59 protein-coding genes (2 of these 59 only partly in view) are annotated in these 54,418 nt (G+C 72.5%); 28 read left to right on the forward strand and 31 right to left on the reverse strand.

What is annotated here, in order from left to right:
* Both ACWGUG_RS09955 and ACWGUG_RS09960 read left to right on the forward strand, forming a co-directional pair.
* Nucleotides 1-428, forward strand: the 3' portion of a protein-coding gene (locus ACWGUG_RS09955; protein WP_452324571.1) for an FMN-binding protein. Its footprint begins 157 nt before the window's first position; only the last 428 of its 585 coding nucleotides appear in the window; its start codon lies beyond the left edge, outside the window; its stop codon occupies nt 426-428.
* A complete protein-coding gene (locus tag ACWGUG_RS09960) occupies nt 425-1,288 on the forward strand; it encodes an FAD:protein FMN transferase (protein ID WP_378884487.1) in 864 nt (287 codons plus the stop codon). The genes ACWGUG_RS09955 and ACWGUG_RS09960 overlap by 4 nt, the downstream gene beginning before the upstream one ends.
* On the opposite strand, the gene ACWGUG_RS09965 is transcribed toward ACWGUG_RS09960, so the two are convergent.
* A complete protein-coding gene (locus tag ACWGUG_RS09965; protein ID WP_378884490.1) occupies nt 1,219-1,563 on the reverse strand; it encodes a DUF2200 domain-containing protein in 345 nt (114 codons plus the stop codon). The genes ACWGUG_RS09960 and ACWGUG_RS09965 overlap by 70 nt on opposite strands.
* 350 nt (nt 1,564-1,913) lie before the next feature.
* On the opposite strand from ACWGUG_RS09965, the gene ACWGUG_RS09970 reads away from it, so the two are divergent.
* Nucleotides 1,914-2,714, forward strand: coding sequence for a glycosyltransferase (locus ACWGUG_RS09970; protein WP_336394940.1), 801 nt, complete (start codon nt 1,914-1,916; stop codon nt 2,712-2,714).
* Nucleotides 2,715-2,777: 63 nt separating this feature from the next.
* Nucleotides 2,778-3,734, forward strand: a complete 957-nt coding sequence (locus ACWGUG_RS09975; RefSeq protein WP_452324572.1) for a hypothetical protein — start codon at nt 2,778-2,780, stop codon at nt 3,732-3,734.
* 13 nt (nt 3,735-3,747) lie between these two features.
* On the opposite strand, the gene ACWGUG_RS09980 is transcribed toward ACWGUG_RS09975, so the two are convergent.
* Nucleotides 3,748-5,409: an alpha-amylase family protein gene (locus tag ACWGUG_RS09980; RefSeq protein ID WP_452324573.1), complete on the reverse strand. Its 1,662-nt coding sequence runs from the start codon at nt 5,407-5,409 to the stop codon at nt 3,748-3,750.
* Complete coding sequence (locus ACWGUG_RS09985; protein WP_336394937.1) at nt 5,406-6,371, reverse strand: TIGR03885 family FMN-dependent LLM class oxidoreductase; 966 nt, start codon at nt 6,369-6,371, stop codon at nt 5,406-5,408. The genes ACWGUG_RS09980 and ACWGUG_RS09985 overlap by 4 nt, the downstream gene beginning before the upstream one ends.
* A 153-nt stretch (nt 6,372-6,524) precedes the next feature.
* On the opposite strand from ACWGUG_RS09985, the gene ACWGUG_RS09990 reads away from it, so the two are divergent.
* The 4 genes from ACWGUG_RS09990 to msrA all read left to right on the forward strand — a co-directional run bounded on the left by ACWGUG_RS09990 (nt 6,525) and on the right by msrA (nt 9,095).
* Nucleotides 6,525-7,391, forward strand: coding sequence for an endonuclease/exonuclease/phosphatase family protein (locus tag ACWGUG_RS09990; RefSeq protein ID WP_452324574.1), 867 nt, complete (start codon nt 6,525-6,527; stop codon nt 7,389-7,391).
* The gene (locus tag ACWGUG_RS09995) at nt 7,388-7,966 is read left to right on the forward strand and encodes a hypothetical protein (protein WP_336394935.1); all 579 of its coding nucleotides are present in this window, start codon (nt 7,388-7,390) and stop codon (nt 7,964-7,966) included. The genes ACWGUG_RS09990 and ACWGUG_RS09995 overlap by 4 nt, the downstream gene beginning before the upstream one ends.
* Nucleotides 7,967-8,076: 110 nt before the next feature.
* On the forward strand, nt 8,077-8,544 hold the full coding sequence (gene msrB, locus ACWGUG_RS10000) for a peptide-methionine (R)-S-oxide reductase MsrB (RefSeq protein WP_452324575.1): 468 nt from the start codon (nt 8,077-8,079) through the stop codon (nt 8,542-8,544).
* Nucleotides 8,541-9,095 carry a peptide-methionine (S)-S-oxide reductase MsrA gene (msrA, locus tag ACWGUG_RS10005; RefSeq protein WP_452324576.1) on the forward strand — a complete coding sequence of 185 codons (555 nt, stop codon included), beginning with the start codon at nt 8,541-8,543 and terminating at the stop codon, nt 9,093-9,095. The genes msrB and msrA overlap by 4 nt, the downstream gene beginning before the upstream one ends.
* Before the next feature lie 57 nt (nt 9,096-9,152).
* Here the strand turns inward: msrA and ACWGUG_RS10010 are convergent, their stop codons facing one another.
* Nucleotides 9,153-9,815: a hypothetical protein gene (locus ACWGUG_RS10010; protein ID WP_452324577.1), complete on the reverse strand. Its 663-nt coding sequence runs from the start codon at nt 9,813-9,815 to the stop codon at nt 9,153-9,155.
* Nucleotides 9,816-10,037: 222 nt separating this feature from the next.
* On the opposite strand from ACWGUG_RS10010, the gene ACWGUG_RS10015 reads away from it, so the two are divergent.
* On the forward strand, nt 10,038-10,493 hold the full coding sequence (locus ACWGUG_RS10015) for an SRPBCC family protein (RefSeq protein WP_336394931.1): 456 nt from the start codon (nt 10,038-10,040) through the stop codon (nt 10,491-10,493).
* Nucleotides 10,494-10,554: 61 nt separating this feature from the next.
* Here ACWGUG_RS10015 and ACWGUG_RS10020 read toward each other — a convergent pair whose 3' ends face one another.
* The 3 genes from ACWGUG_RS10020 to ACWGUG_RS10030 all read right to left on the reverse strand — a co-directional run bounded on the left by ACWGUG_RS10020 (nt 10,555) and on the right by ACWGUG_RS10030 (nt 13,242).
* A complete protein-coding gene (locus ACWGUG_RS10020) occupies nt 10,555-11,181 on the reverse strand; it encodes a GyrI-like domain-containing protein (RefSeq protein WP_452324578.1) in 627 nt (208 codons plus the stop codon).
* The gene (gene gnd / locus ACWGUG_RS10025) at nt 11,178-12,269 is read right to left on the reverse strand and encodes a phosphogluconate dehydrogenase (NAD(+)-dependent, decarboxylating) (protein WP_452324579.1); all 1,092 of its coding nucleotides are present in this window, start codon (nt 12,267-12,269) and stop codon (nt 11,178-11,180) included. The genes ACWGUG_RS10020 and gnd overlap by 4 nt, the downstream gene beginning before the upstream one ends.
* 67 nt (nt 12,270-12,336) lie before the next feature.
* Nucleotides 12,337-13,242 (reverse strand): SDR family oxidoreductase, encoded by a 906-nt coding sequence (locus ACWGUG_RS10030; RefSeq protein ID WP_452324580.1) that lies wholly within the window; start codon nt 13,240-13,242, stop codon nt 12,337-12,339.
* A gap of 93 nt (nt 13,243-13,335) precedes the next feature.
* Here ACWGUG_RS10030 and ACWGUG_RS10035 point away from each other — a divergent pair, with 93 nt between their 5' ends.
* Nucleotides 13,336-13,989 (forward strand): LON peptidase substrate-binding domain-containing protein, encoded by a 654-nt coding sequence (locus tag ACWGUG_RS10035; protein ID WP_452324581.1) that lies wholly within the window; start codon nt 13,336-13,338, stop codon nt 13,987-13,989.
* On the opposite strand, the gene ACWGUG_RS10040 is transcribed toward ACWGUG_RS10035, so the two are convergent.
* The 5 genes from ACWGUG_RS10040 to ACWGUG_RS10060 all read right to left on the reverse strand — a co-directional run bounded on the left by ACWGUG_RS10040 (nt 13,990) and on the right by ACWGUG_RS10060 (nt 19,065).
* Complete coding sequence (locus ACWGUG_RS10040) at nt 13,990-14,625, reverse strand: DUF1345 domain-containing protein (RefSeq protein WP_378884651.1); 636 nt, start codon at nt 14,623-14,625, stop codon at nt 13,990-13,992. It lies immediately after the preceding gene.
* A 59-nt stretch (nt 14,626-14,684) separates the two neighbouring features.
* Complete coding sequence (locus ACWGUG_RS10045) at nt 14,685-16,385, reverse strand: ABC1 kinase family protein (RefSeq protein ID WP_452324582.1); 1,701 nt, start codon at nt 16,383-16,385, stop codon at nt 14,685-14,687.
* A 103-nt stretch (nt 16,386-16,488) separates the two neighbouring features.
* Entirely contained in the window at nt 16,489-17,052 is a 564-nt protein-coding gene (locus ACWGUG_RS10050; protein WP_336394925.1) for a PadR family transcriptional regulator, read from the reverse strand.
* 103 nt (nt 17,053-17,155) lie between these two features.
* Complete coding sequence (locus ACWGUG_RS10055; protein WP_452324583.1) at nt 17,156-17,650, reverse strand: DUF427 domain-containing protein; 495 nt, start codon at nt 17,648-17,650, stop codon at nt 17,156-17,158.
* A complete protein-coding gene (locus tag ACWGUG_RS10060; protein ID WP_452324584.1) occupies nt 17,647-19,065 on the reverse strand; it encodes a dihydrolipoyl dehydrogenase family protein in 1,419 nt (472 codons plus the stop codon). The genes ACWGUG_RS10055 and ACWGUG_RS10060 overlap by 4 nt, the downstream gene beginning before the upstream one ends.
* A gap of 161 nt (nt 19,066-19,226) precedes the next feature.
* On the opposite strand from ACWGUG_RS10060, the gene ACWGUG_RS10065 reads away from it, so the two are divergent.
* The 4 genes from ACWGUG_RS10065 to ACWGUG_RS10080 are packed head-to-tail and all read left to right on the forward strand — an operon-like array spanning nt 19,227 to nt 22,394.
* Nucleotides 19,227-20,051: an ABC transporter ATP-binding protein gene (locus ACWGUG_RS10065; protein ID WP_452324585.1), complete on the forward strand. Its 825-nt coding sequence runs from the start codon at nt 19,227-19,229 to the stop codon at nt 20,049-20,051.
* A complete protein-coding gene (locus ACWGUG_RS10070) occupies nt 20,048-20,731 on the forward strand; it encodes an ABC transporter permease (RefSeq protein WP_452324586.1) in 684 nt (227 codons plus the stop codon). Before ACWGUG_RS10065 ends, ACWGUG_RS10070 begins: the two co-directional genes overlap by 4 nt.
* Nucleotides 20,728-21,453, forward strand: a complete 726-nt coding sequence (locus ACWGUG_RS10075) for an ABC transporter permease (protein WP_336394920.1) — start codon at nt 20,728-20,730, stop codon at nt 21,451-21,453. The genes ACWGUG_RS10070 and ACWGUG_RS10075 overlap by 4 nt, the downstream gene beginning before the upstream one ends.
* 26 nt (nt 21,454-21,479) lie before the next feature.
* Entirely contained in the window at nt 21,480-22,394 is a 915-nt protein-coding gene (locus tag ACWGUG_RS10080; RefSeq protein ID WP_378884530.1) for an ABC transporter substrate-binding protein, read from the forward strand.
* A gap of 145 nt (nt 22,395-22,539) precedes the next feature.
* Here the strand turns inward: ACWGUG_RS10080 and ACWGUG_RS10085 are convergent, their stop codons facing one another.
* Complete coding sequence (locus tag ACWGUG_RS10085) at nt 22,540-23,295, reverse strand: sulfurtransferase (protein WP_452324587.1); 756 nt, start codon at nt 23,293-23,295, stop codon at nt 22,540-22,542.
* A 169-nt stretch (nt 23,296-23,464) separates the two neighbouring features.
* Here ACWGUG_RS10085 and ACWGUG_RS10090 point away from each other — a divergent pair, with 169 nt between their 5' ends.
* A complete protein-coding gene (locus ACWGUG_RS10090; RefSeq protein ID WP_336394917.1) occupies nt 23,465-23,665 on the forward strand; it encodes a hypothetical protein in 201 nt (66 codons plus the stop codon).
* Between the two features lie 45 nt (nt 23,666-23,710).
* Here ACWGUG_RS10090 and ACWGUG_RS10095 read toward each other — a convergent pair whose 3' ends face one another.
* The gene (locus tag ACWGUG_RS10095) at nt 23,711-24,640 is read right to left on the reverse strand and encodes an SDR family oxidoreductase (protein WP_452324588.1); all 930 of its coding nucleotides are present in this window, start codon (nt 24,638-24,640) and stop codon (nt 23,711-23,713) included.
* Nucleotides 24,641-24,661: 21 nt separating this feature from the next.
* The gene (locus ACWGUG_RS10100; RefSeq protein WP_452324589.1) at nt 24,662-26,086 is read right to left on the reverse strand and encodes an amidase; all 1,425 of its coding nucleotides are present in this window, start codon (nt 26,084-26,086) and stop codon (nt 24,662-24,664) included.
* Nucleotides 26,087-26,263: 177 nt separating this feature from the next.
* On the opposite strand from ACWGUG_RS10100, the gene ACWGUG_RS10105 reads away from it, so the two are divergent.
* Both ACWGUG_RS10105 and ACWGUG_RS10110 read left to right on the forward strand, forming a co-directional pair.
* Complete coding sequence (locus ACWGUG_RS10105) at nt 26,264-26,854, forward strand: Dps family protein (RefSeq protein ID WP_452324590.1); 591 nt, start codon at nt 26,264-26,266, stop codon at nt 26,852-26,854.
* A gap of 103 nt (nt 26,855-26,957) precedes the next feature.
* Nucleotides 26,958-27,566, forward strand: coding sequence for a helix-turn-helix transcriptional regulator (locus ACWGUG_RS10110; protein ID WP_378884544.1), 609 nt, complete (start codon nt 26,958-26,960; stop codon nt 27,564-27,566).
* Nucleotides 27,567-27,569: 3 nt separating this feature from the next.
* Here the strand turns inward: ACWGUG_RS10110 and fdhD are convergent, their stop codons facing one another.
* Nucleotides 27,570-28,493 (reverse strand): formate dehydrogenase accessory sulfurtransferase FdhD, encoded by a 924-nt coding sequence (gene fdhD, locus ACWGUG_RS10115; protein WP_452324591.1) that lies wholly within the window; start codon nt 28,491-28,493, stop codon nt 27,570-27,572.
* Between the two features lies 1 nt (nt 28,494).
* Nucleotides 28,495-29,541, reverse strand: a complete 1,047-nt coding sequence (gene moaA / locus ACWGUG_RS10120) for a GTP 3',8-cyclase MoaA (protein ID WP_452324776.1) — start codon at nt 29,539-29,541, stop codon at nt 28,495-28,497.
* Between the two features lie 261 nt (nt 29,542-29,802).
* Between moaA and ACWGUG_RS10125 the strand changes: the two genes are divergently transcribed.
* Genes ACWGUG_RS10125 through cydC form a run of 4 tightly spaced genes read left to right on the forward strand, consistent with a single transcriptional unit; the run spans nt 29,803 to nt 35,750 of the window.
* Nucleotides 29,803-31,248, forward strand: a complete 1,446-nt coding sequence (locus tag ACWGUG_RS10125) for a cytochrome ubiquinol oxidase subunit I (protein ID WP_336394911.1) — start codon at nt 29,803-29,805, stop codon at nt 31,246-31,248.
* An 18-nt stretch (nt 31,249-31,266) separates the two neighbouring features.
* The gene (gene cydB / locus ACWGUG_RS10130) at nt 31,267-32,301 is read left to right on the forward strand and encodes a cytochrome d ubiquinol oxidase subunit II (RefSeq protein WP_336394910.1); all 1,035 of its coding nucleotides are present in this window, start codon (nt 31,267-31,269) and stop codon (nt 32,299-32,301) included.
* A gap of 36 nt (nt 32,302-32,337) precedes the next feature.
* Entirely contained in the window at nt 32,338-34,032 is a 1,695-nt protein-coding gene (gene cydD / locus ACWGUG_RS10135) for a thiol reductant ABC exporter subunit CydD (protein ID WP_452324592.1), read from the forward strand.
* Nucleotides 34,029-35,750 (forward strand): thiol reductant ABC exporter subunit CydC, encoded by a 1,722-nt coding sequence (gene cydC, locus ACWGUG_RS10140; RefSeq protein WP_452324593.1) that lies wholly within the window; start codon nt 34,029-34,031, stop codon nt 35,748-35,750. The genes cydD and cydC overlap by 4 nt, the downstream gene beginning before the upstream one ends.
* Here the strand turns inward: cydC and ACWGUG_RS10145 are convergent.
* The 8 genes from ACWGUG_RS10145 to ACWGUG_RS10180 all read right to left on the reverse strand — a co-directional run bounded on the left by ACWGUG_RS10145 (nt 35,731) and on the right by ACWGUG_RS10180 (nt 42,487).
* The gene (locus tag ACWGUG_RS10145) at nt 35,731-37,305 is read right to left on the reverse strand and encodes an SDR family oxidoreductase (protein ID WP_452324594.1); all 1,575 of its coding nucleotides are present in this window, start codon (nt 37,303-37,305) and stop codon (nt 35,731-35,733) included. The genes cydC and ACWGUG_RS10145 overlap by 20 nt on opposite strands.
* Before the next feature lie 65 nt (nt 37,306-37,370).
* The gene (locus tag ACWGUG_RS10150) at nt 37,371-37,982 is read right to left on the reverse strand and encodes an N-acetyltransferase family protein (RefSeq protein ID WP_452324595.1); all 612 of its coding nucleotides are present in this window, start codon (nt 37,980-37,982) and stop codon (nt 37,371-37,373) included.
* Between the two features lie 9 nt (nt 37,983-37,991).
* Entirely contained in the window at nt 37,992-39,068 is a 1,077-nt protein-coding gene (locus tag ACWGUG_RS10155; protein WP_336394905.1) for an ABC transporter ATP-binding protein, read from the reverse strand.
* Entirely contained in the window at nt 39,065-39,835 is a 771-nt protein-coding gene (locus ACWGUG_RS10160) for an ABC transporter permease (RefSeq protein WP_452324596.1), read from the reverse strand. The genes ACWGUG_RS10155 and ACWGUG_RS10160 overlap by 4 nt, the downstream gene beginning before the upstream one ends.
* A 59-nt stretch (nt 39,836-39,894) precedes the next feature.
* Nucleotides 39,895-40,695 (reverse strand): molybdate ABC transporter substrate-binding protein, encoded by an 801-nt coding sequence (modA, locus tag ACWGUG_RS10165; protein WP_452324597.1) that lies wholly within the window; start codon nt 40,693-40,695, stop codon nt 39,895-39,897.
* Nucleotide 40,696: 1 nt separating this feature from the next.
* Nucleotides 40,697-41,089: a TOBE domain-containing protein gene (locus ACWGUG_RS10170; RefSeq protein ID WP_452324598.1), complete on the reverse strand. Its 393-nt coding sequence runs from the start codon at nt 41,087-41,089 to the stop codon at nt 40,697-40,699.
* 124 nt (nt 41,090-41,213) lie between these two features.
* Entirely contained in the window at nt 41,214-41,966 is a 753-nt protein-coding gene (locus ACWGUG_RS10175) for a hypothetical protein (RefSeq protein WP_452324599.1), read from the reverse strand.
* Nucleotides 41,966-42,487 (reverse strand): hypothetical protein, encoded by a 522-nt coding sequence (locus tag ACWGUG_RS10180; protein ID WP_452324600.1) that lies wholly within the window; start codon nt 42,485-42,487, stop codon nt 41,966-41,968. The genes ACWGUG_RS10175 and ACWGUG_RS10180 overlap by 1 nt, the downstream gene beginning before the upstream one ends.
* 229 nt (nt 42,488-42,716) lie before the next feature.
* Here ACWGUG_RS10180 and ACWGUG_RS10185 point away from each other — a divergent pair, with 229 nt between their 5' ends.
* The 7 genes from ACWGUG_RS10185 to ACWGUG_RS10215 all read left to right on the forward strand — a co-directional run bounded on the left by ACWGUG_RS10185 (nt 42,717) and on the right by ACWGUG_RS10215 (nt 48,053).
* Nucleotides 42,717-43,916 (forward strand): NAD(P)/FAD-dependent oxidoreductase, encoded by a 1,200-nt coding sequence (locus ACWGUG_RS10185; RefSeq protein ID WP_452324601.1) that lies wholly within the window; start codon nt 42,717-42,719, stop codon nt 43,914-43,916.
* 80 nt (nt 43,917-43,996) lie between these two features.
* The gene (locus ACWGUG_RS10190; protein WP_452324602.1) at nt 43,997-45,175 is read left to right on the forward strand and encodes a ThiF family adenylyltransferase; all 1,179 of its coding nucleotides are present in this window, start codon (nt 43,997-43,999) and stop codon (nt 45,173-45,175) included.
* The gene (locus ACWGUG_RS10195; protein WP_452324603.1) at nt 45,172-46,416 is read left to right on the forward strand and encodes a molybdopterin molybdotransferase MoeA; all 1,245 of its coding nucleotides are present in this window, start codon (nt 45,172-45,174) and stop codon (nt 46,414-46,416) included. The genes ACWGUG_RS10190 and ACWGUG_RS10195 overlap by 4 nt, the downstream gene beginning before the upstream one ends.
* Nucleotides 46,413-46,907, forward strand: a complete 495-nt coding sequence (moaC, locus tag ACWGUG_RS10200; protein WP_452324604.1) for a cyclic pyranopterin monophosphate synthase MoaC — start codon at nt 46,413-46,415, stop codon at nt 46,905-46,907. The genes ACWGUG_RS10195 and moaC overlap by 4 nt, the downstream gene beginning before the upstream one ends.
* Nucleotides 46,907-47,554 (forward strand): molybdenum cofactor guanylyltransferase, encoded by a 648-nt coding sequence (gene mobA, locus ACWGUG_RS10205; protein ID WP_452324605.1) that lies wholly within the window; start codon nt 46,907-46,909, stop codon nt 47,552-47,554. Before moaC ends, mobA begins: the two co-directional genes overlap by 1 nt.
* A complete protein-coding gene (locus ACWGUG_RS10210; RefSeq protein ID WP_336394896.1) occupies nt 47,551-47,820 on the forward strand; it encodes a DUF6457 domain-containing protein in 270 nt (89 codons plus the stop codon). The genes mobA and ACWGUG_RS10210 overlap by 4 nt, the downstream gene beginning before the upstream one ends.
* Nucleotides 47,820-48,053: a MoaD/ThiS family protein gene (locus tag ACWGUG_RS10215; protein WP_378884579.1), complete on the forward strand. Its 234-nt coding sequence runs from the start codon at nt 47,820-47,822 to the stop codon at nt 48,051-48,053. The genes ACWGUG_RS10210 and ACWGUG_RS10215 overlap by 1 nt, the downstream gene beginning before the upstream one ends.
* Nucleotides 48,054-48,073: 20 nt before the next feature.
* Here the strand turns inward: ACWGUG_RS10215 and ACWGUG_RS10220 are convergent, their stop codons facing one another.
* The 6 genes from ACWGUG_RS10220 to ACWGUG_RS10245 form a co-directional block, all read right to left on the reverse strand.
* Nucleotides 48,074-48,514 carry a molybdenum cofactor biosynthesis protein MoaE gene (locus tag ACWGUG_RS10220; RefSeq protein ID WP_452324606.1) on the reverse strand — a complete coding sequence of 147 codons (441 nt, stop codon included), beginning with the start codon at nt 48,512-48,514 and terminating at the stop codon, nt 48,074-48,076.
* A complete protein-coding gene (locus tag ACWGUG_RS10225) occupies nt 48,514-48,993 on the reverse strand; it encodes a MogA/MoaB family molybdenum cofactor biosynthesis protein (RefSeq protein ID WP_336394893.1) in 480 nt (159 codons plus the stop codon). Before ACWGUG_RS10225 ends, ACWGUG_RS10220 begins: the two co-directional genes overlap by 1 nt.
* A 29-nt stretch (nt 48,994-49,022) precedes the next feature.
* A complete protein-coding gene (locus ACWGUG_RS10230) occupies nt 49,023-51,479 on the reverse strand; it encodes an FdhF/YdeP family oxidoreductase (protein ID WP_336394892.1) in 2,457 nt (818 codons plus the stop codon).
* A 123-nt stretch (nt 51,480-51,602) separates the two neighbouring features.
* Nucleotides 51,603-52,172: a signal peptidase I gene (lepB, locus tag ACWGUG_RS10235; RefSeq protein ID WP_378884589.1), complete on the reverse strand. Its 570-nt coding sequence runs from the start codon at nt 52,170-52,172 to the stop codon at nt 51,603-51,605.
* Nucleotides 52,169-52,855 carry a DUF305 domain-containing protein gene (locus tag ACWGUG_RS10240; RefSeq protein WP_452324607.1) on the reverse strand — a complete coding sequence of 229 codons (687 nt, stop codon included), beginning with the start codon at nt 52,853-52,855 and terminating at the stop codon, nt 52,169-52,171. Before ACWGUG_RS10240 ends, lepB begins: the two co-directional genes overlap by 4 nt.
* Before the next feature lie 74 nt (nt 52,856-52,929).
* Nucleotides 52,930-54,418 carry the 3' portion of a copper amine oxidase gene (locus ACWGUG_RS10245; protein ID WP_452324608.1) on the reverse strand. It continues 431 nt past the right edge of the window, so only the last 1,489 of its 1,920 coding nucleotides appear in the window; the start codon falls outside the window, past its right edge — the gene reads right to left on this strand; its stop codon occupies nt 52,930-52,932.

A 54,418-nucleotide genomic window follows, 5' to 3' on the forward strand; every position in this document is an offset into this window, starting at 1 on the left:
GCGGCGCGGGAGACAGCGGCTCCGGCGCCGCGTCGGACAGCGGAGCCGGCTCCGGCGCCGCGTCGGACAGCGGAGCCGGCTCCGGCTCGGCCGGCACCGCCACCGGCTCGACCGGCGCGACATCGGGATCCTCCGACGTGACATCCCTCGCGGACGGCACCTTCACCGGCGACACCGTGAACACCCGATTCGGTCCGGTGCAGGTGCAGATCACGGTCGCCGGCGGGGTGATCACGGACGTCCAGGTGCCCGAGTACCCGTCGAGCAATCCGCGCGACCGGCAGATCAACGAGCGCGCGCTGCCCGTGCTGGTCTCCGAGACCGCCGAGGCGCACTCCGCCGACATCGACATGGTCTCGGGTGCGACGTACACCAGCGAGGGCTATCGGGAGTCCCTGCAGAGCGCGATCGATCAGGCCCGCTCATGAGGGGCCGCCGCCACGTCGAGGTCGCCCACATCATGGGGACCGCGATCAGCGTGCACGTCGTGGGCGATGTCGACGAGGACGCCTTCACCACAGCGGCATCCGCGTGCTTCGCGGAGCTCCGCGCGGCCGACGCGGTCTTCTCCCCGTATCGCGACGACTCCGACATCTCGCGGATGGCGCGCGGCGAGCTGGTGATGGCGGATGCCTCCCGCTGGGTCGCCGAGGTGGCCCAGGCGTGCGCCGAAGCGGAGGTCGAGACGTCCGGCCGATTCTCCGCGACCTGGGCGGGAGCCTTCGACCCGACGGGGTATGTCAAGGGATGGTCGGTCGAGCGCGTCGCGCGGGCCCACCTCGCGCCGCTCCTCGCGCGCCCGGGCGTCGTCGCTGCCGGGATCAACGCGGGCGGGGACATGCAGCTGCTCACGGCTCCCGACGCCGACTGGACCTGGAAGGTCGGGATCGTCGACCCGGCCGACCGCTCGCGGGTGCTCGCCGTCACGTCCGTACGCAACGGGGCGATCGCCACGTCCGGCGGCGCAGAGCGCGGCCCGCACATCATCGATCCGCGATCCGGCACGCCCGCGACCGGCGCCGCCTCGGCGACGGTGGTCTCCGACGCGCTCTCGCACGCCGATGCGTGGGCGACCGCCGCCGTGGTCGCCGGCGTCGACGACCTCACCTGGATCGCGCGCGCCGGCCGCACCAGCGGAATGATCGTCGGACCGGGCGGACGGGTGCGGCGGTGGCTCGAGGGGGTGGAGGTCAGCGTCGCCGATGCGGCAACTCCGGATCAGGCGGGCCGCAGCACCTTCTCCATCGGCTTCCCCTTCGCCAGCTCGTCCACGAGCTTGTCGAGGTAGCGGATCTGCTGCATCAGGGGATCCTCGATCCCCTCCACGCGGACACCGCAGATCACGCCGGTGATCTGCGAGGCCCGGGGGTTGAGGCGGGCGTCCGCGAAGAAGTCCTCGAACGTCGTGCCCTCGGCGAGATGCCGGCGAAGCTCCGCGTCGTCGAACCCCGTCAGCCACTGGATGACCTCGTCGACCTCCTCGCCGGTGCGGCCCTTCTTCTCCGCCTTGGCGACGTAGAGCGGGTAGACCGACGCGAAGCTCGTCGTGTAGATGCGGTGCACGCGGCCAGCGTATTCGACGGCGGCCGGCGTATTCGACGGGTGCGCCGTGCGGCCGATCGACCGGCACAGGCAATGATGGTCCCGGTGGGTAGCCCTCCCACCGGGACCATCGCGCGATTACGGGAGACTGGACGGCGACCCGAACGCCGAAGCTCGACCGCCCCGCGCTGCTTTGCTTGCCTGCCCTGCAAGCGTACGTCGCCCTGTTCCGCCCGACTCGGCCTTGACACAGGACGCGACGCCCTGATACGCCATGAGCCCCGGCGTGACGCGCCGCCGGCCGTCACCGATCGGGCCATCCGAGGTCAAGGCCCTTCTCGCGCTCCGAGCGCCTCGGATGGAATGTCACCATGTCGAACGCTCCGCGCATCTCGGTCGTCATCCCGGTCAAGGACGACGACACCGAGCTCGCGCGGTGCCTCCAGGCGCTCGCGCGCCAGACCCGGCCGCCGGACGAGGTGGTCGTCGTGGACAACGGATCGACGGATGCCTCCGCCGGCGTCGCCCGCGTCTTCGGCGCCCGCCTGGAGCGGTGCGAGACGCCCGGCATCCCCGCGGCGAGCGCGGCCGGGTACGACGCCGCCACCGGGGATCTGATCCTGCGACTGGACGCCGACTGCGTTCCGGATGCGTCGTGGGTGGGGACGATGGCCGACGCGTTCGCCGCACGCCCGGACGTCGCCGCGTTCACCGGCGGCGCGCGCTTCATCGACGGTCCGCCGGGCCTGCGCGGTCCGCTCGCCGTCCTCTACCTCGGCTCCTATGCCGCCGTCATGACCATCACGCTCGGTCATCCCCCGCTGTTCGGATCGAACCTCGGCATGCGGCGAGACGCGTGGCGCAGCATCCGTTCCCGCGTTCACCGTGACGACGCGGAGCTGCACGACGACATGGACCTGTCGTTCCACCTCGGTGAGCGCGGACGCATCCGCCTCTTGCCGAGGGCCCGCATGGGCATGTCGATGCGGCCGTTCACGAGCGTCCGCGACTTCGCGCGCCGTGTCGAGCGCGGCCTGCGGACCGTCATGGTGCATCTCCCCCGCGACTTCCCGCCGGTGCGATGGTCCCGCCGCACGCTGCGCGCTGTGCGCGCGAGGTGCCGCGGGAACCGCCGCGCCGCAGCCCTCGTCGCCTCCCGGCGGTGGCGCTAGGCTGACGCGCACGGCGCATGCGGTCCTCTGCCGACCGCGTCGACGCCAGGAGGGAGCCGACCGATGAGCGAGGTCGCAGCGACGACGCAGGAGGCACCGCCGCCGGAGCCCGCTCCGCGACGTATTCCGCTCTGGGCATGCCCGGTCATCGGCATCGGCGCCGCGCTCGCCGGGTTGCTGCCGTGGCTCGTGAGGGGGCCCCGTCTGCCGCTGCAGGACCTGTGGGCCGTCGACACCGCGCCCGGGGACATGCCGCTGGTCCTGCTGCCGTTCAGCCAATACTCCCTCACGCTGCTGTTCGGCCTGATCGTCGTCGGGTCCGCCGCGGCCGGCATCGTCGCCCGCGCCACCGCCGAGCGGCTCCCCCGCGGCGGGTTCCCGCTGATGGCCCTGGGCCTGCTCGCCGCTCAGGCCGCCGCGATCACCCAGTCCGCTCTCGTCGTGCGCGACGGGCTGCAGGAACGCAGCATCTCCACGCTTTATCTGGGGGCGCTGGTGGCGGTGTGCACGGTCTCGTTCCTCGTCGGGCTGGTGTCTGTCCTGCTCATCGCGCGCGCCCCGCGCGCGGGCGCGCTCCTCGGCCTCACGCTCGGGGCGATCGCCGCCGCGCCCTGGGCCGGGGGGCTGGTGCAGCCGCTGCTGACGACGGACCAGGGCACGCTCTCGTCGATCGTGTGGCTGCTGCAGTGGGTGACACCGGTGCTGACCGGGATCGCGATCGCGTGGACGGGGGTGAACACCGTCGGCAGGGTGCTGGCGGCACTGGTGAGCCTGGCCCTCATCTGGATCGCTCCGGCCGCGATGACCGGCATCGCCAGTGCGGCGGGGAGCCGCGCGCTCGCGCGGGACCCCCTCGACATGATCGACTACGGCGTCTCCGTGTTCCGCATGGCGCTGTTCATCCCGGAGCTGGCCCTGCGGCCCATCGTCGCCGCGCTCGCCGTCGCCGTCATCGGCCTGCTCGTGCGGTGGGCCGTCGCCAGGGCGCGGCGGGACCGGCGGTCCGCCGCCGTCTCCTGACGGCTGCGGCCGGCTACGACACGCGGCCGTCCCCGGGGCGCGACACCCGCAGCCACCGGTAGCCGTATGCCGGCACCTCGAGCTCCACTCCCCCGCGATCGTCCAGCGGCAGGCGATCCGATCCCAGCAGGTCGACCAGTGCCGTGCCCTCCGGCTCCTCGGCGAGCGCGAACCGCGTGGTCGCCGGGACGCCGGCGAGGTTGTGGATCGCCACCATCCGGCCGACGTCGGCGCGCAGCGAGTGCACGAGGATCGCGTCGACCGGCTGCTCGAGCACCTCGAAGTCTCCCCACCCGAGCTCGGGCGAGATGCGGTACCGCGAGATGAGGTCGCGGAAGAAGTGCAGCAGCGAGCCGCGATCCTCGATCTGATCCGCCACGTTGACGTGCTGGGGCGCATAGCCGTCCCCCGGCGGGCGCGCGACGAGTCGTGACGGGGACGCCTGCGAGAAGCCGCCGTTCTTCTCGGACGTCCACTGCATCGGCGTCCGCACCGCGGTGCGCCCCGGGATGTCGATGTTCTCGCCCATGCCGATCTCCTCGCCGTAGAAGAGCACGGGTGTTCCGGGGAGCGTGAACATGAGGCTGTACGCCATGCGGATGCGGCGCGGATCGCCGAGCATCGGGGGCAGCCTGCGGGTGATGCCCCTTCCGAACACCCGCTGCCGCTCGTCGGGCGCGAACGCCTCGAACACCTCCTCGCGCTCCTCATCGGAGAGCTTGTCGAGCGTGAGCTCGTCGTGGTTGCGGAGGAAGTTCGCCCACTGCACCTCGACGGGCAGCGACGGGCGGGACGACAGCGCCTCGACCAGCGGGGCGGGGTTCTCGCGCACGAGCGAGAGGTAGAACGCCTGCATGCCGACGAAGTCGAACTGCATCGACAGCTCGTTGGCGTCGGCGCCGCCGAAGTAGTCCACCTGCTGGTCGTACGGCAGGTTGACCTCGCCGAGCAGGATGGCCTCGCTGGACCGGCGCTGCAGGAATCGCCGGAAGTCGCGCAGCAGCTCGTGGGGGTCGGGGATCTGCGCGCCCGGAGGCATCTCGAGGAAGAACGGCACCGCGTCGACGCGGAATCCCGCCACGCCCAGCTGCAGCCAGTACCCGATCACGCGGGCGAGCTCGTCGCGCACCGCGGGGTTCGCGATGTTGAGGTCGGGCTGGTGCTCGTAGAAGCTGTGCTGGTACCACTGCCCGGACGCCTCGTCCTTCGTCCAGATGCCGTCCGCCTCACCGGGGAAGACCGCGTTCTTCTGCCCTTTCGGAGGCGCGTCGTCCCGCCAGATGTAGTAGTCGCGGTAGGGCGAGTTCACGCTCCGCTTGGCGCTGACGAACCACGGATGCCGATCGGAGGTGTGGTTGACGACGAGGTCGACGATCACACGCATTCCGCGATCGTTCGCGGTGCGGATCATCTCGACGAACTCGCCGTGGTCGCCGAGCCGCGGATCCACGCCGTAGAAGTCGGAGACGTCGTACCCGTCGTCACGATCCGGCGACGGATAGAACGGCATGAGCCACAGGCACGTGACCCCCAGCTGAGCGAGGTAGTCGATGCGCTGCGCGAGGCCTCGCATGTCACCCACCCCGTCGCCGTTGCCGTCGAGGAAGGTCTCCACGTCGAGGCAGTAGATGACCGCGTTCTTCCACCAGAGGTCGCTGGTATCGGTGATCTTCATCGCGCCTCCTTCAGGCGGGGCAGGATGCCGGACTCCGCGGCACCCAGGAAATAGGACTGGTCACGGCCGACGTGGTGGATGTATACGCGGTCGAACCCGATCTTCACCAGCGCCTCGATCCGCTCGGCGAGGGAGACGGGGTCGGGATCGACGAGGACCGCCTGGCGCAGCTTCGCCTCGTCGACCTCGCCGACCGCCGCGTCGAAGTCCTCGGGCTGCTCGAGATCCCACGCCAGCGGCGGTGAGACGAGACCATTGCGCCACTGGTCCTTCGCGATCGCGTACGCCTCGGCGTCCGTCTCGGCGATGCTCACGTGCACCTGCAGCACGCACGGGCCGGCCCCGCCGTTCGAGCGGTAGGCGTCGACGACCCGCTCCAGCGCGTCCGGCGCCTGCACGACGGTGGCCAGGCCCTCGGCCCACGACGCCGCCCACGCCGCCGTCTCGGCGCTGACGGCCGTCGCCATGAGGGGCGGCGGCTCGACCGGCCGGCTCCAGAGGCGGGCACGGTGGACCGTGACCAGCCCGTCGTGCGTCACCTCCTCGCCGGTGAGCAGCCGTCGGATCACGTCGACGCTCTCGCCCAGGCGCCGGGTGCGCACATCCTTGGGAGGCCAGGGGTCGCCGGTGACGTGCTCGTTCATCGCCTCGCCGCTGCCGAGCGCGGCCCAGAAACGCCCGGGGAACATCTCCTCGAGCGTCGCGAACGCCTGCGCGACGATGACGGGGTGGTATCGCTGACCGGGGGCGTTGACCATGCCGATGGAGAAGTCCGTCCGCGCGAGGGCGGCGCCCAGCCAGCTCAAGGCGAAGCCCGACTCGCCCTGCCGGGGGTTCCAGGGAGCGAGGTGGTCGGAGCACATGGCGCCGTCGAACCCGGCCGCCTCGGCCTGCTGCACAGCGGTGAGCAGGTCGCTGGGCAGGATCTGCTCATGGGACGCGTGGAAGCCTACGAAGACCATCCAGCGAGTCTGCCGCGCGGGCCGTCCATCCGGGAAGCCCTTGAGATCCGGCGCGGTGTCGGTTACACCCGCGCCCGACCGTCCGCGCGGCGGGAGTCAGCGGCAGGCCGCAAGCCCTTGCGTCCGCAGGCAGGGATCTGCGTACCGTGAGCAATGCACACCCGACCGACGACGCCCGCAGATGAGCGCAGATCCGGGCCGCTCATCGGACCCGTGGCCGCGCCGGAGCTCCACGTGATGACCTTCAACGTCCGGCGCCGCATGAACGGACTCGCGTGGCGTCGCGCCGACCGGTGGCGTCACCGCGAGGCCGCCGTCAGGGCTCTCCTGCGGATGGAGCAGCCGACCATCGTGGGCGCGCAGGAGGTGCTGCCGGATCAGGCCGAGGCGATGCGGGACGCGCTCGGCGCGCGCTACCGCTTCATCGGACGCGGTCACGGCCCGCGCGGCACCGGCGAGGGCTGCCCGCTCTTCTTCGACGCCGAACGTCTCGACCTCGTCGAATGGGAGCAGACCGCGCTGTCGGAGCACTCCCGCGAGCCGGGCTCGCGCTCGTGGGGCAACCTCATCCCCCGCATCGCGGTGACGGCGCGCTTTCGCGACCGGGGAACCGGGCTCGTCTTCACCGCCGTCAACACCCACCTCGATCCGTTCTCGCCCCGCTCCCGCATCCGCTCGGTCGAGGCCCTGCTGGCGATGGCCGATCCGGGCCCGGCGATCCTGACCGGGGACCTGAACGCCGGCGAGGGGTCGCGCACCCTCCGGGCGCTGCTCGGCGGGGGTTCGCTGCGCGACGCCTGGACCGCCGCCGACGAGCGAGTGACGGCATCCGTCGGCACCTTCGCCGGCTACCGCACGCCGCGACCGGACAGGGCGCGGATCGACTGGATCGTCGTGACGCCGGATGTCGCCGTGGCGCGGGTGGCGATCAACGCCTTCCGCCACGAGGACGTGTGGCCGTCCGACCACCTCCCCGTGCAGGCCGTCGTGACGGTGCGACCACAGCGGACACGGCCGTGATCCGGCGCTTCCTCCGACCGCCGAGCGGCGCCGGCGAGTGGATCGCCGACGCGATCCGGGTGCTGGGACCGCTCAGCGTCGTCGCCGGGTTCGTCTGGTGGGCGCCCGCCGACGCCGGGGTGCTCGCCCTCGCCCTCTTCGGGCTCGTCCTCCCCCGCTTCGTGGGAGTGAGACCGGGCTTCGACATCGCCTTCTGCGTCACGGTGCTCGTGGCAGCCTGGAGCAACGTCTTCCTGCTGTACCAGACGGTGCTCGGCTGGGACCTCGTCGTGCACTTCGTCTTCACCGGCATGGTGGCCGCCATGGCGTACCTCCTGCTCTCGCGACTCGAGCTCGTGCCGCCGCCGCTGGCGCCGGACACGCGGCCTGCGACGCCGCTCCTGCTCGTGACGAGCCTCGGGATGGCCCTCAGCGCCGTGTGGGAGATGCTCGAGTGGATCGGCTGGCGGTTCATCTCGGAGGAGATCTACGTCGCCTACGAGGACTCGATCGGCGACATGGCCGCCGGGGGCCTCGGGGGCTTTCTTGCTGGTCTCCTCGTCGCCCGCGTCAGGCTGCTGGAGGAACAGGACTGACCTCCGACAGGAACTCAGAGCGCGTTCCCAGGTTCACGGGACCAAAACCGGCGCGGCATCCGTTCTCCCTCAATGACGCCGCTGCCAGCGGCGTCACATCAGGAGGAACCGTGAGCAACGAGTACCGCAGGACCCCCGAGGCACTGAGCCGCCTCACCGACGCCCAGTACCGCGTGACGCAGGAGGACGGCACCGAGCCGGCTTTCCGCAACGAGTACTGGAACAACCACGAGCCCGGCATCTACGTGGATGTCGTCTCCGGCCAGCCGCTCTTCTCATCGACCGACAAGTACGACAGCGGAACCGGGTGGCCGAGCTTCACCAAGCCGATCGAGCCCGACGCCGTCGCCACCAAGACCGACTGGAAGCTGCTGATGCCGCGCACCGAGGTGCGGTCATCGGGCGCCGACAGCCACCTCGGGCACGTCTTCCGCGACGGCCCACGGCGGGCCGGCGGCCTGAGATACTGCATGAACTCGGCCGCATTGCGCTTCGTGCCCGCCTCGTCGCTCGAGGACGCGGGCTACGGGGCCTACCGACACCTCTTCACCACCGAGAACCAGGAGCACGCATCATGACCAGCGGTCCCTTCGACACCGGCGAGATCACCCGCACCCCCGGCACCGAGACGGCAGTCCTCGCGGGCGGCTGCTTCTGGGGCATGGAGGAACTGATCCGCCGCCAGCCCGGCGTCCTCGATACGCGGGTGGGCTACACCGGCGGCGAGAACGCGCACGCCACCTACCGCAAGCACCCCGGTCACGCCGAGGCGGTCGAGATCGTCTTCGACCCGACGAAGACCACGTACCGCGACATCCTCGCGTTCTTCTTCCAGATCCACGACCCGTCGACGCTGAACCGTCAGGGCAACGACATCGGCTCCAGCTACCGGTCGGCGATCTTCCCGCTCTCTCCCGAGCAGGAGCAGGTCGCGCGCGAGACCATCGCCGACGTGGACGCGTCCGGGCTCTGGCCGGGCAAGGCCGTCACGACGATCGAGCCCGCGGGCCCGTTCTGGGAGGCCGAGCCCGAGCACCAGGACTACCTGATCCGCATCCCCAACGGGTACACGTGCCACTTCCCGCGCGCGGGCTGGGTGCTGCCCAAGCGCGCCGACGCCACCGCGTAGGCGAAGAGCACGAACGGATGCCGCGACCCGCCGGGTCGCGGCATCCGTTCTGTTCGCTCAGTGCGTGGAAGCCCAGGACTGCAGCTGCGTGAGCGTGATGCCCGACTTGGAGTCCTTCACGCTCAGCCGCAGAGCCTTGGCGATCTGGCCCGCCGAGCAGCCGCCGGCGTCGACCACCGTGAGGTTGGCCGAGCGACCGGTGCCGTCGACGAATGCGCCCGTGGACTTCGCGTAGTAGCGGCCCGCGACGGGCTTGCTGATCGCATCGGGCAGGACGGTCGCCGCACAGGCGTCCGCCGAATCCGCGACGCCGTCCCGGTCCGAATCCGCCACGATGGGCGTCGTCGTGCCTGAAGAGGTCGAGCAGTCGAAGGTCCACGTGATGCTGGACGGGCGCGTGCCCGCCGCTTCGAGGGACCAGCCGAGGTTGTACGTCCCGTCGGCGGGAGCCTTGAACGCGAGACCGGTGGTGGCCGGCGCCGAGTACATCGTGATGCTGAAGCCGCGGGCGACGCTCAGCATGATCTTGTCGCCCGTCGCGGCGGGGGACATCTTCGCCGTGATCGTCTCGCCCGACCGCAGCGTCACACCGGTGTAGCTCACCGTCGACTGGGTCAGCGCGAGTCCTTCGAACGTTCCGCACGAGTACGCCGCGGTGGCCGTCTGAACGCCGCCCGATGGAGCGGCCGACGCCGGCGACACCGCCAGCCCGAGCGCCATGGCCAGTCCTACTAGAGCTCCGCTCAGAGCGAGCCTCGATCGCCGTGCACGCATGCGTTCTCCCATCGGGTATACGAGTCGACGCCCGCGCCGGGCGGCGGGCAGTCGAAGACAAGAATTATCAGACGGCGCCTGAGTAGGCCATGTGTGCGGCCAATACGTGCTTCGACATCCCCCGTCAAGAGGGTGCGAGGGGGCGGGGCCGACGCGCAGGCTGGGGGCATGAGTCAGATCATCGAGACCATCGACGTGGACGTGCCCGTCACCATGGCGTACAACCAGTGGACCCAGTTCGAGACCTTCCCGAAGTTCATGGACGAGGTCGAGTCGATCACTCAGATCGACGACACCCACAACCACTGGAAGGTCAAGGTCGGGCCGGTCGAGCGCGAGTTCGACGCCGAGATCACCGAGCAGCACCCCGACGAGCGGGTGGCATGGCGCAGCATCGACGGCGAGACCGTGCACGCCGGCGTCGTCACGTTCCACAAGCTCACCGACACCAGCACCCGGGTCACCGTGCAGATCGACTGGGAGCCGACGGGCGTCGTCGAGAAGGTCGGGGCCGTCGTGGGCGCCGACAACTTCGCCGTGAAGCGGGACCTCGAGAACTTCAAGAAGTTCATCGAGAAGGCCCCGCAGGAGACCGGAGCCTGGCGCGGCGACGTGCCGCGCTGACACGGGCTCAGCAGACCCGCGGATGCCGCGCCCCGGCTGGGGCGCGGCATCCGCTGCGTCGTCAGTCCCGGGCGGCCGGCTCCACCGGCTGTCGCAGGATCGTGCGCAGCCGCTCGGGCGCCGACCGGCGCGGGTCGGTGAGGTAGATCTCGTGGTGACGCCCGGTCATGCGCAGCCCGTGCGCCGGGATGAACCGCTCGTGCATGTCGGCCAGGACCGGTGCCTCTTCGTCGTACGAGCCGACGTGCAGCGTCTGGACGCAGGTGCCCTCCGCGAGATCTCCGAGCCGGAGCGAGCCGAGGGCGGCGGAGTCGCCCTTCTCGGCGGCCGCCCGGCGGGCGCGCTCCACATGGACCTCCTCGATCCATTCCGGCACGAGGATCATCATCGTCCAGCTCCAGCGGGATTTGTCGCGCGACGTGGTGAAGGTCGCCATGTCGTCGGACCACCACAGTCCCTCGAGCGGCATGACGACGTAGTCCCGGCCGAGCTCGGTCTTGCTGAGGAACTTCAGGCGGTATGCCGTGCCGAAGAGCGCCGCGACCGCATCCGTGTACTGCGCGGACGCGTTGGGGTCGCCGTGGCCGTCCACCATCAGGTAGCGGAGCGGCGGCACCTCGACGACCTCGAACGCACCCCGGGGCGCCGTGTAGGAGGGGATGGTCCGCTTCAGGTCGACCTTCGTCACCCGGCGTCCTCGGCGGTGCGCGACTGACCGCCGGCGGAGGACTCGGACTTGCGCCCGCCGGCCTCCAGGACATCGCCCGCCGGGAGCTCCTGGTGTCCGCCGAACTGCAGGCGCATCGCCGAGAGGACCTGATTGGCGAAGCGGTCCTCGTCGCGCGAGGCGAAACGCTCGAACAGCGAGGCCGCGAGCACCGGCGCCGGCACCCCGGTGTCGACGGCCGCTTTGACGGTCCAGCGCCCCTCGCCGGAGTCCGAGACGCGCCCCGCAAGCCCGTCGAGCGTGGGGTTGCCGTGCAGGGCAGCGGCCGTGAGATCCAGCAGCCAGGAGGAGATCACCGAGCCTCGGCGCCACAGCTCCGCGACCTTCGGGGTGTCGATGGTGAACTGGTAGAACTCCGGCTCCTCCAGGGGGGCGACCTCGGCGGAGTGCTCCGCCTCGCGCACACCCGCATCGGCATGCTCGAGGATGTTCAGCCCCTCGGCCAGCGCCGCCATCACGCCGTACTCGATGCCGTTGTGGACCATCTTCACGAAGTGCCCGGCACCGGACGGACCGCAGTGCAGGTACCCGAGCTCCTCCGGTGCGAAGTCGCCGTCGCGGCCCGGCGTGCGAGCAGCCTCCCCGCTGCCCGGTGCGATGGTCCTGAGGATCGGCTCGATGCGCCGGAACGCCTCGTCGGGGCCGCCGACCATGAGGCAGTAGCCGCGCTCCAGCCCGAACACGCCTCCGCTGGTGCCGATGTCGACGTAGTGGATGCCGGTGTGATGGAGCGCGACCGCGCGCCGCACGTCGTCGCGGTAGTTCGAGTTGCCGCCGTCGATGATGATGTCGCCGGGGTCGAGCAGCGCTGCGACCTCGTCCACCACCGTGCCCGTGAGGCCCGCCGGGATCATGAGCCACACCGCGCGCGGCGCCTCGAGCTTCGACACGAGCTCGGCCAGGCTCGTCGAGCCCTCGGCCCCCTCGCCGGCCAGCGTCGCGACAGCGTCGGGGCTGACGTCGTACACCACGCAGTCGTGCCCGTCGCGCATCAGGCGCCGGACGATGTTCCCGCCCATCCGGCCGAGTCCCACCATTCCCAGCTGCATCGCCGCTCCTCCACTCGTCGGTCGGGCGCCTCGCGGACGGAGGCCCGTGGTCGAAGTCTAGGCAGGCTCAGGGCGTCGGGGACCCGCCGGTCACGGCGAGGGTCTCGCCGGCGACGTAGCTGGACTCCGCCGACGCGAGGAAGACGTAGGCCGGCGCGAGCTCGGCCGGCTGACCGGCACGTCCCAGCGGCGTCTGCTCGCCGAAGCTCTCGATCTTCTCCTGCGGCTGGCCGTCGGTCACCTGCAGCGGAGTCCAGATCGGCCCAGGAGCCACCGCGTTCACCCTGATGCCCTTCGGCGCCAGCTGCTGCGCGAGCGCCTTGGTGAAGGCGTTGATCGTCGCCTTCGTCGAGGCGTAATCCACGAGGATCTCCGACGGCTGATACGCCTGGATCGACGTGGTGTTGATGATCGCGGATCCCGGCTTCAGATGCGGCAGCGCCGCTTTGGTGATCCAGAACATGGCGTACACGTTGGTCTTGAAGGTGTCGTCGAACTGCTCGTCGTCGAGGGTCGTCAGATCCTCGTTGAAGATCTGCTTGCCGCCGTTGTTGACCAGGATGTCCAGGCCTCCGAGCCCCCCGACCGCTCGCTCTACGAGGTCCCGGCAGTAGGCCGGATCGCGCAGGTCGCCGGGGATGGTGAGCGCCGTCACGCCGGCATCCTGGAGGATCCCCGCGACGCGCTGCGCGTCCCGCTCCTCCTCCGGCAGGTACGACATCGCGACATCCGCGCCCTCTCGCGCGAAGGCGATCGCGGTAGCCGCGCCGATCCCGGAATCCGCACCCGTGATGAGGGCCTTGCGACCGGCGAGCCGGCCGGTGCCCCGATACGTCCCCTCGCCCAGATCGGCCTTCGGCTGCAGCTCGGCGTCGAGACCCGGCTCGGGCTGACGCTGCTTCTTCGGATCGAAGTCCGCGTACAGCTCGGCGGGGTTGGTGAACGTGTACTGGTCGCGCTGTTCGCCTGTCATGGGGCCACGCTAGGCACGCCGCGCGCCGGCGTGACGGGGGTTGCGCCGGGACGGAACGGCCGTTACTGGCCGGCCGCGTGCTTGACTTGAGCCATGCGCGAGGTGGCGATGTTCCCGCTGGGGAGTGTGCTGTTCCCCCACACGCCGCTCCTCGTGCGCATGTTCGAGCCCCGCTACCTGACCATGCTGGGCAGGCTGCTCGACGAGGAGGACCCGCGCTTCGGCGTCGTGCTCATCGAGCGAGGACGCGAGGTCGGGGGCGGCGACATCCGCACCGGCGTCGGCACGTTCGCCCGCCTCATCCGGGTGGACGCGGCGAGCGAGGCGATGTACGCCGTCGCGGTGGGGGGCGACCGGTTCGAGGTGGCGGAGTGGCTGGACGACGACCCCCACCCGAGAGCACGCGTCGACGCTGTGCCGGAACTGGAGTGGGACGATGCCCTCACGGCGTTGCGCGGCGAGGCCGAGGCCATCGTGCGGCGCGTCGTCGCCCGCGCGTCCGGCGCGGAGTCCGGGGGCCTGGAGATCGTGCGATGGGATGCCGACACCCCGCTGTCGGACGATCCGGTCGAGGCCGCGTGGCAGCTGGCCGCACTGGCCCCGCTCGGCGAGCTCGACCGCTACTCGCTGCTGCAGTCGACCACGATGGGCGGGCTCCTTCGCATGATCATCGACCTGACGCTCGACATCGAGCCCGTCATCACCGCGGGCCCGGCGGACGGCGGCGGCTACTCGCCGGCGGGCTGATCAGCCGCTGATGATCGTGCTGAAGGCGAGCACGATGATCAGCGCGTTGAGGAAGAAGCTCGTGACGGTGTGCCACACGACGGTCCACCGCATGCGCGTCGTCATCACCTGCACATCGGAGACAGAGAAGTTCGTGGCGTTGGTGAACGAGAAGTAGACGAAGTCGGCGATCCGGGGCGCGTCCGTGCCGGGGAAGACCAGGGGGGCGACGTCGGCGACCCGGAAGCGCCGGTGGTAGATGCGGGCGAACCCCCAGTGGTACAGCGCCCAGGACAGCAGCATGGCCGAGATCGCGACCGGCTCGACCCACCCGGCCCAGTCGGGGTCGTCGCGGAGGATGAGGATCTCGATGGCGGCGACGATCCCGACGATGCTCGCCAGGAATGTGGCGGTCACGCTGACGACGGCGACCGCGGGGTGCAGGTCGAGTCGCCCCAGCCACGCGGGTGCCGCGACTTCGGACCGGCGCACGCTGATCGCCACCGCGATGACCGACGCCAGCCAGTACAGGCCCCCGATGACGCACCACAGCGCCAGCGCGTCCAACGTGCTGTCGGGATCCTCCACGAGGATGATCGCGAGGCCGATCCCGATGAGGCCCAGCTGCACGAGCAGGTCCGCGACCCGCAGCATCATCACGCCGAGCACTGGTCACCCCCGCAGTCAGGTCCTCCGTGACACCGTAGCGGGTGGCTTCAGTCGCCCGGGCCCTGGCGCCCGGCGAAGCCCGCGAAGAGCGTGTGCAGGAGCGGGATCACCGACCCGACCATGAGCACGGTGCCCACGAACAGATCCTCCGCGCGCAGCACGGCGCCGCTGATCAGGAGCGCGGCGAAGAGCACCGCGGACACGGCGCGGCGCCCCATGCGCTCCAGCCGGCGAAGGCGCTGCTCGAGCTTCGGGGCGTCGGCGACGAGCCGGCCGTCCTCGGCGCGCGTGATCATGTCGTCGAGCCGGCGCGGAAGGCGGGCGACCACGGCCGCGGTGGAGGCGGCCTCGCGGGCGAACGCCTGCACCACGTTGCCCCGCTCGTCGCGCAGGAGGCGGTCGGCGTAGGGCTCGACGGCGTCCCAGACGTTGAATTCGGGGTCGAGCGAGCTGCACATGCCGCTGGTCAGCGAGACGGCGCGGATGATGAGCAGGAAGTTCTCCGGCAGCTGGAAGGGCAGCGAGCGCACCACGTCGCCGAACTCCGTGGCGAAGGCACGGAACTCCCGCGGGTCGACCTTCTGCAGCTCCGCGAAGCCCATCCCGCCGAACCGGGCGAACAGCGCCGTCATCGCCCGCTCCAGCTCGTTCGTGTCGGCGGACGGCAGCAGCACGCCGACCGCGCGGATGCTCTCGATCATCTTGGCGCTGTTGCGCGACGCCACGGCGATGACGAGCTGCTGCAGCCCGTGGCGCAGCCCGTCGGGCACCTCGCCCATCATGCCGAAGTCGATGAACGTCAGCTTCCATGTCTTCCCGCCCTCGCGGGTGCCGCGCTCGACGGGCGTGACGAAGATGTTCCCCGGATGGGGATCGGCGTGGAAGAAGCCGTTCGAGAACAGCTGATCGAACATGACGTCGGCGAACTCGATGGCGACGTGGCCGGGGTCGATGCCGGCCGCGCGAAGCCCGTCGACGTCGTTGATCTTGATCGCGGTGACGTCCTCCAGGGTGAGGACCCGCCGCGTCGTGCGCTCCCACGCCACGTCCGGCACGCCGACGCGGGGGTCGCCGGCGAAGTCGGCGGCGAACCGCTCGGCGTTCTGCGCCTCGTGGAGGTAGTCGATCTCCTGCCGGCTGGTGTAGGCGAACTCCTCCAGCAGCGCCGGCAGGTCGACGTGGTCGCGGACCACTTTCACCCGGCTCAGCCACGCCGCCACGCGCCGCAGGGCGGCGAGGTCGACGTCGACGATCGCCTCGATCCCCGGGCGCTGCACCTTGATCACGACGTCCGCGAACCCCGTCTCGGCCGCGTCGGCCTGGGTGAGCCGCGCACGATGCGCCTGGCCGAGGGATGCCGCGGCCACGGGGGACTCGTCGACCCATTCGAACGCGCGCCCGAGCGGGACGCCCAGCTCCGCCTCGGCGAGTGTGCGGATCGCCGGGAACGCGACCGGCGGCACCTCGTCCTGGAGCCCCTCGAGCTCCTTCGTGATCTCGGGCGGCAGCACGTCGAGCCGCGACGACAGGAACTGGCCGACCTTGATCATGAGCCCGCCGTACTGCACGGCGAGCACATGGAACCGGCGAGCGATCGTCTGCAGCCGTCGGGCGCGCCCGCGGGCGGCGAGGGCGCCGAACCCCAGGCGCGGCAGGAAGAGCTCGTACCACCACGCCTGGACCATGTAGCGTCCGGCGAACCGGAGGATCCCGCGGTAGCGGGCGCGCGTGTTCCCGACGTCGGCCATCGAATCTCCTAGATCGCGGTGCCTGCGATCCCGATCGTCCGGGATCGCACGCCCCGTCGAACCCGCGGGCTCGGGCCGGCGTCTGCCGGCACGCGGCCGGCGATCAGTCCTGAGCCAGGATCGAGTAGAGCTTACGCCGCGCCTCGTCGAGCACTTCGACAGCCTGCGCGACCTGCTGCGGCGTGCCGCTGCGACCGACCTGGGCGGCGGCCTGTGCGAGCTTGGCACCCGACTTGGGCAGCGCCGAGGTGCGACCGGTGTCGCGTGAGCTGAACGATTCCCACGGCGCGGACTTGTCCTCGGCCGACGCCGTGGCCTCGGCCCGGCCCGCCTCGGTGAGCGAGTACGTCTTCTTGCCGTTGGACTCCTCCGCCGCGACCAGTCCCTCGTCGGCGAGCAGCTGGAGAGTCGGGTAGACGGAGCCGGGGCTCGGCTTCCACGCACCGTCGCTGCGCGCCTCGATCTCCTGGATGATCTGGTATCCGTGCATGGGCTTCTCCGCCAGCACCGCCAGCACCGCCGCACGGACGTCGCCCTTGGCGACGCGCGGCGAGAATCCCTTCTCGAAGGCCTCGCGCAACTGATCCATCGCGTCCCACAGGCTGTTGGGCAGGCCACTGCCCTGACCTCCTGGACGCGAACCGAAACCGGGGAATGAACCACTCATGGCTGTCTCCTAACGAGCGTCTGCCGATACCCCGACGATACATACCGATATATCGGTGCGGAAGGGCACCGGCCTGGGTGTTCCCTGTGTCACCGCTGAGAGGTCACCACCCCATGGAGCCCGGAACGCCCTTGAACGGGCCGGCGATGTCGGGGGTGATCCACCCGCCGTAGAAGCGGCCCGGCTGGGGTGTCACCTCGACCCCGTCGATCGTGCAGCGGTCCATGTCACGGGCGTAGACCGCCACCCGATCGGCCAGCTGCTCGTAGCCGGCCGCGGGCCGCGGATACGTCCACGCCGCCCGTGGCCGGACCTCGCCGCCGCCGCGCACGTCGAAGTAGCGCGCGCCGCCCTTGAACTCGCAGAACGAGGAGCCCTCCCCGTGCGTGAGTGCGCCGTCGGCGAACGCCGCGATCGGCAGGTAGTAGACGGGCGGGTGGCTCGTCTCCAGCACGCGCACGACATCGTCGGTGTCGAGGATCTCCCGGCCGCCCAGCTCGATGCGCACCCGCCGCGCGACCCGCTCGACGCGCGGCGGTCGGGGGTAGTCCCACACCGACTCCTGGCCGGGGCCGACGGGATCGGGCTCGGGTCTCATGGGCGACCGTATTCCTCGAGCCAGCGCAGCCATACCTCGCTGATCGTCGGGTACGACGGCACCGCGTGCCACAGGCGGTCGATCGGCACCTCGCCGACCACGGCGATCGTCGCGGCGTGGAGCATCTCGCCGACGTCCTGTCCCACGAACGTCGCCCCGACGACGATGCGGCGATCCTCGTCGACGATGACGCGGGCGCGCCCGCGATAGTCGTCGGCGTGCTCACTCGCGCCGGCGAGCCATGAGAGGTCGTAGTCGATCACGCGGATGCGCAGGCCCGTGGATCGAGCCGACTCCTCGGTGTGCCCGACCGCGGCCACCTCCGGATCGGTGAAGACGACCTGCGGCACCGCCGAGTGATCGGCTGTCGCCACGTGCGCTCCCCAGGGGCCGTCGTCGACCTCGCGCTGCGTCGCGCGGGCTGCGATGACGTCGCCCGCCGCGCGGGCCTGATACTTGCCCTGATGCGTGAGCAGGGCGCGATGGTTGACGTCGCCCACGCCGTAGAGCCAGTCCACGCCGCGCACGCGCAGCGTGTCGTCGACATCCAGCCAGTCGCCCGGCGCCAGCCCGACCGCCCCGAGCCCCAGGTCCTCCGTGCGGGGCCGCCGCCCGGTGGCGACCAGGACCTCGGCGGCGCGCACCTCGGACCCGTCGGAGAGCGTGAGCACGACACCGTCGGCGTCGCGGCCGGCACGTTCGACCTCGACGCCGGTGCGGACGTCGGCGCCGGCATCCGTCAGCGCCTGCGCCACCGCCTCACCGGCGAACGGCTCGACCCCGCGCAGCAGACCGGAGCGCGCGATGACCGTCACCTCCGCGCCGAGTGACGTGTAGAGCGTCGCCATCTCGCTTCCGACGACGCCGCCGCCGAGGATCGCGAGGGACGCCGGGACGTCCCGCACGCCGGTCGCGTCCCGGCTCGTCCAGGGCTGCGCCTCGCGCAGGCCGGGGATGTCGGGCACCAGCGCCGCCGAGCCGGTGCACACGGCCACGGCATGGCGGGCCCGCAGGACGGTCTCGGCGCCGTCCGCAGCAGCCACGGTGACCTCCCGCTCGCCGCTCAGGCGTCCGTGGCCGCGGACCAGGTCGATGCCCGCCCCGTGCAGCCACTCCACCTGTGAGCTGTCGTCCCAGTCGTGGACCAGCACGTCGCGCCGGCGCAGCGTCGCCGCCACGTCGACCGTGCCGGTGACCGCCTGCGCGGCGCCGCCGACGGCCCGGGCGGCACGCAGGGCGGCGCCAGGCCGCAGCAGCGCCTTGGAGGGGATGCAGGCCCAGAAGGAGCACTCGCCTCCGACGAGCTCGCTTTCGACCACGACGGCCGACAGGCCGCCCTGTCTCGCGCGGTCGGCCACGTTCTCGCCGACGGGCCCCGCGCCGATCACGATCAGGTCGTACTCCCGAGCAGTCATGCGCCCAACGTAGCGGCGCCCCCCGACGGCGGGCGAGACCCGCCCTCGTGATGAGTGTGGCCGGGCCGCAGCACAGACGATGCGCGCAGGTCAAGATCCGGCATCAACGGGCCCGATGTCGTCGACGTGTGGTTTTCTGGGTTCTCCGCCGAAAGGACAGCATGGCGATCGAATTCCGCGCGGTTTCCAAGCGCTTCGCGGACGGCACCCTCGCCGTCGATGACTTCAGCCTGCTTCTCCCCGCACACAAGACGACGGTCCTCGTCGGCTCGTCGGGGAGCGGCAAGACGACGCTGCTGCGCATGATCAACCGCCTGGTCGAGCCCTCGGACGGCGTCATCACGATCGACGACGAACCGATCTCGCAGCGCCACCCGGTCGCACTCCGGCGCGGGATCGGGTACGTGCTGCAGAGCGCGGGCCTGCTCCCCCATTTCTCGGTCGTCGACAACATCGCCACGGTGCCGGTGCTCACGGGCGTGCCGCGGGCGCAGGCGCGGCGGCGCGCCCTCGAGCTCATGGATGTCGTGGGCCTGGAGCGAGGGCTCGCCAAGCGGTACCCGAGTCAGCTCTCCGGTGGGCAGCAGCAGCGCGTCGGCGTGGCGCGGGCGCTCGCCGTCGATCCCGACATCCTCCTCATGGACGAGCCCTTCGGGGCCGTCGACCCCATCGTGCGACGCGAGCTGCAGGCCGAGATCATCAGGCTCCAGCGGGAGCTGCACAAGACGATCGTGTTCGTCACGCACGACATCGACGAGGCGTTCCTCCTCGGCGATCAGGTGGTGATCCTCGAGAACGGCGCCCGCGTCGCCCAGATCGGCAGCCCGAGCGAGATCATCGAGAACCCCGCGAGCGACTTCGTCGCCGATTTCATCGGCGCAGAGCGCGGCACTCGCGCGCTGCGGGCGAAGCAGACGCCGCAGGGCACGGTGCTCGTCGATGCCGCGGGGCGCACGCAGGGCGTGCTGGTGGAGGACTCGCCGTGAGCTGGGTGCTCGACAACCTGGACCTCATCGGCGCGCTCACGGTCGACCACCTGCGGCAGAGCGCCATCGCGATCGTCATGGGATTCGCCGTCGCCATCCCGATCGGGTGGCTCGCGTTCCAGTACACGCGGCTGCGGGGCCCGGTGCTCACGGTCGTCGGGCTGCTGTACACGATCCCGTCCCTCGCGCTGTTCCCGCTGCTGCAGCTGCTGGGCATCCCGTTCCTGTCCGAACTGAACCTGATCGTGGCGCTGGCGATCTACGCCGTCGCGATCATGACCCGATCGGTCACCGAGGGCCTGGCCTCGGTCGATCCCGCCACGCGCAGCGCGGCCGTCGCCGTCGGCTACGGCACCTGGCGACGCTTCTGGACGGTCGACTTCCCGCTGGCCGGCCCGGTCATCCTCGCCGGGCTGCGCGTCGCCGCGGTGTCGACGATCTCGCTGGCCACCGTCGGTGCCCTGGTGGGCGTGCAGAACCTCGGCTATCTCTTCACGAACGGGTCGCAGCGGCGGATCGTGGCCGAGGTCTTCGCCGGAGTGGTGGCCGTCGTGGTGGTGGCGCTGGTGATCGATCTGCTCCTGGTCCTCCTCGGCCGCGCGCTGATGCCCTGGGTGCGCAGGACCTCGCCGACGCGCGCCTCGCAGCGGCGGGCGGTGTCGACGGCGGTGGCGACGTGAATCTCCTCGCCGAGGCCCTCGCCTGGATCTTCTCGCCCGACCGCCTCACCGGCTCGCTTCCGCTGCCGACCGCGATCGCGCAGCACCTGGCGTTCACGTTCGGCTCCGTGGCCATCGCCGCGGTGATCGCCATCCCCGTCGGCTGGGCGGTCGGCCACACCGGGAGAGGACGCGACGTGGTCGTCTTCCTCAGCGGCGCCGCGCGGGCCCTCCCCGCGCTCGGCCTGGTGGTCCTGCTCGTGCTGCTGGTAGGGGTCTCGCAGAAGACCGAGGCCGCCGTCGCCGCCTTCGTGCTCCTCGCGATCCCCTCGATCCTCGCCGGTGCGTACGCCGGCGTCGAGGCGATCGACCGCTCCGTGATCGATGCCGGGCGCGCGATGGGAATGACCGAGTGGCAGATCCTGTTCCGGATCGAGATGCCCCTCGGACTCGCACTCCTGATCGGCGGACTGCGGTCCGCCACTCTCCAGGTGGTCGCCACGGTGACCATCGCGGCCTATGTCGGCCTCGGCGGCCTCGGGTTCTATCTGATCCAGGGGCTGGCTCTGCGCCGGTTCGACCAGATCCTCGGCGCCTCCATCGTGATCGTCGCGCTCGCGCTCGCCCTCGACGGCCTCTTCGCCCTTCTCGCCCGCTTCGCTGTGCCTCGCACCGACGGTCCCCGCTCGCGCCGCGAGGCCGCGGCGCAGGCGCTCGCCCCCGTCCCCCAGCTGTCCCGCTGACCCCTCACCACATCGGAGGTTCCCCCATGTCCACAGCACGCACCCGCCTCGCCCTGGCGCTCGCTGCGACAGCCGTCACCGCGCTCACCCTCGCCGGGTGCGCCTCCAGCGACCCGCTCGAGAGCGACGGCGGAGACACCGGCGACGCCGGCGACTCGTCGACCATCGTCATCGGGTCGCAGGCGTACTACTCCAACGAGATCATCGCCGAGATCTACGCCCAGGCCCTCGAGGCCGAAGGCTTCACCGTCGAGCGCGACTTCAACATCGGCCAGCGCGACGCCTATATGCCGGCCATCGAGGACGGCTCGATCGACCTGTTCCCCGAGTACACCGGAAACCTCCTGCAGTACTTCGAGCCGGACACCACCGCCACCACGCCCGACGACGTGTACGCGGCGCTGCAGGACGCCCTCCCCGACGGGCTGACCGTCCTCGAGCAGTCCTCGGCGACCGATCAGGACTCGTACAACGTCACAGCCGCGTTCGCCGAGGAGAACGGGGTCGCCTCCATCGCCGACCTCGCCGGCATCGACGGGCTCGTGCTCGGCGGCGCGCCCGAGCTCGAGGAGCGCCCCTACGGCCCGAAGGGCCTCGAAGAGGTGTACGGCGTGACCGTGTCGTTCCAGGCCACCGCCGACACCACGGTCGAGGAGCTCGTCGCGGGCAACATCCAGGTCGCCAACGTCTACAGCGCCGACCCGCGCATCGAGACCGAGGATCTGGTGACGCTGGAGGACCCGGAGGGTCTGTTCCTCGCGTCCAACGTCGTCCCGCTGGTGAACGCCGACGTCGCCGAGGAGATCGCCGACGTCATCAACGCCGTGAGCGCCGCGCTGACCCCCGAGGGCCTGGTGGCGATGAACGTGCAGTCCACCGAGGAGCAGCTCTCCGCCGAGGACATCGCCGCCGCGTGGCTCGCCGACAACGGACTGGCCTGACGCTCCCGGCATGACACGTCACGCCCCGCCCGGCCGCCTTCCGGCCGGGCGGGGCGTCGCGCGTGACAGACGCTCAACCCGGATGGCACCGCGCACCGCGGGCGTTGCGCGAGCCCGCAGGTGCGCCGAGAGGCCGGCGGAACGCTCACGCCGCCGCAGGGCGCGGGGCGGTGGAGCGCGGGGCGAGTGCCGGCGTGAGGGCTTCGCGCCCGTCGAACACGAAGCAGTCGCCGTTCCAGTGGGCGCCGCCGACGCGCTCGAAGTACCCCAGGATGCCGCCGTCCAGCTGATAGGCGTCCACGCCCGCCTCGCGCAGGTAGATCGCGGCCTTCTCGCAGCGGATGCCGCCCGTGCAGTAGCTCACGACGGTCTTGCCGGCGAGGTCGGGCGCGGCGGCGGCCGCGGCATCCGGGAACTGCGTGAACCGCTCGATGCGCCAGTCGATCGCACCGTCGAAAGCGCCGTAGTCCACCTCGAACGCGTTCCTGGTGTCGACCAGCACGACCTCTCGACCCCGGTCGTCGCGTCCCTCGTCCAGCCACCGACGCAGCGTCTCGGGCGCGACAGCGGGCGCGCGCTCGGCGTCCGGGCGGATCGTCGGGTGGTCCATGCGGATGATCTCGCGCTTGACCTTGACGAGCATCTTCCCGAAGGGCTGCGCGTCGGACCAGCTCTCCTTCGTGGTCAGCGGCGCGAACCGGGGGTCGATCCGCAGCTCGTCGATGAAGGGGCGCACGGCGTCGGCCGCGCCCGCGAGGAACAGGTTGACGCCCTCCTCCGCGATCAGAATCGTGCCCTTGAGCCCGGCCGCGAGCGCTCGCTCGCGCAGCACCTGCCGCAGCGCGCCGGGGTCGGCGATGCGGGTGAACAGGTACGCCGAGACGTTGAGAACGGATGCCACGCCCTCCAGCCTACGGAGCTGTTGGCACCGCCCCACGCAGCCGCGGGCACCCTCTCGGCGTCCGGTACCGCGGCGGTCCGACGCGGTCAAGACCCTCGCGCGCGGTCCGCGCAGGGTCGAAGGTGGGAGGACGTCAGCGGCGCCGCCGCGACACGACGGCAGGAGTGAGATGACCGATCCGACCCTCCCCGAACCGCTCCCGGGCCAGACGCCGCCCGGCGAAGTGCCGCCGGGCCCGCCCTCGCCGGCACCCGCCGACCCGCCGCCCGGGCTGCCGACGGAACCGCCGGCACCCTGGCCGGACGAGCCGCTCGCGCCCAACCCCGAAGAGCCGACGTTCCCGCAGACGCCCGAGACGCCGTTCCCCTGAGCATCACCGCTGCTCAGGCGCGTGCCGGACACGTCCACCCGGGCGTCACCGTGCGCGCACGCGTCCGGAGAGCAGGCGCTCGGCGACGTCCCAGACCCGCGCGCCGGCAGCCGGATCCGTGACCCGCCGGTATGCCTTCAGCGGACCGGCAGCACCCCCGAGGTGCAGCGGTCCGAGCGGTCCGAAGAAGCCGGGAGGCGCGGCATCCGTCACCGTGGCCAGCAGGGCCGGCTGCGCGGCCTCGGCGGGCGTGTTGCCCCATCGCTCGGCCAGCGCCTCGCCCGCACCGCCGCGCCTGCGCTCGCGCATCGCGGGCGCGATGGCGGTGCCGGGCGCGATGCCCGGATGGCTGAGGTGCACCGTCAGACGCCCGTCGCTCGCGGCGGAGCGCCGCGCGAGCTCGTAACCGAACAGCCCGAGCGCGACCTTCGATGCGCCGTACGCGCGCAGGGGCGCGTAGCGACGCTCGCTCTGCAGGTCGTCCCACGCGAGCCGTGCCACACCGGCGGCGAGGCTCAGCTGGATCACGACCCGGGTGCGCCGGTCGCGCAGCAGCGGCAGGAGCGCGGTGGCGAGCGCGAAGTGCCCGAGGAAGTTGGTCTGGAAGTGCAGCTCGAAGCCGTCGACGCTCGTGTGCCGCTCGCCGTCTCCGAGCAGCACGATGCCCGCGTTGAGCACCACGATGTCGAGGGGCGCGCGTTCCGCGGTGAGGGCCGCCGCCAGTGCGGCGACGGAGTCCAGCCGGGCGAGGTCGAGATCGCGAAGCTCGATGCGGGTCTGCGGGGCCGTGCTGCGCAGGCCCGTGACCGCGCGCTCGCCCTTCTCGCGGCGACGGACCGGCAGCACCAGGTCGGCTCCTGCCGCGGCCAGCCCGCGCGCGATCTCCACTCCGACGCCGTCGCTCGCCCCGGTGATCAGAGCCGTGCGGCCCCGCAGGTCGGGCAGCGCCACAGGCGGGGCGGGAGTGCGGGCCATGGGTCCTCCGTTCGGCGTCCGTCAGTCAGGAGGGGCGACAGATGCCGCTGATACCACGGGCAGTGGACCCGCACCGGTCTCCACGGCCCGGCCCGCCGCGAGCACGATCGCCTCACCGAACGGCGGGCCGATCAGCTGCACGCCGGTCGGCATCCCGTCGCCGCCCATGCCGGTGGGGAGCGCGAGCGCCGGCAGCCCCAGGAAGTTGGCCGCCACGGTGAGCCACAGTGCGCGCCAGGCTTCGTCGGCTGCGGACGTTCCGCCGAGGTCGTAGTCCGGTTCGCGCATCCTCGTCGTCGAGACCGGCCCGAGGATCAGCGGGACCTCGGTCTGGAGCCGCCGCCATTCCGCCGCGATCACCGCGCGCCGCGCCCAAGCCGCGGCGTACTCGCGCGCCGTCTCGTACGGCCGGGCCGCCGCCGTGCTGTCGCGCAGGAACGCGGTCGCCGAGCGCCCGAGCGGCTGGCCGAGGGCGGCGGGGTCGAGGGAGATCAGCATGTCGGTGCACGAGAGCCTGCGCCACAGCACCGCAGCCTCCTCGAGCAGAGGTGGGTCGAGGTCGACCGTCTCCCACCCGGCCCGGCGGAGTGCCTCGGCGGCGCGCTCGATGCCCGCGGCGACGTCGCGGTCGACCGGCGCTCCGCCCGGGTCGCGCACCACGCCGACGCGACGCGGAACGTCGTCGGCGCGGAGAGACGGCGCGTCGAGCGAGACCGGGTCGTCGGCATCCCACCCGCTCATCACGTCGAGCGCGAGGCCGACGTCGTCGACGCTGCGCGCCAGGGGTCCATTGACCGAGAACTCCTGCAGCGTCAGCGCGACCGGACGGTCCTGCACCGCCGCCCGGGGAACGCGTCCGCGCGTGGGACGCATCCCCACGATCCCGGCCGCGTAGGCGGGAAGGCGAAGGGATCCGCCGAAGTCGTTCCCGAGCCCGACGGCGCTCATGCCCGTCGCCGCGGCCACGGCGTCGCCGGCGCTGGATCCGCCGGGGCTGCGCCCGCGGTCCCATGGGTTGAGCGTGCGGCCGAAGAGATCGTTGTCGGTGTCCCAGCGCATGCCGAAGTCGGGCATGTTGCCGCGACCGATGGGCACGGCGCCCGCCGCCCGCAGTCGCCGGACGATCGTCGCGTCGCGCGCCGGCACGGCGTCGGCGAGGCCGCGCCAGCCGTTCGTGGTCGCCGACCATGTGAGCTCGATGTTCTCCTTCACCGACACCGGGACCCCGGCGAGCGGACCCGGATCGCGCCCGTCGGCGATGGCCGCGTCCACGTCGGCGGCCGCAGCCCGTGCCCTGCCGGCGAAGACGACGGTGAGCGCGTTGAGGTCACCGTTGCGGTGCGCGATCCGGTCGAGGTGCGCTTCGACGACGGCCACGGCGGTCGTCTCGCCCCGGCGCACGGCGGCGGCGATGTCGACGGCGGACGGCAGAGCGGTCGGAGTCATCGGTTCCATCCCACCACGACCACCGGCGCCGCGTCAGCCGTTAGCACGCGGACGCGCGGAGGGCAATCCCCGGGCCTGCGCGGCCGGCTCTGGCTACCGTCGATGACACACCCCACCGCGGCGCGGATCCCTCACGGCCGGTCCCCCGCGGCAGGCGACCGACGAAACGGAGCGACAGTGGCGACGACGACCGCGAAGAAGAGCACGGCGAAGAGCAGCACGAACTCCTCCGGAGCCTCGGCCAACAAGAGGCGGGCCGCGCGCGGCGGAGCCGGCGCCGAGCTCACGCCGGAGCAGAATGCGGAGCGGGGCTTCACGGCCTCCGAGACGCTCAGCGAGAACCTGCAGAAGGTGCTGGTCGACCTCATCGAGCTCTCGCTGCAGGGCAAGCAGGCGCATTGGAACGTGGTGGGCCGCAACTTCCGCGACACCCACCTGCAGCTCGACGAGATCATCGAAGCCGCACGCGACTTCGCCGACACCGTCGCCGAGCGCATGCGCTCGCTGCACGCGCTTCCCGACGGACGCAGCGACGAAGTCGCACGGACCACCACCCTCCCGGAGTTCCCGCAGGGTGAGATCGCGACGACGGAAGTCGTCGATCTGATGACGGAGCGATTGGATGCCGTGGCCGCGACGTGCCGCGACGTCCACGACGACGTCGACGAAGAAGACCCCACGAGTGCCGACATCCTGCACGCCATCCTCGAGCGGGTGGAGCAGCTCTCGTGGATGGTGAGCGCGGAGAACCGCACCCCGCAGCGGTGATCCCAGGCGCCCTGACGCTGCCCGCCCGTCCCCGGACCGGCGGGCAGCGCCGCGTCCGGGCACGGCGGCACGGTCGCGCGACCGCGGCCGCGATAATGGGAGCATGACCGGCGGCTACAGCGCGATCTCGAGCTATTCGCGCGTCGAGATCATGCGTCTGCTGCAGGAGCGCCCGCAGCGGGCCGTCGCCGAGCTCGTCGAGGCGACCGGACTCCACGCCAACACGGTCCGCGAGCACGTGCAGCGTCTCATCGACGCCGGCTACGTCATCGCCGAGACCGAGCGTCGCACCACCCGCGGGCGACCGCGCGTGCTCTACTCGGCGGCGACGGGCGCCGCGCAGGCGTCGAGCCCCGTGGCGGCGCGCCGGGCCGAGGAGGCGGCGCGCCGAGGCGACCTCCTGCGCCGCGTGTACGGATCGGACGCGGATGCCGAGCTCGGCGCGGATGCCCTGCACCAGCTCGACGCACTCGTGGAGGACCTGGGCGACGCCGGATTCGACCCCGTGGTCGACGAGCGGGAGCTGACGGTCGACCTCACGCCCTGCCCGCATGCGGCCTCGGCCGACCATCGGGGCGTGCTGTGCGGCGTCCACGTCGGCCTCATGGACAGCGTGCTCGCGCAGGCCGGCGGACCGCTGCGGGTCGAGGGTATCGCGCCGTCGTGCGACCCGACGCAGTGCGTCGTGCAGCTCGCCGCGGCCCCCGCCTGAGCGTCAGCCCGGCGCCGGCACCCGCACGCGGTCGGGCCGCGCGTAGACGTTCATCGACGACCCGCGCACGAACCCGACGAGGGTGAGCCCCGAGGCGGCCGCCAGCTCCACCGCGAGCGAGGACGGCGCCGAGACGGCGGAGAGCACCGGGATGCCGGCCATGACCGCCTTCTGCACGAGTTCGAAGCTCGCCCGGCCCGACACCTGCAGCACGGTGCCGCCCAGCGGAAGGCGGTCCTCCAGCACCGCCCACCCCACGACCTTGTCGACGGCGTTGTGGCGGCCGACGTCCTCGCGAAGGACGAGGAGCTCGCCGGTGGCGGCGTCGAAGAGCGCCGCGGCGTGCAGACCCCCGGTCTTGTCGAACACCGCCTGCCCGGCCCGCAGCGCGTCGGGGAGCGCCGCCAGGGTCACCGCGTCGACGGTCGCGGCATCCGTCGACACGTCGTAGCGCGATGATTTCTCGATCGCCTCGATCGACGCCGTTCCGCACACGCCGCACGAGCTGGTCGTGTAGAAGTTGCGCGCGATGTCGGTCACCGGCGGCGTGACTCCCGCGGCGAGCGCGATGTCCAGGACGTTGTACGTGTTCTCGGTGGCCGCGGCCGTGCCGACCAGGGCCGGCCCGATCGTGAGGAGCGGCCCGTCGCCGGCGGGAGCGGCCGCAGCCCCGGTGCCGGGACCGCCGCAGTGGATCGCCGACCGGACGTCGCGGCCCTCGGTGATGACACCCTCCGACACCAGGAATCCTGCGGCGAGCTCGAGATCATGCCCGGGGGTCCGCATCGTGACGGTCAGCGCCTCGCCGCCGATGCGGATCTCCAGCGGCTCCTCCACGACGACGGTGTCGGCGCGGCGCCGGACGGCCGCGCCGCCGTCGCCGAGCGCGATGCGGGTTACGGGGGTGCGGGTGGTGAGGCGTCCCACGTCAGCCGCCGATGGCGTTCATGCCGCGCGCGGGCTGCAGGAACGACGGATCGTTGATGGCGTGCCCCGGCATCTTCCCCCGCACGCAGGAGCGCAGCATCCCGTCGATCTCGCCCTCGTCGCCCCCGGCGCGGAGGATCGGGAGCAGGTCGTACTCGGTCGTGGAGAACAGGCAGTTGCGCAGCTGGCCGTCGGCCGTGAGGCGCAGCCGGTCGCAGTCGCCGCAGAAGGGCGCGGTGACCGAGGCGATGACGCCCACCGAGTGGGGGCCGCCGTCGAGCATCCAGCGGGCGGCCGGCGCTCCTCCGCGCCCGGGCACGGGGGTGAGCGTCCATCGCGCCGACAGGGTCGCGAGGATCTCGTCCTGCGTGACCATGCGTGCGCGGTCCCATGTGTGACCGGCGTCGAGGGGCATCTGCTCGATGAAGCGCATCTGCGCATCGTGGCGGATCGCGAACTCCACGAGGTCGACCAGCTCGTCGTCGTTGACGTCTCGCATGGCCACCGCGTTGAGCTTGAGGGGACGCAGGCCCGATGCCTCGGCCGCCGCGATTCCCGCCAGCACGTCCTCGAGGCGGTCACGGCGCGTGAGCTCGCGGAAGCGGTCGCGCCGGAGCGTGTCGATGGAGACGTTGAGGCGCTGCAGGCCGGCGTCGACGAGCGCGGGCAGCAGCTCGGGAAGACGGATGCCGTTCGTCGTCATCGCGATCTCGACGGGACTGCCGGACGGGCCGATGATCGCCGCGAGGCGACGCACCACCTCGACGATGTCGGTGCGCAGCAGCGGCTCGCCGCCGGTGAGCCGGAACGTGGTGATGCCGTCGGCCGCGGCCACGCGCGCGATGCGCTCGATCTCGTCGAGGGACAGGATGCTCGTCTTCGCGAGCCACTCGTTGCCCTGTTCGGGCATGCAGTAGGTGCAGCGCAGCGAGCACCGGTCGGTGAGCGAGATCCGCAGGTCGCGGTGCACGCGTCCGTGCGTGTCCACCAGCGGCGCGCCGAGGCCGGCGTCCGCAGCGGATTGAGCGGATGCCGGGGGCAGCGGCATCCGTCGTCCGATCGTGACCGGGATCGCGGTCACGCGGACGGCCCCGTTCGCAGTGCCCGACTCGCCATGGTTCGAGGGTAGCCGCGTCGGGAGGCGGGGGCGCCGCGGCCGCCCGATTATTCACGGCCGGCGAGGCCGTCGGCCGACGGCGTTCCTGCCACGCTGGGGTGCGACGGGCGCCCTGCGGGGAAATGTCGCCCGTGTGGTCTGACCACATGTTACTGTGGTCAGACCACGTCCGAAGCGATCGGAGAACGCATCGTGGATCTGCTGGACCCTCTCCTGCTGGCGCGCTGGCAGTTCGGCCTCACGACGCTGTACCACTTCCTCTTCGTGCCCCTCACGCTGGGCATGGCGCTGACCGTCGCGATCTTCCAGACGGCGTGGTTCCGCACGGGGAATGTGAAGTGGCTTCACCTCACCCGCTTCTTCGGCAAGATCTTCCTCATCAACTTCGCGATGGGCGTCGTCACCGGCATCGTGCAGGAGTTCCAGTTCGGCATGAACTGGTCGGCCTACTCGCGGTTCGTCGGCGACGTCTTCGGCGCCCCGCTCGCCTTCGAGGGCCTCATGGCCTTCTTCTTCGAGGCGACCTTCATCGGCCTGTGGATCTTCGGGTGGGACAAGCTGCCGCGCGCCCTCCACCTCGCGAGCATCTGGATCGCCACCGTCGGCGCGTGGTTCTCGGCGTACTTCATCCTCGCGGCCAACGCCTTCATGCAGAACCCGGTCGGCTTCCGCATGGCCGACGACGGCTCGCGCGCCGAGATGACCGACTTCTTCGCCGTGCTGTCCAACCCGGTGGCGCTCGCCGCGCTCCCCCACACCCTGTTCGCTGCGTTCATGATGACCGCCGGCGTCATCATCTCGATCTCGGCCTGGCACCTGCTGCGCAGGCAGAACGTCGAGATGATGCGCTCGTCGCTGAAGTACGGCCTGTGGGGCATGATCGTCGCCTTCGCCGGCGTGGCGCTCTCGGGCGATCAGCTCAGTCTCGTGATGGTCGCGACGCAGCCGATGAAGATGGCGGCGGCCGAGGCGATGTTCGACAGCGCGTGCGGGGCGGATGCCTCGTTCTCGGTGTTCACGCTCGGCACGCCCGACGGCTCGACCGAGCTGTTCTCGATCCGCGTGCCGTACCTGCTGGCGCTGCTGTCGACCCACTCGCTGGACGGCTGCGTCGAGGGCATCAACGACCTCAACCTGCAGTACACGACCGAGCTGTTCCCGCAGTTCGCCGACCAGGTCGACGGCAACTTCGCACCGATCCTCTGGGTCACCTACTGGTCGTTCCGCTGGATGATCGGCCTCGGTGGCATCGCCGCGCTGACCGCCGTCGTCGGCCTGTGGCTCACGCGCAAGAGCGCCAAGCGCGAGGTGCCCGCGTGGGCATGGAAGCTCGCGATCTGGGCGTGGCCGGCGTCGCTCTTCGCGATCCTCGTGGGCTGGGTCTTCACCGAGATGGGCCGCCAGCCGTGGATCGTCTTCGGCCTCATGCTCACCGAGGACGGCGTCTCGCCCTCGGTGCCCGGATGGACGGTGCTGATCTCGCTCGTCGCCTTCACCCTGGTCTACGCCGCGCTGGCGGTCGTGGAGGTCGGCCTCATCATGAAGACCGCCAAGAAGGGCCCCGAGCCCCTCCCCGAGCCGGGCGCGCCGGACCCGCGCACCCTGGCGGTCGAAGACACCCCGACGACGGTCTACTAGGAGCCCCGGAGCAACGTCATGGATCTCGCCTACCTCTGGTTCTGGATCGTCGGATTCCTCTTCGTCGGCTACTTCGTGCTCGACGGGTTCGACTTCGGCGTCGGCATGTCGCTGCCCTTCCTCGGCCGTGACGACGTCAGCCGCCGCCAGGTCATCAACACCATCGGTCCGGTGTGGGACCTCAACGAGACCTGGGTCATCGTGGCCGGCGCCTGCCTTTTCGCCGCGTTCCCCGAGTGGTACGCGACGCTGTTCAGCGGCTTCTACCTCGCGCTGCTGCTGATCCTGCTCGCCCTCATCCTCCGCGGCGTCTCGTTCGAGTACCGCCACCAGCGGGACTCGCTGCGCTGGAAGAAGGGGTTCGACACCATGATCATCGTGGGCTCCGCCGTGCCGGCGCTGCTGTGGGGCGTCGCCGTCGCCAACATCGTGCAGGGCGTGCCGCTGGATGCCGACCACGAGTTCACCGGGTCGCTGCTGACGCTGCTGAACCCGTACGGGCTCCTCGGCGGCCTCACGACGCTCCTGCTGTTCTTCACCCACGGCGTCTACTTCGTCGCCCTCAAGACCGACGGCCAGGTCGCCGCGGATGCCCGTCGCCTGGCGGGCCGCGCAGGCCTGCTGACGATCGTCGTGGCGGCGGCGTTCCTGGTGTGGACCGTCGGCATGGCGTTCGGCGAGGGGCGCGACTTCGCGCTCGTCACGGCGGTCCTGTCGGCCGTGGCGGCCACGGTGCTCATCGCGTCGTGGCTCGCCAACGCCCGCGGGCGCGAGGGATGGGCCTTCGGCTTCGGCGCCGTCACGATCGTGTCGGCCGTGCTGGCGGTGTGGTTCGCGCTGTTCCCGTACGTGATGCCCTCGACGACCGATCCCGCCGGCTCGCTCACCATCGAGAACGCCTCGAGCACCGACTACACCCTGACGATCATGTCGTGGGCGGCCCTCATCTTCCTCCCGCTGGTGCTCGCGTACCAGGGCTGGACCTACTGGATCTTCCGCAAACGCGTCACCCGCTCGCACATCGAGGCGGCCGCGGCGGCGCCCGTGCACTGAGACGGCGAGGGGCGCATCGGTAGGGTCGAAGGAGCAATGGACGACACGCAGGACGACGGACCGCCCCCGAGCTCAGGCAAGCCCGTCGACCCCCGGCTGCTGAGGTACGCGCGCGCATCGCGGTGGTTCTTCGCCGCCGTCGCCGCGATCGCCCTCGCGCAGACCGCCGTGATCGTCGCGTTCGCCTGGCTGCTCACGCGCGCGGTCACGGACGCGATCGACGGGATGCCGCTTGCTGCTCTGACGCCGACGCTCGGCGCGCTCGCGCTCGTCGTCGCCGCGCGGGCCCTTCTGCTGTGGGCGCGGGAGGCCGTCGCGGCGCGCGCAGCGGCACGCGTGCAGTCGCAGCTGCGGGCGGCGCTCGTCGACGCCATCGGGACGCTCGGGCCGGAGTGGCTCGCGGGGCGCAACTCGGCTTCGCTCGCGGTGATCGCCGGGCGCGGGCTCGACGCCCTCGAGGCCTATTTCGGGCGCTACCTGCCGCAGCTCGTCCAGACCGTCGTCGCGACGCCGCTCATCCTCGCCGTGATGTGGTGGGCGGACTGGATCTCGGGGCTCACGGTCCTGCTCACGCTCCCCCTGATCCCGATCTTCATGGTGCTCATCGGCCTGGCCACGCGCGCTGTCCAGCAGCGGCAGTGGCGGACGCTGCAGCGCCTGGCGGCCCGCTTCGCCGACACCGTGCAGGGGCTGTCGACGCTCAAGGTGTTCGGGCGGCAGCATCGCGCCGCGGCCTCCATCGAGCGCGTCACCGACGACTACCGCCGCGAGACCATGCGCGTGCTGCGCGTGTCGTTCCTGTCGGGGTTCGCGCTGGAGTTCCTCGCGTCGATCTCGGTCGCGATCGTCGCGGTGTCGATCGGCTTCCGACTCATCGACGGCGCACTCGCCCTCGGCGTCGGCCTCTTCGTGCTGCTGCTCGCGCCCGAGGCGTACCTGCCGCTGCGGCAGGTGGGCGTGCAGTTCCACGCGGCCGCCGAGGGCATCGCCGCGACCGATGACGTGTTCGACGTGCTCGACGCGGCCCGCGCGAGGGGACCTCGGCCGGTGTCGGGCGCCTCCGCACCTTCCCCTGCCTCGCGCGCGGACGGCACGGCGCCCGTCCTGCGCCTGGACGCCGTGCGCGTGCGGCGCGGCGAGCGGCAGTTGCCGCCCGTCGGCCTTACCGCCGCGCCGGGGTCCGTCACCCTGATCGAGGGCCCGAGCGGCGCCGGCAAGTCGAGCCTCTTCGCAGCCCTTCGCGGCGTCGCGGCGTTCGACGGCGACGCGTCCTGGGACGGCGTCGACGTGCGGGCGCTCGCGTCGTCGGACTGGCTGGCGTGGGCCGGGCAGCGACCCGGCCTGATGACGGGGACGATCGGCGACAACGTCGCCCTCGGCGACCTCGTCCCCGACGCCGCCGTCGTGCGCCGCGCGCTCGACCTGGCCTGCGCCGGCGGGCTCGATCCGGCACACGGACTGGGGGTGCAGGGTTCGGGACTCTCGGGCGGCCAGGCCCAGCGGGTGGCCGTCGCACGCGCCTACTACCGCCATCTGCGCGGCGCCGCACCGGTGATCGCGCTCGACGAGCCGAGCTCGGCGCTGGACCCCGAGACGGAGCACCGGCTGTGGCGCGGCATCCGCCAGCTCGCCGACGACGGGGCGACGGTGCTGCTGGTGTCACATCGGACGTCCGCCCGCGCGATCGCGGACGACGTGGTGCGGCTCGAGCCGAGCGAGGTGCCGGCATGACCGCCGCCGGCGCGGTGCTGCGCGGAGCGATGCCTCCGGCCCGACGGTTCTGGTGGACGATCGCGGCGGGTTTCGCCTCCGAGGCGTCGGCCGTGGCGCTGCTCGCCGTGAGCGCGTGGCTCATCGTGCGGGCGAGCGAGCAGCCGCCGGTGCTGTACCTGTCGTTCGCCGTCGTCGGTGTGCGCTTCTTCGCCATCTCACGCGCCGTGTTCCGCTATCTGGAGCGCCTCACCGGCCACGACGCCGCACTGCGGCAGCTCTCGTCCACGCGCGCCGACCTCGTGCGGCGCCTGGTCCCGCTCGCCCCCGACGGGCTGGGCCGCACCCGTCGCGGCTCGGTCCTCGGCGCGCTGGTCGACGACGTCGACGAGCTCCAGGACCTGCCGCTGCGGGTGGTGCAGCCGCTGGCGTCGTCGGCGCTCGTGGCCCTCGGCGCCGTCGTGCTCGTCGCGTTCGTCTGGTGGCCGGCTGCGCTCACCCTGCTGGCGTGCCTCGTGGTGGCGGGTGCGGTCGCGACACTGTGGGGCTGGGCCGCCGGCGCCCGGGCCGAGCGCACGATCGCTCCGCTGCGAGCCGATCTGACCGACGCGGTCCTGGACCACGTCTCGAACCTCGACGTGCTCGCCGCGTACGGCGCCGAGGAAGGCAGCCGGGACCGGATCGAGCGGGCCGACGCGGCGCTCCGCCGCGCGGTCGTCCGGCGGGCCGGCGCCCAGGCGGGCACCACCGCCCTCGTCTCATTGCTGGCCGGCGCCGCCTCGATCGCCGCGGTGCTCGTGACGGCGCCGGGCGTGGCATCCGCGACCCTCGACGGCCCGGCGCTCGCCGTGGCCGTCCTCGTGCCCATGGCGGTCTTCGAGGTGTTCGGCGCCGTCGCGCTCGCGTCGGCGGCCTGGCGCAAGGTCCGTTCCGCCGCCGGCCGGCTCGCGGACGCACTGCCCGCCACCCCGCCGCGCGAGCTCGCACCCGAGACGGCGTCCCCCACCGGCGAGGCGCCGGAGCTGGGAGAGGGCGTTCGCCTGCGTGGCGCGAGTGTGCGCTGGCCGGGTGCGGCGCAGGCGTCGCTGCACGACGTGGATCTCGACATCCGGCCGGGCGAACGGATCCTCGTCCTGGGCTCCAGCGGCGCCGGCAAGAGCACCCTGGCGCACGCGCTGGTGCGCTTCCTCGAGACCGAGGGCTCCTACGAGATCGGCGGGCGCTCGGTGCACGACCTCTCCCCCGACGACGTGCGGCGGTCGGTCGGCCTCTGCGAGCAGCATCCGATGCTCTTCGACGAGGACATCCGCCAGAACCTGCTCTTCGCGCGCGACACCGCCACCGACGCCGACCTCGAGGCGGTCCTGGACCGCGTGGGGCTGGGCGCGTGGCTGCGCGAACGGGGCGGGCTGGACGCCCGGGTCGGCGAGCGCGGGGCGCTCATCTCGGGCGGGCAGGCGCAGCGCATCGCCCTGGCCCGTGCGCTGCTGCGCGGCTTCCCGGTGCTGGTGCTCGACGAGCCGACCGCGGGCGTCGACCCCGAGGCATCCGCCGCGCTGCTCGTCGACCTTCTGGGCGCGGTGCGCGACGACCAGGCCGTCGTGCTCATCTCGCATGTCGCCGTGCCCGAGGCGCTCGTCGACCGCGTCGTGCGCATCGACGACGGCCGCCTGCACGACGGGTCGACACCGGGGCGCACGCCTGACGCGCGGCCCGCGGTCAGTCCGATGCGGCCGTGACCTCCGCCTCGTCCCCCGTGCCCGACTGAGCCTCCGCGGTCGCCGTGATGCGCCGCGCCATGCCGGCGAAGACGAAGCCGTGGAAGGGCAGCACCGCCAGCCAGTAGAGACGGCCGGCCAGCCCGCGCGGGAAGAACACCGCCCGCTGGTCGTACTGTGACCCGCCGCGCTCCTCATCGGCGGAGGAGCGCAGCTCGAGCCAGGCCAGACCGGGAACCTTCATCTCGGCGCGCAGGCGCAGCATGCGCCCCGGCTCGAGGGCCTCGACCCGCCAGAAGTCCAGTGCGTCGCCCACGGCGAGGCGGTCGCGGCTGCGGCGGCCGCGTGCGAGTCCGATGCCCCCGACGAGCCGGTCCATCCAGCCGCGGATGGCCCACAGCACCGGTGAGGAGTACCACCCGTTCTCGCCCCCGATGCCGATGATCACGCGCCACAGCGCCTCGGGAGAGGCGGAGGTGTGCGCGGAGCGGACGTCGGTGAAGACCACGCGGCCCGCCCAGTCGGGGTCGTTCGGCAGCGGGTCGCTCGGCGCGCCCATCACCTCGGAGTCCTGCCAGCTCGTCTCGATGGCGTCCGCCTCGACCCGGCGCAGCGCCCGGCGCACGGCGGTGCGGTACGGCATGAGGCCGTCCTCGGGCGGCGGGATGAGGGCGTCGACGTCGTGGTCCTTCATGATGCACTCGTTCTGCAGGGACTCCACGAGAGGCCGCGCGATCGACCGCGGGATCGGGGTGACGAGGTTCACCCAGTGCGAGGCGAGGCGCGGCGTGAGCACGGGCAGCGCCGCGATCGGCCGCTGCGGGAGGCCGGCCTCGACGGCGTAGCCGTTCATCATCTGGCCGTAGCGCAGCACGTCGGGTCCTCCGATGTCGACGGCGCGGTTCACCTCGGCGGGCACCCGCGCCGCGCCGAGCAGATAGTGCAGCACATCGCGGACGGCGATCGGCTGGATGCGGTTGCGCACCCACTTCGGTGCGGGCATGTAGGGCAGCACCTCGGTGAGGTGGCGGACCATCTCGAACGACGCCGAGCCGGATCCGATCACGACGCCGGCCTGCAGCACGAGGGTCGGCACGCCGCTGTCGAGGAACATGCGGCCGACCTCGACGCGCGAGCGCAGGTGGGGTGAGAGCGGAACCCCTTCGGGATGCAGGCCGCCCAGGTAGACGATGCGGCCCACGGATGCCGCCGCGGAAGCCTTCGCGACGGTCTCGGCGGCGCGCCGGTCCGCGTCGCGGAAGTCCTTGCCGCCCGACATCGAGTGGACGAGGTAGTAGAGCACGTCGACGTCGCGAACGGCGTCGGCGACGGATGCCGCGTCGGTGGCGTCGCCGTTGACCACCTCGACCCGATCGCCCCACGGGAAGGCCGACGCCCGCGCCGGGTCGCGGACGAGCACGCGCACCTCGTACCCGGCGGCGAGCAGGCGCGGCACGAGGCGCCCGCCGATGTACCCGGTCGCACCGAGCACGAGGGCACGCGGTGCGCTGCCGTCGGGGCGCGGCAGGGCCGACAGCACCGGCTCACGGCCGGTCGGCGAGGAGACGTCTTCCACAGGGGCAGACTACGCGCGCCCCCGCGCGACCCGGCAGGCTTGACGACCCGGCCCCGAGGGCGTAGTCAGAGGCGCTTGGCGAAGACCTGCGTGCCCTCGGGCGACGCGAGGGGCTCGAAGCCGACGCGCGGGTAGAACGCCACGGCTCCGGTGTTCTCGGCCGAGGCGACGAGGTGCAGGCCGCCGACACCGGCGGCGCGCAGGGCGTCCTCGAGGGTCTCGATGAGCCGGCGGCCGAGTCCCTGCCCCTGGGTCTCGGGGAGCAGATCGATGTGGAGATGGGCCGGGTACTCGTCGCCGAACGGCTGAGAGCCGCCGCGGCGCGCGTGCGCGTACCGGACGATGCCATCCTGTCGCGAGACGCTCACCGGCTTCGGATCGCCCTCGGGCCGGGGCCACCGCGTCGCGTGCCGCGGCCACCACTCGGTGGCGAACCAGTCCTCGAACGCCGCGGAGTCGGGCGCCCCCACGATGTACCCGACGACCCGGCCGTCGTCGGCCTCGACGACGAAGGCGAACTCGGGGTGGCGCGCGACGTACGGCAGGACGAAGATCTCGGCCCAGAGATCGTCGTCGTCGAGCAGCCCGGTCGCGTCGGCGCCGGCATCCGCCGTCCTGAGACAGATTTTGGCGAGCGCCGGCTCGTCACCGGCGCGGAAGGGGCGGATGCTGCTCACCGGCCGAGTCTAGAAGACGCCGCCGTCGCCGGCTGAGACGAACCGCACGTCGGCCGGGTCCAGGCGCAGTGTCACGGCGTCCCCGACGCCGAGGCCCGTCGCGCGCTCGGCGACGACGTCCACCGCCACATCGGGATCGGCCGTGCGCAGCCGGACGCCCGCGGGCGTCTGCTCGAGCCGCACGACGCGCGCCGTCCATTCCCCGGGACCCGCGGGAGGCGCGTCGACGATGCGCACGTCGCCCGGCCGGAAGACCGCGGCCCGCGCCGCGCCGACCGGGACGGCGGGGCGGGGCAGCACGAGGCCGCCGGCGCGCCAGGTGGCGGCATCCGTCGTCCCCGTCACACGGTTCAGCCCCCCGACGGCCGCCGCGAACCGGGTCGCCGGATTCGCCAGCACGTCCCGCACGGGGCCGGACTGCGTCACCCGCCCGTCCTCGAGCACGACCAGTCCGCCGGCCAGCGCCACGGCGTCCACCGCATCGTGCGTGGCGACGACGGCGGTCGTGCCGGTCGCCGCCAGCTGCTGGTGCAGGAGAGCCCGCACGTCGCCGGCCGTCTCGGTGTCGAGCGACGTGAGGGGCTCGTCGAGGAGGAGCGCCTCGGGCGCGGTGGCGAGCGCCCGCGCCAGCGCGACGCGCTGCTGCTGTCCGCCCGACAGCCGCGAGGGGCGGCGGTCGCCGAGTCCCTCCAGTCCGACGCGCCGGAGCCAATCCGCGGCGCCGCGGGAGGCGGCATCCCTGCTCACCCCGTGCACGCGCAGACCGAACGCGATGTTCTCGCCGGCGCTCAGGTGCGGGAAGAGTCGCGGGTCCTGGCCGAGCAGCACCACGCCGCGGGCGGCGGGCGGCGTGCGGCGACCCGGCGCGACGTCGAGCGTGCGCTCCCCCAGGGCCACGTGCCCTTCGTCGAGCGGGGCGAGTCCCGCGAGCACCCCGAGGAGGGTGGACTTTCCGGCACCGCTGGGACCCATGAGCGCGACGACGCCCCCCGCGGGCACCTCCAGGGCGGCGTCGAGCGTGAATCCGCCGCGCCGCACCACGACTCGCGCCTCGAGCCCCGCGGCCGTCGCCCGGGCCGCGGTCATCGCGGGGCCTCCGCGCGCCACGCGCGCACGAGCAGCAGCACGCCGACGGCCGTGACCAGCAGCAGCAGCGACAGCGCGACCGCAGTGCCCTGCGAGACGCCGGCCCCGTTGAACGCCGTGTAGATCGCCAGTGGCATGGTCTGCGTGACCCCCGGCGCGTTGCCCGCGAACAGCGCCGTCGCCCCGAACTCGCCGATCGCGCGCGCGAAGCACAGCACGACGCCGGCCACGAGGCCCGGCGCGGCCAGCGGCAGCGTCACCCGGGCGAGGATCGTCCAGCGCCCGGCGCCGAGGCCGGCCGCGGCCTCTTCGAACCCGGTGCCGGTGGCGCGCAGCGAGCCCTCCAGCGCGAGCACGAGGAACGGCAGGGCGACGAACGTCTGCGCGAGCACGACCGCGGTGGTGGTGAACGGGATGCGGATGCCCCACTCCGCCAGCAGCGCGCCGAGCCAGCTCGTCCGGCCGAAGAGGAACAGCATCGCCACACCGCCCACCATCGGCGGCAGCACGAGAGGCACGGTGACGATCGCGCGCAGCACCGCCGCCGCGCGTACCGTGCTGCGCGCGATGAGCAGCGCGAGGGGCACGCCGAGCACGACGCACACCGCCGTCGCGACCGCTCCCGTCGCCAGCGACAGTCCGAGGGCCGAGAGCGCCTCCGGCGAGGTGACGTCACTCCAGAGCGTCGACCATTCCACGCGGAGCACGAGCGCGCCGAGCGGAAGGATCAGCAGCGCGAGTCCCACGGCGGCCGGAATGACGAGCACGCGTGGGACGAAGCCGGAACGTCGGCTGCGATCGCGTTCGCCGATCGCCCGCTCCCCGGTCACGGCGCCCCGAAGCCGTGGTCGGCGAGCACCGCCTGCGCATCGTCGCCGAGCACGAACGCGACGAAGGCGTCTGCCGCCGCCGCATTCGCCGCACCGGCCAGCGCCGCGACCGGGTAGCGGTTGACGACGTCATCGGCACCCTCGGGCACGACCGCGTCGACGGCGGCGGTGCTGGAGGCATCCGTCACGTACACCAGCCCGGCGTCCGCCTCGCCGGCGGCCACCTTCGTGAGCACCGCGGTGACGTTCTGCTCGTAGCTGTCGGCGCTGGCCTCGACACCCGCGCTCGACAGCAGGGTGGCCGAAGCCGCGCCGCACGGCACTTCGGCGGCGCACAGCACGACGGTCGCGGCCGGGTCGGCGAGATCGTCGAGGCCTCGGATGCCCGCGGGATTGCCGGCGGGGACGACGAGCACGAGCGTGTTCGTCGCGAACACGCGCGGGTCATCGGCGAGACCCTCGTCGACGACCCGCGTCATGCTGCGCTCGTCCGCGGCTGCGAACACGTCCGCCGGCGCCCCCTCGATGAGCTGCGTCGCCAGCGTCGAAGAGCCCTCGTACGCTATCGGCCGGACGTCGACGGACGGATGCCGCTCCTCGAACATGGTCGACAGCTCGTCGAACGCCGCCGCGAGCGAGGCGGCCGCGTACACGGTGAGCGCGCCCGAGAGCCCGGATCCCGAGCCGGCCGCGGACGGGGTCGCCGCTCCTGTGCCGTCCTCGGCGGGCGCGCAGCCGGTGAGGCCGAGCGCGAGGGCGGTGACGACGGAGGCGCCGAGGACGATCGGGCGGTGCACGTCAGGCCCTGGGCGTCTCGACGATCACCGTGGTGGCCTTCACCACCGCGACAGCGAGGGAACCGGGCTCGAGGGCGAGCTCGCGGACGGCCTCGGACGACATGAGCGACACGACCCGGTGCGGGCCGGACTGGATGTCGACCTGCGCCATCACCCCGTCGATCTGCACGCGGGTGACGAGGCCGACGAAGCGGTTGCGGGCGCTGGTGAGAGCGTCGGCCGGGTCGCGCGGCGACGCCGCGAGCTCGACGGCGTGCGCCGCGAGCGCGTCGCCCGGGATGGTGGTGGGCGATGCGCCGGTCGTCGGCAGCGTGCCCGCGTCCACCCACCGCCGGACGGTGTCGTCGCTTACCCCGAGCAAACGGGCGGCTTCGGCGATCTTGTATGTGGCCACGCTGCCACGTTACCCGCATCTGCGGCGTTCTTGTCAACGGTTGACCGCATCAGCGGATGATTCGCGCGTCGAGGCTGGTTGCGCGATCGACCCGAGAGCGTCCTCGTGGAGTGCGCAACCCCCGTCAGTCGCTCGCGGGCGCCAGATGGACGAACACGTCCACCGTGCCGTCGCGCAGCCGGAACCGCAGCACACTACCGTCCGGTAGCCCCTCCGCGAAGTCCTGGTCCAAGGCCGGCCACGCGCCGAGATCGACGAAGACGTCGGCAGACGAGGGCGTGCACGCGTAGTCGAGGGGCACCGTCGCCGGCCGATCGATCAGGAACAGGCAGGGATTGCCGAAGTCGTCGACACCCGACCAGGGTTCGATGCCTCGGAAGCTCTGGTGTGCGTGGAATGACGCCTCCTCGAGTCCCGCCGCACTGCTGCCCCACGCGGCTTGGATTCCTTGTACGACGTCGACGTCCGTCATGTCGATCGCGGCCAGCGTGGCGTCCGGGCGGGCCTCCAGAAGCCGCGCGCCGCCGAGGACGAGAACCGCAGGGACGACGGCGAGGACGCCGGCAACCCACCAGCGCGTCGAGAGGTGTCCTCTCCCCTCCCTGCGAGCTGGCCCGCGCCCGCCAGGTGCGAGGGACTCCGCGTCGAGCTCGCCCCGAGATTCGGGATCGTCGCGGACGGTGGGCGCCGGCGCATGCGTCGGCGGATCGTCGTTCCCTCCCGACTTCGGTGCGATCCGGGCGAGCGCATGGGCGTCTTCGAGTTCAGCGAGTCTCGCAAGCGCCGCGGGGTCGTCCCAGATATCGGGGACGGCACCGTACGCGCGCTCCCTCAGGGCGGCCAGTTCAGCGTCCGGCGGAAGGGGCGTCCCTGTCATCAGCGCCGCTCCTCCGGGACCAGGAGGTACGCGTCGACGGTGTCGCCACGAAGGACGAACCGCAGTCGCTCTCCGTCGTCGAGGCCGTGCCACATCGTGTCGATCATCACGTCCGCCCCTTCGGGGGCGCATCGGCGGGCGACGATGTCCGAGGACTGCCGATGCACGCCGATCAAGCACGACGACTGGAAGATGTTGGTGGCGGACCACACCTCGATGTCGCGATAGGCGCCGAAACCGCGCAGCGTCGAGGCGTCGATCTCCATCTCCGACGCACCCCGCAGCGAGGAGTGGAAGTCCCACTCGATCGCCTCCGTCGCCAGCAACCGCAGCACGAGTTCGTCGGGCTCTGCAGCGTTCGCGCGCAGAGTGGCATCCGGCTGAGGCACGGTGGCGACGACGGCGATGGCGGCCACGAGGAGCGCAACCGCCGCGACGGCGGCGACGCCCCACAGCTGTCGAGCCGGCGCACCGCCCGCAGGACCCCCCGCAGGAGGGAGCTCCGGCGAGGGTCCCCCCATGAGGCGAACTGTACACCCGGGTGAACAGCGGGGCCACAGCCGCGTCGACGGCTTCCGCCCGCGAAGTCCGACCGGGAGCGTCGTCGAACGCGAGGCCCGCTGACAGCAGGGCATCATGCGACCTCCGTCGCCCGCGCACAAGCCCTTGGCCGTCCCGCGGCCACCGCTCTAGCGTGGCTCGTACCGCCCGAGGGCGAGGGTGACCGGCAACCGCTCAGAGGAGACCCGCGTGCACGAGCAGAAGACCCACCACCAGGTACTCGTCATCGGCGGCGGCAACGGCGGGATCTCCGTCGCGGCGCGCCTGCGCCGGCGCGGCATCAAGGACGTCGCCGTCATCGAGCCGCGCGACGAGCATCACTACAAGCCGCTGTTCTCGCATGTCGCAGGCGGCACGGCGCCCGCGAGCATCACCGTGCGCCCGCAACGGGAGGTGATCCCGAAGGGCGTGGAGTGGATCCAGGATGCCGTGACCGCCGTGCAGCCGGAGGCGAACGCCGTCGTGCTGGCCGGCGGCGGGCGGATCAGCTACGACCACCTCATCGTCTGTCCCGGCATCCAGCTGGACTGGAACCGGATCCCCGGGCTCGCCGAGGCGATGCAGACGCCGGCCGCGGCATCCCACTACGAACTCGAGCTCGCGAAGAAGGCGTCCCGGCTCCTGCGAGACCTCACGGAGGGGACCGTCGTCTTCACGCAGCCCGACGGACCCGCATCGTGCGCGGGGGCGGCGCAGAAGCCGATGTACCAGGCCTGCGACTACTGGCGGGCGAAAGGGGTGCTCGACGCGATCCGAGTGGTCATGGTCGTGCCGACCGAGACGGCATACCTCGCGCCGTTCGACGAGGAGCTCCAGCGCAAGATCGACGAGTACGGCATCGAGCTGCGCACGCGCAGCGTCCTGCTGCGGGTGGACCCGGATGCGCACGAGGTGGTGCTCGGCGGCCCGGACGGCCCGGAGCACCTGCACTACGACGTGCTGAACGTCGAGCCGCCGCAGTCCGCCCCCGACTGGCTGAAGGCGTCGGAGCTCGCCGCGCCCCGCTCGTCCGGCGGGTTCGTCGAGGTCGACCCGCAGACGCTCCGGCATCCCCGGTTCCCGAACGTCTGGTCCCTGGGGGACGCCGCCGCCACGACGAACTCGAAGTGCGGCGGGGCGCTGCGCAAGCAGACGTGGGTGCTGGCGAAGAACCTGTCGAAGGCGCTGCGGGGCAAGGAGCCCACCGCTCGCTACGACGGCTACGCGGTGTGCCCGTTCACCGTCTCGCGGTCGACCGTCGTGTGGGCCGAGTTCGACGACAAGGGCAGGCAGAAGCCGACGATCCCCTTCTACAAGCGCATGTATCGCGAGAGCCGGCTGTCGTGGATCTTCGACCGGCACGTGCTGCCCTGGGTCTACTGGAACCTCATCCTCACCGGCCGCATGTGAGGAGGCAGGACCGGCCGTCGGGCCCACGCCTGTCCGGGCTTCGCAGCGCCGCCGCCGCGGGCGCGGCGTAGCCTGTCGGCATGGCCTTTCCCCCACTCGTCGAGCCGGTCGCCGAGCTCACCGCCACGGAGAGCACGCGCACCGCGCGCCACCGCGTCCTGGCGGGATTCGGCGACGTCGCACAGCGCCGCCTCGCCGCCGCCCACGTCGCCGTGGTCGGTGCGGGCGGTCTCGGCTCCCCCGCCGTGCTGGCCCTCGCGGCCGCCGGCGTCGGCACCCTCACCATCATCGACGACGACCTGGTGGAGGCATCCAATCTGCAGCGCCAGGTCATGCACCGCACGCGCGACGTCGGGGCGCCGAAGGTCGACTCGGCCGTGCGCATCGCCGCCGACTTGTCGCCGACCACCGTCGTGCGCGCGGTGCGAGCCGTGCTCACCCCCGCGAACGCCGTCGAACTCCTCGGCGGCGCGCACGTCGTCGTGGACGGCACCGACACCTTCGAGACGCGCGAGGCCGTCGCGGCCGCCTGCGAGCAGCTCGGCGTGCCGCTCGTGTGGGGCGTCGTGCAGGAGTTCCACGCCCAGGCGACGGTGTTCTGGTCGTCGCCGCCGGCCGGAGCGGCCCCCGTGCGCCTCGCGGACCTGTACCCGCCGGATCCCGCGCGCGACGCCCCGACCTGTGCGCAGGTCGGCGTGCTCGGCGCGCTGTGCCTGCAGGTCGGCTCGCTCCTGTCCATCGAGGCGATCAAGCTCATCACCGGCGTCGGTGAGCCCCTCCTCGGGCGCGTGCTCGTCATCGACGCCCTCCGCGGCCGCACCGACGAGGTCCCGCTGCGCCCCGCCGCCACGACCGCCGGCGAAGGGCGCGCGACGCCCGCCGAGCGCGGTGCGGCCGCCGAACGCGGGGCGCCCGCCGCACGACCCGGTGCGGAGCCGACTCCCCGCACGCCGATCCCGCAGCTGACGGCCGCCCAGGCGATCGCCGCGCAGAAGGCGGGCGCGGTGCTGCTCGACGTGCGTGAGCCCTTCGAGACCGAGCGCGGCGTCATCCCGGGATCGACGCTCCGCCCGCTCGCCGAGGTACTCGCCGACCCCGGCAGGATGGGCGCCGCGCCCGTGGTCGTGGTGTGCCAGGTGGGCATGCGCGCGCAGCGCGCGGCGGCGGCCCTCCGCGGCGCGGGGATCGAGGCATCCGTGCTCGCCGGCGGCATCGAGGCGTGGACGCGCGAGACCGCCGACGCGGCGGTGGACGCGTGAGCGGGCTGCGCAGCGTCGAGGAGCACCTCGCCGACGTGCTGGCGGCCGCCGAGCCGCTCGAGCCCGAGCGGCTGCCGCTCGCCGCGGCGCACGGCCGCACGCTGCGCGCGCCGGTGCACGCCGCGGTCGACATCCCCGTGTTCGACAACTCCGCCATGGACGGGTTCGCTGTACGCTTCGCGGACGTCGCGGATGCCGCGCCCGCCGCACCCGCCGCCCTCCGGGTCGTCGCGGACCTGCCCGCCGGCTCCGACGCCGACCCGCGCGTGGCTGCGGGCGAGGCGGCCCGCATCATGACGGGATCGGCCGTGCCGACCGACGCCGACGCCATCGTCCCGTTCGAGGACACCGCGGGCGGCCTCGCCGATTCCCTCGGGTCGATCTCGGTCCTCGCCGCCCCCCGTGCGGTGGGGGCCCACATCCGCCGCGCCGGCGAGGACGCGCGCGCCGGCGACGAGGTGCTCCCCGGCGGCGCGCTCCTGGGCCCCCTGCAGCTCGCGGCCGCCGCGGCGGCCGGCGTCGCCGAGGTGGTGGTCGCGCGGCGCCCGCGTGTCGCCGTCATCTCCACGGGCAGCGAGCTCGTGGAACCGGGCTCGCCGCTGCGCCGCGGCCAGATCCCGGAGTCCAACAGCTTCCTGCTCGCCGCCCTCGCCGCGGAGGCAGGAGCGGACATCGTGCGCCGCGCGAGCGTCTCCGACGAGGGCGTCGGACTCGAGACGCTGCTCGCGGAGGTGACCGACGCGCGATCGTCCGACCGCGCCGACGTGGTGATCTTCTCGGGCGGCGTGAGCGCCGGAGCGTACGAGGTCGTCAAGACCACGCTCAGCGGCCGCATGAGCTTCTCGAGGGTGGCGATGCAGCCCGGCAAGCCGCAGGGATTCGGCCGCCTGGAGTCGGGAACGCTGCTGTTCGGGCTTCCGGGCAACCCGGTCAGTGCCGCGGTGTCGTTCGAGGTGTTCGTCCGGCCCGCTCTGCTGCGCCTGCAGGGCAGGGACGTGCTCGATCGGCCCGTGATCACGCTCCGCGCCGCGGCCGGCTGGCGCACCCCGCCCGCGCGGCGGCAGTACCTGCCGGTGACGATCGACCGGTCGGTCCCTGGCGGATGGCTCGCCGTGCCCGCCACGAGCGGCGGGTCGCACCTCGCCGGCGGACTCGGCCGCGCCGAGGCCTACGCCGTGGTGCCGGCGGAGACGGATGCCGTCGCGGCGGGCGATCCCGTCGATGTCATGCTGATCTCATGAGCACGCACGAGCAGCCGACGTTCACGCATCTCGACGACGCCGGGAACGCCCGCATGGTCGACGTGACCCTCAAGCAGCCGACGGTGCGTTCGGCGACCGCCCGTGGGTTCGTGCGCTGTGCGCCCGAGGTCGTCGCGGCGCTGCGGGACGGGTCGGTGCCGAAGGGCGACGTGCTCGCCGTCGCCCGCATCTCCGGCATCCAGGCCGCCAAGCGCACCCCCGAGCTGCTGCCACTCGCCCATGTCATCGGCGTGCACGGCGCAGCGGTCGACCTCGCGATCGAGGACGACGGCGTCGCGATCGAGGCGACGGTCCGCACCGCCGACCGCACCGGGGTCGAGATGGAGGCCCTCACCGCCGTCTCGGTGGCCGCCCTCGCGGTGGTCGACATGGTGAAGGGCATCGACAAGGGCACGTCGATCGAAGACGTGCGGATCATCGCCAAGACCGGGGGCAAGAGCGGCGACTGGCGCCGCCCGGCCGGGGAATGATGGCCGCGCCGACCGATCCTCGCCGACTCGGCGCGATCCTCCTGGCCGGCGGCCGGTCCACGCGCGTCGGCGGTGCGACGAAGCCGCTGTTCGAGGTCGGCGGCCGCACACTGCTGTCGACAGCCGTGTCGGCGGCGACGGATGCGGGAGCCCGGCCGATCACCGTCGTGGCACCGGTCCTCGACGAGACGCTGCCGGTGACCTGGGTGCGCGAGGACCCGCCGTTCGGCGGCCCCGCCGCGGCGGTCGTCACCGCGCTCGGGACGTGGCCCGCCGCGACGGACCCGGAGTGGACGCTCCTCCTCGCGTGCGACCTCCCCTGGGCAGGGCAGGCGGTGCGCCGCCTCGTGGACGACCTGCCGCTCCTGCCGCCCGACACCGACGGCCTCTGCCTCGGCGACGGGTCGAGCCGGCCCCAGTGGCTCACCGGCGCCTACCGCACGAGGGCGCTGCGGGCCGCGGCATCCGCTCTCCCGGACGCCGGACGCGACCAGCCGGTGCGCGCGCTCGTCGCCGAACTCGCGATCGCCGTCGTGGCGGCGCCGGACGACCTGACCCGCGACGTCGACACGTGGCAGGATCTGGAGGAGGCACGCGCGCGAGCCGATCGCGCGGCGCACGACCGGATCTCGGAGGAGCCGTCATGAGCGAGCAGTCCCGCACCCTTCCGCCCGAAGCCCTCGACGACTGGGCAGCGGCGCTGCGCGATCGGTTCGGCCTCGGCGAGGCCGACGTGCCGGTCGCCGCGGTGCTCGACCTCGCGCGCGATGTGGCCAACGGCGTCGCCCGGCCGGCCGCTCCCCTCGGCGCCTTCGTCGCGGGCCTCGTCGCCGGACGCGCGGGGACCGACCCGGAGGAGGTGCGCGCGGCGCTGGCCGCGGTCACCGCGATGGCGAACAGCTGGGAGCAGTAGTGGCCGTCGTCCGCTATTTCGCCGCCGCACAGGAGGCCACGGGCCTGGACAGCGAGCGCCGCACCGAGACGACGCTCGGCGATCTGCGGCGCGCGGTGGCGGAGGAGCACCAGGGCCTCGGCGGCATCCTCCCCCGCTGCGCCGTGCTGGTGGGCGGCTCCCGCGTGGGCGACGACACGCCCCTCGGCGCCGATGACCTCGTCGACGTGCTCCCGCCCTTCGCCGGCGGCTGAGCCGCCGCGCCGCGGCGGGATCAGCCGCCGAGGCCGAGCCAGGTGGCGGTGCCGTCCGATTCGACCTGCTTCTTCCAGACGGGGAGGTCGGTCTTGATCGTCTCGATCAGCGTGCGGCACACCTCGAACGCCGTGGCCCGGTGGGCGGAGGCGACCGCGATCACCACGGCGGCGTCGCCGATCTGGAGCGTCCCCACGCGGTGGGACACCGCCACCAGCGCCTCGGTCGACCCGACGGCGGCCGTCGCCAGGCGCCTGAGCCCGGCCTCGGCATCGGGGTGCGCCGAGTACTCGAGCGCGACGACCGTGGTCGCGGCATCCGGATCGTGATCGCGGACGCGACCGACGAACGTCGTGACCGCCCCCATCCGCGGGTCGTCGATCGCACGCAGGTGGGCGTCGAGGTCGAGCGGCTCGGCGCTGATCGCCGCGATCCGCACCGCGTCGGTCGAGACGGCCATCAGTGATCTCCGCCGGTGAGCTGGTCCAGCACGTGACGGGCCACCGACACGACGACGGGCATGCCGGATGCCACGGCCGCCGGCGACCCCGGAAGGTTCACCACGAGCGCGCCGTGCGGGTCGACCGCACCGGCGATGCCGCGTGTCAGGATGGCGGCCGGCTTCTCGGCCGCGCCGCGCCGTCGCAGCTCCTCGGCGATGCCGGGGAGCTCGCGCGTCACCACGCGCGCCGTGCCCTCGGGCGTCTGGTCGCGCGGCGACACCCCGGTGCCGCCCGTCGTGATGACGAGCTTCACGCCGGCCATGATCTCGGCGGTCAGGGCCCGCTCGACGTTGTCGGCGCCGTCGGGCACGATCACCGCGTCATCGCAGTCGAAGCCGGCCTCCCGCAGCGCCGCGACCGCGATCGGGCCGCTCTCGTCGGGTCGGGTGCCTGCGGCCGAGCGGTCGGAGAAGCAGATGACGGCGGCTCGGGTCATGCCCCCAGCCTAGGCATGCGCCGCGCCCCTCACGCGCGGGACTCGAGGCGCACGACCACGGACTTCGACGTCGGGGTGCCGGAGACGTCGGCGACCGAGTCGAGCGGCACCAGGACGTTGGTCTCGGGGTAGTAGGCGGCCGCGTTCCCCCGGGGCGTGCGGTACGCGACGATGCGGAACTCCTCGGCGCGACGCTCCTCGATGCTCCCGTCGGGCCGCGTCCACTCCGAGACGAGGTCGACGACGTCGTCCTCGGCGAACCCGAGCGACACGATGTCCTTCTCGTTCACCAGCACGACGCGGCGGCCGCCGTGGATGCCGCGGTACCGGTCGTCCTTGCCGTAGATCGTCGTGTTGTACTGATCGTGGGAGCGCAGCGTCTGCAGCAGCAGGCGTCCGCGCGGGATCACCGGGTACACGAGGGGGTTGACCGTGAACCGGGCCCTGCCGTCGACGGTGGCGAACCGGCGCGCGTCGCGCGGGCCGTTGGGAAGGTGGAGCGTGCGCCCCTTGTCGATGCGCTCCTCGTAGTCCTCGAACCCCGGGATGACGCGTTCGATGTGGGCCCGGATCAACGCGTAGTCGGCCTCGAGCGCGGCCCAGTCCGCCTGCGGGACGTTGTGCGGCCCGCCGCTGGTCCCGGCTGCCGGGACGGTGCCGTCGCTCTCCTCCGCCGGGGTGCGCTCGGGATAGCCGCGCTCGTGGCGGGTGGCGCCCGTGTGCGCGGACGCGGGCGCGAGAGTGGCCGGCGCCTCCTCGGTCGCGCCGGGCTCAGGACCGAACACCAGCGCGCTCAGGCGCGAGACGATCGCGACCTCGCTGAGCAGGTCCTCGGCGGGGGGCGCGAGCCGGCCGCGCGAGGCGTGCACGGCGCCCATGGAATCCTCCACCGTGACACGCTGCTCGCGACCGCCGCGGCGGTCCCGGTCGGTGCGCCCGAGGGTGGGGAGGATGAGCGCCCGCCGCCCCGTCACGACGTGGGAGCGGTTGAGCTTGGTCGACACCTGCACGGTGAGCCCCACCCGCGCCATCCCCGCCTCGACGACGGCGGTGTCGGGCGTGGCCGACACGAAGTTGCCGCCCATGCCCATGAAGAAGCGGACGCGTCCGTCGCGCATCGCCCGGATCGCCTCCACCGTGTCGAACCCGTGCTCACGCGGAGCGGCGAAGCCGAACTCCTGGTCGAGCGCGTCGAGGAAGGCGGCGGACGGCTTCTCGTAGATGCCGACCGTGCGGTCGCCCTGCACGTTGGAGTGCCCCCGCACGGGGCACACGCCGGCGCCGGTGCGTCCGATGTTGCCCTGCAGCAGCAGCATGTTCACCACGTCGCGGAGCATCGGCACGGAGTGCTTGTGCTGGGTGAGTCCCATCGCCCAGCAGACGATGGTGGCCTTGGAGGCGCGCACCGCCTCGCCCACGCGGCGCAGCGCCTTCTCGGGCAGCCCGGTGGCGGCGACGAGCTCTCGCCACGGGGCATCCGCCATCGCCTGCCTGTACGCGTCGAAACCGCTCGTGTGCGCCGCGATGAACTCGTGGTCGAGCACACCGCCGTCGGCCGCCTCCGCCTCGAGCAGGTGCTTGCCGATCGCCTGGAACAGCGCCTGGTCGCCGCCGAGCCGGATCTGCACGAACTCGTCGGCGAGCTTCGTGCCGCCGAAGGCGACGCCGCGCACCGTCTGCGGATTCTCGAAGCGCATCAGGCCCGCCTCGGGGAGCGGGTTCACCGCGATGATCGTCGCCCCGCGCTGCTTGGCCTTCTCGAGCGCCGACAGCATGCGCGGATGGTTTGTGCCGGGGTTCTGCCCCGCGACGATGAGCAGGTCGGCGTCGTGGATGTCGTCGATCGACACCGTGCCCTTGCCGATCCCGATGGTCTCGGTGAGCGCCGAGCCGCTGGACTCGTGGCACATGTTCGAGCAGTCCGGCAGGTTGTTGGTCCCGATGCCGCGCACCAGCAGCTGGTAGAGGAACGCGGCCTCGTTCGACGTGCGGCCCGAGGTGTAGAACACCGCCTCGTCGGGGTCCTCGAGCGATCGCAGCTCGTCGGCGATCAGCCGCAGCGCGTCGTCCCACGAGATCGGGCGGTAGTGGGTCGCGCCCTCCTCCCGCACCATCGGGTGCGTCAGCCGCCCCTGCTGACCGAGCCACCAGTCGTCGTGCGCGCGCAGCTCGTCGAGGGAGTGCTCCGCGAAGAACTCCGGCCCGACCCGCCGCAGCGTCGCCTCCTCGGCGACCGCCTTCGCGCCGTTCTCGCAGAACTCCGCGACGTGGCGTCTGTCCTCCTCCGGCCAGGCGCACCCGGGGCAGTCGAAGCCGTCCTTCTGGTTGACGCGCAGCAGCGTCTGGACCGAGCGGGTCACGCCCATCTGCTCGGTCGCCATCTCGAGGGCGTGCAGCACCGCCGGCACGCCCACGGCGACCTTCTTCGGTCGTGTGACGTGCACGCGGGACTCGTCGATATCCGCTCTCGGGGGCTTCGTCGCCATGTCTCCAGGCTATGCCTCGCCGGGCCGCCCCGGCGCGTCCTCCTCCGCTGAACGGGAAGGAGAGCGGATGCCGGGCCAAGCCGCGGCCGGCCGCGGTGCCCCGGGCACGCTGCGGCGCGGGGCTCAGCTCCACCAGAGGCGCGCGACGCCGCGAAGGTCCGCGAGCGGTACGCTGCCGTGCCCCGGCTCCGACACCGACAGGCGCGAATCGGCGGAGGCGGCGCGGTTGTCGCCCATGACCCACACGGCGTCCTCCGGCACGGCGACACGGAAGGGGATGTCGCCGCCGGGGCGGGATGCCGGGGCGTGAGGCTCGTCGACCGGCTTCCCGTTGACGACGAGCCTCCCGGTGCCGGCCTCGCAGCAGACGACCACGTCGCCCTCGACACCGACGACCCGCTTCACCAGGAGCGCATCCGGCGTACCCGACCAGCCTTCGCGATCGACGAGCAGCACGACGTCGCCGCGCGCGGGTGCGCTCCAGCGGTCGAACACCACGGTGTCGCCGCCGCGCAGCGCCGGGCTCATGGAGTCGTTCTGCACGGTCGCGACCCCGAGCCCCGCGGCCAGGACGGCGGCGACCGCGACAGGCCCGGCGGCGGCGAACGCCCACGCCAGCGGGCGCCGGCCCCGCCGGGCGGCGGGCGACTCCGCCGAGGGGACGGTCGCTGCGCGCGCGCCGGTCAGGGTCATGGCGGGCCTTCGAGCAGCGACGTCATGGCGGCGACCTCGCGTTCCTGCTCGATGAGCACGTGCTTGCCCGAGGTGCGCGCGAACGCATTCGTGCCGTCGCGCACGACACGCTCCGCCATCACGAGGGCGCCCTCGTGATGGACGATCATGAGCTCGAGGAACATCCGGTCGGCCGCGGCGCCCTCGGCGGCGTCGAGGGCGGCGAGCTGCTCGACGGTGGCCATGCCCTTCATCTCCGTGTGACCGTGATCGTCGCAGCCGGACGGGATGCCTCCCCCCGGCGCGACGGCCGCCGCGTGCGCCCCGTGGCCCGTGTGCTCCGGATCCGTCGGGAGGGCCCGTCGCCAGGCATCCTGCCATGCCCGCATCGTCTGGATCTCGCCGCTCTGATCGGCGACGATGAACTCGGCGAGCGCCCGGGTGCGATCCCTCACGCCGTCGGCGTCGAGCACGAGCCGGCTCAGCTCGAGCGCCTGCTCGTGATGCGGGATCATGCCCTCGATGTAGCAGTGGTCCACCACCGTCGGGTAGGCGGCGGTCGCGGCATCCGTCATCCCCGAGGAGGCGACGGCCTGGGGCGCGGACGTCGCGGGAACCGTCATGCCGAGAGCGACGGCGGCGCCGCCGACGAGCGCGGTGGAGACGGCGAGAACCACCCCGGTGGCCGCGATGCGATGGGGCATCGGATTCCTTTCGGGTCGGACGTCGGGTGCGTCGAGCGGGGCGGCGCGCTGCGCGCACCGCCCCGCGGCGGGGTTCAGGCCTGCGCCCTCAGCCCCTGCTGGCGACGCATGTGCCACGCGGTGCCCGCGAGGCCCGCACCGGCGACCAGGAGCACCAGGCCCGACATGGCCCAGCGGTTCGCGTCGGTGCCGGTCGTCGCGAGCGCTCCGAAGACCGCCGAGGGCGAGGCGGATGCCACTGTGAAGGTGCCCTGCGCCACCGCCGAGGACGTCTGACCCGTCAGCGCGAGCGTGTGCTCGCCGGCCGGGGTGTCGGACGGGACGACGAACTGCACGGTCACCTCTCCCTCGCTGTCGGCGACGAACGTGCCGACGTCGACCGGGTCGGAGTGCATCACGGCGCTGACGGTCTCGCCGGGGGTGAACCCGCCGGCCGACGCGGTCTGCGCCGCGCCCGGGGCGACCTCGGGCTGGCCGAAGGTGACGGGTGCCGCCGTCGGGGCCGCCGCATCACCGCCGCCGCTGCCGCTGCCGTTGCCGCCGCCGTTCCCGTTGCCGTTGCCGTTCCCGCCGTTGCCGTTCCCGCCGTTGCCGTTGCCGTTGCCTGCGTCGGTCGGAGTCGGCGTCGGGGTCGGGGTGGGCTCCGTCGTGGGGGCCGGCGTCGGCGATGCCGTCGGGGTCGGGGTGATGTTCGGGTTCGGGACGCCCCGCATGTCGCCGTTGACCCACTTGCGGCCCTCGGGGATGTTGGGGTTCTGTGCGGCGAAGTCCCGCGGGTAGAGGGTGAAGCCCTGCCAGTGGATCGGCATCGGGCTCTGGTCCTCGTCGCGGTTGATGTGGTGGAAGCCCACGTTCACCCACGCCACCGGGTCCTCGAGCGTCTCGCCGTCGGCGATGTAGTCGGTGACCATCTGCCCCGCCTTCGACGGGATCAGGTTGTAGCTGGCGTGGATCTCGTCGGACTTGGCGGCCGTGAAGGCGATGTCGAAGTCCGTCTCGGGGTTCAGGTTGTACGCCTGGTCGCGCGGCACGATGATCTCGTACGAGCGGGCGTGTCCGTCGGCGTTGAGGCTCTCGGGGTTCACGACCCGATACGCCTCGCGGTTGGCCCCCATCGTCTTGGTCTCGTTCGTGACCTGCGTGACCTGCGTCTCGAGGATCGCGGTGTGGCCGGTGTCGCCGGTCGTGCCGTGCTCGCCGGTCGGCGTCGTCGCGAACTTCTCGACCACCTGGCCGGCGCCGGAGTCGATGCCGAAGTCCACGCGCCAGAACGCCGAGTGGTAGTGGTTGACCGCGAAGTCCTCCTGGCCCGGCGCGATCGGCCAGCCCTGGTTGACGACGTCGACGTAGTCGTTCGGCGACAGGTCGCCGGTCGCGCCGAGGCGCACCGAGATCTCGCCGTCGTCGTGGAAGCGGTACTCGGTCTGGTACTCGTACCACCCGATGCGCGACACCGTGTGCAGCACGAGGTCGGTGCCCTGCGCGGCGTACAGCGCATCCCGCGCGATGTTCGAGCGGTACGCGAGGCCGGAGTCCTCCTCGCCGATGCAGATCGCGGGGATC

The organism is Microbacterium sp. NPDC055455, from assembly GCF_053619935.1.

Bases quoted from the DNA above. Each gene is read 5' to 3' on its own strand.
- ACWGUG_RS09960 (WP_378884487.1), top strand. From the start codon at position 425: ATGAGGGGCCGCCGCCACGTCGAGGTCGCCCACATCATGGGGACCGCG.
- ACWGUG_RS09970 (WP_336394940.1), top strand. From the start codon at position 1,914: ATGTCGAACGCTCCGCGCATCTCGGTCGTCATCCCGGTCAAGGACGAC.
- ACWGUG_RS09975 (WP_452324572.1), top strand. From the start codon at position 2,778: ATGAGCGAGGTCGCAGCGACGACGCAGGAGGCACCGCCGCCGGAGCCC.
- ACWGUG_RS09980 (WP_452324573.1), bottom strand. From the start codon at position 5,409: ATGAAGATCACCGATACCAGCGACCTCTGGTGGAAGAACGCGGTCATC.
- ACWGUG_RS09985 (WP_336394937.1), bottom strand. From the start codon at position 6,371: ATGGTCTTCGTAGGCTTCCACGCGTCCCATGAGCAGATCCTGCCCAGC.
- ACWGUG_RS09990 (WP_452324574.1), top strand. From the start codon at position 6,525: ATGCACACCCGACCGACGACGCCCGCAGATGAGCGCAGATCCGGGCCG.
- msrA (WP_452324576.1), top strand. From the start codon at position 8,541: ATGACCAGCGGTCCCTTCGACACCGGCGAGATCACCCGCACCCCCGGC.
- ACWGUG_RS10010 (WP_452324577.1), bottom strand. From the start codon at position 9,815: ATGGCGCTCGGGCTGGCGGTGTCGCCGGCGTCGGCCGCTCCATCGGGC.
- ACWGUG_RS10015 (WP_336394931.1), top strand. From the start codon at position 10,038: ATGAGTCAGATCATCGAGACCATCGACGTGGACGTGCCCGTCACCATG.
- gnd (WP_452324579.1), bottom strand. From the start codon at position 12,269: ATGCAGCTGGGAATGGTGGGACTCGGCCGGATGGGCGGGAACATCGTC.
- ACWGUG_RS10030 (WP_452324580.1), bottom strand. From the start codon at position 13,242: ATGACAGGCGAACAGCGCGACCAGTACACGTTCACCAACCCCGCCGAG.
- ACWGUG_RS10035 (WP_452324581.1), top strand. From the start codon at position 13,336: ATGCGCGAGGTGGCGATGTTCCCGCTGGGGAGTGTGCTGTTCCCCCAC.
- ACWGUG_RS10040 (WP_378884651.1), bottom strand. From the start codon at position 14,625: ATGATGCTGCGGGTCGCGGACCTGCTCGTGCAGCTGGGCCTCATCGGG.
- ACWGUG_RS10045 (WP_452324582.1), bottom strand. From the start codon at position 16,385: ATGGCCGACGTCGGGAACACGCGCGCCCGCTACCGCGGGATCCTCCGG.
- ACWGUG_RS10050 (WP_336394925.1), bottom strand. From the start codon at position 17,052: ATGAGTGGTTCATTCCCCGGTTTCGGTTCGCGTCCAGGAGGTCAGGGC.
- ACWGUG_RS10055 (WP_452324583.1), bottom strand. From the start codon at position 17,650: ATGAGACCCGAGCCCGATCCCGTCGGCCCCGGCCAGGAGTCGGTGTGG.
- ACWGUG_RS10060 (WP_452324584.1), bottom strand. From the start codon at position 19,065: ATGACTGCTCGGGAGTACGACCTGATCGTGATCGGCGCGGGGCCCGTC.
- ACWGUG_RS10065 (WP_452324585.1), top strand. From the start codon at position 19,227: ATGGCGATCGAATTCCGCGCGGTTTCCAAGCGCTTCGCGGACGGCACC.
- ACWGUG_RS10080 (WP_378884530.1), top strand. From the start codon at position 21,480: ATGTCCACAGCACGCACCCGCCTCGCCCTGGCGCTCGCTGCGACAGCC.
- ACWGUG_RS10090 (WP_336394917.1), top strand. From the start codon at position 23,465: ATGACCGATCCGACCCTCCCCGAACCGCTCCCGGGCCAGACGCCGCCC.
- ACWGUG_RS10095 (WP_452324588.1), bottom strand. From the start codon at position 24,640: ATGGCCCGCACTCCCGCCCCGCCTGTGGCGCTGCCCGACCTGCGGGGC.
- ACWGUG_RS10100 (WP_452324589.1), bottom strand. From the start codon at position 26,086: ATGACTCCGACCGCTCTGCCGTCCGCCGTCGACATCGCCGCCGCCGTG.
- ACWGUG_RS10110 (WP_378884544.1), top strand. From the start codon at position 26,958: ATGACCGGCGGCTACAGCGCGATCTCGAGCTATTCGCGCGTCGAGATC.
- moaA (WP_452324776.1), bottom strand. From the start codon at position 29,541: ATGCCGCTGCCCCCGGCATCCGCTCAATCCGCTGCGGACGCCGGCCTC.
- cydB (WP_336394910.1), top strand. From the start codon at position 31,267: ATGGATCTCGCCTACCTCTGGTTCTGGATCGTCGGATTCCTCTTCGTC.
- cydD (WP_452324592.1), top strand. From the start codon at position 32,338: ATGGACGACACGCAGGACGACGGACCGCCCCCGAGCTCAGGCAAGCCC.
- cydC (WP_452324593.1), top strand. From the start codon at position 34,029: ATGACCGCCGCCGGCGCGGTGCTGCGCGGAGCGATGCCTCCGGCCCGA.
- ACWGUG_RS10155 (WP_336394905.1), bottom strand. From the start codon at position 39,068: ATGACCGCGGCCCGGGCGACGGCCGCGGGGCTCGAGGCGCGAGTCGTG.
- ACWGUG_RS10175 (WP_452324599.1), bottom strand. From the start codon at position 41,966: ATGACAGGGACGCCCCTTCCGCCGGACGCTGAACTGGCCGCCCTGAGG.
- ACWGUG_RS10180 (WP_452324600.1), bottom strand. From the start codon at position 42,487: ATGGGGGGACCCTCGCCGGAGCTCCCTCCTGCGGGGGGTCCTGCGGGC.
- ACWGUG_RS10190 (WP_452324602.1), top strand. From the start codon at position 43,997: ATGGCCTTTCCCCCACTCGTCGAGCCGGTCGCCGAGCTCACCGCCACG.
- moaC (WP_452324604.1), top strand. From the start codon at position 46,413: ATGAGCACGCACGAGCAGCCGACGTTCACGCATCTCGACGACGCCGGG.
- mobA (WP_452324605.1), top strand. From the start codon at position 46,907: ATGGCCGCGCCGACCGATCCTCGCCGACTCGGCGCGATCCTCCTGGCC.
- ACWGUG_RS10210 (WP_336394896.1), top strand. From the start codon at position 47,551: ATGAGCGAGCAGTCCCGCACCCTTCCGCCCGAAGCCCTCGACGACTGG.
- ACWGUG_RS10220 (WP_452324606.1), bottom strand. From the start codon at position 48,514: ATGGCCGTCTCGACCGACGCGGTGCGGATCGCGGCGATCAGCGCCGAG.
- ACWGUG_RS10225 (WP_336394893.1), bottom strand. From the start codon at position 48,993: ATGACCCGAGCCGCCGTCATCTGCTTCTCCGACCGCTCGGCCGCAGGC.
- ACWGUG_RS10230 (WP_336394892.1), bottom strand. From the start codon at position 51,479: ATGGCGACGAAGCCCCCGAGAGCGGATATCGACGAGTCCCGCGTGCAC.
- lepB (WP_378884589.1), bottom strand. From the start codon at position 52,172: ATGACCCTGACCGGCGCGCGCGCAGCGACCGTCCCCTCGGCGGAGTCG.
- ACWGUG_RS10240 (WP_452324607.1), bottom strand. From the start codon at position 52,855: ATGCCCCATCGCATCGCGGCCACCGGGGTGGTTCTCGCCGTCTCCACC.